Raw genomic sequence first — 57,671 nt, forward strand, 5'->3', positions numbered from 1 at the left:
ACGATCGATGTTAGAAAATGAAACATTGTCGATAGTAGGAACTAAACCTTATATAGGATACGATCGTTCGCCAGAACCAGAACTGCGTATGTTGCGACAGACTGGGAATATACTTTTCGGTATTGAGTCATTTACTCGGCAAGGCAAATCTATCGTTCTAGAAGGTCGAGTAACGACAAAACACGGTAAGATATCCACGATCCCAGGTGCCAAACTGCAGCTCCGAATTGCAGGAATGCGGTTTGAAGGTGAATGGCAAAGTCGAACTGACAGACGCCATAGCGCCGGATACTGCTCGGGATTCAGGTTTAGTGTTCCAAACGAATCGTGGCCATCCGGTAGGCATCTCATTCACATTTTCTTGGTCGACACCACCGGAACTTTCGGCGCCACCACACACAAAACCATGGCCATGTTTAGAAATTCTCTGCCATTTGCTTACTCAGGTATGAAGTACCAAGTATCTGCTGACGAACGGAATCGGGTACTGGTAGAAAAGAAGACGAATCATCTTAAGTCGTCTTGGCACAGGTTACTTGAAGATATTCAAAACGTCCGTACAGGACAACCGTTCGCCAAAGAAATTCTTGTTCGCGCAGTTACTAAAAAGTTCGTACGCAAACCAATATGGATTGTCGGCGAAAGATGGGGTGCTGCACAGGACAACGGTTCTGCGTTCTTTGACTACGCACATAAATCTGACGTAAATGCCAACGTATTCTACTTGTCGGGTGAAAAGGGAGCTCAAAGTCAACGGACGCTAAGTGGAAATAAAGTTGTTCCGACTTCTTCACTTCGGCATAAGTTTCTCATGCTGCACGCTTCTGTCATTCTTAACGCCTACGATGTAGATACGTATACGTTGCCAAAATCTTGGGACAAGATGGACTACCTGCAATATCTGCGACCTCGGACAAGAACCAAGAGGGTTTTTCTTCAGCATGGTGTAATTTACCGTGATACTGCATCCGGTCTTCATCGGTTGGTCCAGGGATACGACTATTTTGTAACTACCACCAATGACGAGACATCGTATGTTTCAAAAGAACTTTCCTATGGATCAAACCGAGCTGTACGTAGCGGACTTCCAAGGTTCTCGAAACTAACTAACAAGAAAACAGATTCTACGAGAAGGATTCTTTTTGCACCGACTTGGCGTAAATATGTCGTGACGCCTTCGTATTTAACCAACGGATCATCGGGAATAGACGAAAACTTTTATGATTCGGATTATTTTGTAAACATAAACGGGTTCCTTCAGAGTGACAAGCTTCTTCAGTTCCTTGAGCAGAACAACTGCGTAGTAGATTTCATCCCTCACCCGGAGGTAAAATCAGCTTTTGAAACTATATCATTCAATGAGCGCATAATTTTCAACAAAGAAGTCGACTATGCACAGTCCCTTCGCGCCTGTTCGATTTTTATAACTGACTATTCATCTGTACTTTTTGATGCGGCTTTCCTAAGAAAGCCTTCGATCTATTTCACTTTCGATGAAATAGAGTTTGAAAGTCTGCATTCTCGCAAAGGATACTTCGATTTTGCTCGAGATGGTTTCGGTGAGTCGGTCGATAACGTGGAAGATCTTATCGACGGCATAGAGCGAATTGCAAAATCAGATTATATTGTTCCCCAACCTTACCTAAATAGAATGAATAGTCAGTTCAATGCAATTTCTGTGGACCCAAGCGAACTTATAATCGACAAGATTATTTCCCCTGTGAAGAAAGTATATAACCATGCGAAGTAATGCAATGAAAGTAAAGGATATTGCAAAAAGTGCAATTGGCGAAGAAAAGTACCTTCGAATCCGACCTTACCTGATCTCATGCAAAAAGGTTATAGAATCTGGTAACGGATATCTTGGCACGCTTTCTAAGAATAGAAAAGTCTCCGTAAAGAGCTCCCAACAGAAAAAGACTGCCGGCATCATATGGAACCATACAGCTGGAATGATGCCAGAACAGGCTTACATTCGAAATTTTAAAATCGTTGCTTCCGCATTGGACAAGGCCGGTATTTCTTGGTGGATAATAAATGGAATTCATCGGGGCCGGCGAGTTATCGGTGTCGATGCGAATGATCGAATTGATACACTTAAGGCACTTTCCTTACTCTATTGGGATTTTGATGAGTCTACATATCTCCTGGATGTTGACCGGAGTAAATTACAAATCTCCGTTTCACGAATTGCTTCCACAACTGCACTTAAAACCTCAAGTGTACTGCGAGTCTGTTCACCAATGTCGTCTCCAGAGAACGAACAAAAATTCGGATTTGCCTATGGATGTGACATCGAATTTTGGAATTTTGAAAATCTTGTAGACAAGACCAGAATCACTGCTCCTCGCGAGAACCAGGCAGCCGCAACGATGTCTGAGGACGAGTTCTCTTTAGTGGACTTTGTTAAGGATGGGATTGAAACTAAGCGCCCTTCCGTTTTCGGCCAGAGAATGCTCGACGATGTAACTTTTCCAATAGATGTCGTGTATACGTGGGTTGATGGTGATGATCCGAGCTGGCTGGAAAAACGAGCCCGCGAACAGTCTAAAATGGACGGTGTCGAATACCACCCGGAAGCCATTCATAGCGCCAGATTTACTTCAAGGGATGAACTGAAGTATTCACTTCGCTCCTTGCAAGCTTATGCACCTTGGGTAAACCACATTTATCTAGTTACAGATGGGCAGAAGCCTGATTGGCTAGACGAAGTCGATAATCTTACTGTTGTCGATCATCGAGAGATTTTTGACAATGAAGATATCCCTTCTTTTAATAGCAATGCTATCATTTCTCGTCTTCATCACATTAAGAATTTGAGCGAACACTACATTTTTATGAATGATGATGTAATGTTTGGTCAGCAGGTTTCTCCAAGTGATTTCTTCACGCCATCAGGGATCGCTTTAGTTTCTACGTCGAACAATCGTCGTCCTTTTGGAAAGCCTTCCGTCCATGACGAGCCACATATCAACTTGACAAGAAATATTCGGAACTTGATTGATCAGGAATTTGGCATTACCGTTTCTCGTGCCATAAAACATACTCCGCATCCTCAAATCAAAAGTGTGCATTTTGAGATGGAGAAGAAGTTTTTGAAGAGTTATCGACACACTTGGTCAAGCAAGTTTAGGCATCACGAAGATATTGTTGCTGATCAGCTGCATCACTATTATGCACAAATTATCGGCAAAGCAGTTCCGGGTTCTCTGACGTACAATTATATTAATATTCTTGACAATAGATATTCGGTAACTATGCGTGAAACTTTGAAAAAACGCCATCGGCAAGCAATGTGTATAAACGATGCTCCAGTTGAAGGCGCTGAACCGATTCCCGAATCCGAAGTCTTACAGTTTCTGAACGCATATTTTCCGATCGCCTCTATTTACGAAAAGGTATCCGGTGACTTTTAAATGAATAAAATTGACAAGTGCTCGAAAAGTGTAATCTCTGGCAACTTAGGTTCAGGAGACTATGTCGAGTTGTACGTAAATGACTTTCTCATTCAAAAAATTAGACCTCAACAGGTGTCTGAAAATAATTATGTTTTTAGCATTCCACTGTATGATCAGTGGCGTTTTGCTAAAACTGAAGATAAAATTCGTCTCATTCAGAATAAAATGCCTTTGGAATTCCCGGATGGTCGTGACTTCCTGGTTCCTCAGCAGGACGGAAAAGAAGATCTGATTCTTCTTGCTGAGAGATTTGAAAAGGGACAACGCTTTGATGAGCGCGGACGGATTCGAATACTGGCAAAGGCCGAAGATGCGGATTGGCAGGAGGGCGTGCTTTCCCTTTTTGAAGACGTTGCCGAAGTTATCCGTCAACTTACGGGTTCGCAGGCCTTTTTATATAGTGGAACACTTTTAGGGTTTATTCGCGAAAAGGGGTTCATATCTTTTGATAAGGACATGGACTGTGCCTATCTGAGCGAGGCGGACTCCGCTAGGGGTGCGGCACTTGAATTTGAACTCCTTGGAGATGCCCTGATTAAAGCAGGATTCTCTGTTAATGCTAAAGCATCCTGTATCTCCGTTCGCCGCGTACCAGGTTCCATTGTCATGGTTGATATCGCACATCTATTTTTGAAATCGAATGGCGAAATCGGATTCCCTTTTGGGACTGTTGGAACCGACCCAGTTTATAGGGATTTTATCGAACCGACTCAACCGGCTAACTTTATGGGCTTTGATGTTCAGATTCCCAATCGACCCGAAAAATTGATTGCTCAGATTTACGGCTCGGATTGGGAAATACCGAATCCTAATTTTAAGTGGACTCAAGAGAGAAAACGTCGAGATGCGGAAGCGTTGTTGTCCTATACAGCGCGTTCGCGCTTGGCTGCCGATGATTTCTATTCGCATAGTTCGCGAAAGAGACCTTCTCGCTTTGCCCAAGAGATTGTTAGCCATCCACTTGCTGAAGTTGTGGACTCTGTTATTGATTTAGGTTGCGGTGATGGTTTGGATTCCATCCTGCTGCGTGAGAAATTTGAGAATGTGCTTGGACTGGACCGTAGCGCATATGCCATTCGCTGCTCTCTAGGTAATGCCGGCCGTTCCCAGCAACGTCCGGATTTCGTGCGTTCGGATATTCTAATTGCCGGGAAGCTCTCCAGAATTTCGGCTTCTTTACGGTTCGAAAATAGTGGATCAATACTGTTTTACTCGAGGTTTCTGCTGCATGCTTTAACGAATGCTGAATGCTCGCGCCTGCTTATTGAGATTTCCAATGCCGCCAATCGAGGTGATTTTATTGCATTTGAATATCGAAATGAGAAGGACCGCGAGAATAAGAAACGCTACAGCCGATCTTTTAGGAACTTTATAAATGACGAGTCATTGAAAGAGTTGTTGAATAGTAGTGGATTTAGGATTTTGTCTCATGAATCTGGTTGTGACTTCTCGAAGTACGGGAAAGAAAACCCTGATACATCTCGCGTAATTGCTGTTTTTGAAGGATAACCATGTTGAATTCGGAATAGACCAGTTGGTAACTCTGCTCCTTTGACTTTGTGTAAATTTCAGGTGTTCTCAAGCGGTGTATTTCCCGACTTTGTATTAAACTGCCGGCAGCTTTTCCGTCGAAAAGTTGCCGGCAGTCATGTCGATTTTACTGTTAGTCGTAGTTTCAGAAATCTTCGGTTGACGTGATTGTTGATAGAAGTTGAAAATTGGTAATCAGCGGAACTCGGAAAGTGAACGCTCTCAGGATAAGGAGTTTGATCACCGTGGAAGATTGGGCTTTGACTCGAAGGCTCGTCAAAGAACGAGTTCCTAACTCGCGGATCGCCCGTGACCTCGGAGGTTCGCTCTCCACCGTTGCCAAGGGCGGCAGCTTCAACCGCACCGCCCAAATATGAACGCAAACAGGAGGCAACTGCGTTCGACCTGCCAACTACGCCTAGCTGGTACGACAAGTCGGGTGCAGGGTAAGGCTTGAAGGTACTTCTGTTCCGGTGAGATGGTGTGAGATGGTACCGCCACTACGCCCTCATGGTGTGTAATCTCGCAACATCGTGGACACTGAAACTCATCACTTCGTGGACAGTGGATCTCAATACTTTGTATGTCCTGTCTCATCACTTTGTGGACACACGATCTCATGAGATCGTGCACACGAGGTCTCACCACTTCGTGGACGCATCCTGACCAAACTTTCTGGCACCGTCATGTCTATGCCCAACGTTCTCTCACCACGCGTACGCGCGACGATCATCAATTTCGACCCCACACAGCCAGATGCCCTCACCGTCAGCGAATTCTGTAAAACCCAGAAAATCTCCCGCAGCATTTTCTACCGTCTGCGTCAACGGGCATCCCGAGAATCGGCGGCAGCTGCCGAATAGGGCGAGTTGGTACGACTGTTCCGGCTACTGGGTACCGCCGCCTTTCGTCGACCCGGTACTCCGATTACGGCTTGCTGGTACTGCCGGCGGTCCGATGAACGCCACCACGGATCAGGCCAACAACTTCACACTGATTTCCGGGTTGTTCAGCAGCCGTGATTCCAAGTCCCCAAGCGTGAATATCCAATCAACCTGGCACGGTGCGTAGGCTGGGCCCCGGCGCCCGTTGCGGCAGCTCGTGGGAACATGCTTCAGGACTGCCTAAACAGGGCGCGGGAACATGTGTTTAGCAGAGGTATTTGGTAGCACCTGTGTATCGAACGGGTGTGTAATCTCGCAACATCGTGGACACTGAATCTCATGGCTTCGTGGACAACCGATCTCATGACTTTGTATGTCCTGTCTCATCACTTTGTGGACACACGATCTCATAACTTCGTGGACATGATGTCTCACCTCTTCGTGGACATTTACAACGTGACTTTCTGGCACGCTCATGTGCATGCCTAACGCACTTTCTCCACGCCTGCGCGCGATGATCATCAGCTTCGATCCGACACAGCCCGAGGCCCTGACCATCAGCGAATTCTGCAAGACCCAGAAAATCTCGCGCAGCATCTTCTACCGCATCCGCGAACGTGCCACCCAAGAATCAGCCGGCGCGCTCCACCCGCGTTCCAGAGCTCCAAGGCAACCTTCCAGACGCTATGGTCCCGCAGTGATCAACGAACTGGTCAGGATCCGTAAAGAACTCAAAAAAGACGGTTGGGGCTACGGACCGAAAACCATCCACTACGAAGCTACTATCCAGGATGATTTTCCTGGCGGACAAATCCCATCCGTAGCGACCATTGCCAGGTTGCTGGCCAGTGTCGGTCATGTTGAACGCAGCCCGCGCAAGCGCCCTAAATCCTCCTACGTCCCCTTCGTACGCTCCACCGCTATGGCCCTGTGGCAACTCGACGTATTCGAGTTCAGAACGCTCTCCGATCAGGTGGTGACCGTCTACCAGCTCATCGATGATGCGACGCGATTCGATGTGGGTTCCAGCGCGTACGCACGGCACGAGAACAGCGGGGACGCGCAACAGGTGCTCACCCACGCCATCAATGAATACGGCCCTCCCAAGGAAGTCCTCAGCGATAATTCCAAGGCGTTCAACCAGCTTCGCGGTGGAACCATCGGCATCGTGGAAGCCTATCTAGCTTCTCAAGGAAGCATGCCGATCACAGGACTACCGGGCAGGCCGACGACTCAGGGCAAGAATGAACGCTCGCACCAGACCCTTCAACGGTTCCTCAAAGCCAACAAACCCCAAAATCTTGCTGACGTGCAGAGGCTGCTCCGTCGTTACCGTGAGCATTACAACCAGCGCCGCCCACATCAGTCCTTGAATCAGGCAACTCCGCAGAAGGCTTGGGAGCTGCTGGAGCACACACCGGCCACCGAGCCGATACCGATGGTGGTGCTGGAAGCCAAGGCGGCTGAGTACCTGATGAAGCGCCGCGTCGGCAGCTCGGCGGTGAATCGCGCTGACCTTGTCGTTTCGTAAACCGGGGACATCTTGGACAAGCTCACGGAGCAGCCCGAGCCTGCCATGGATCGGGAAAGCCATCAGTTACTAGTTCGGGTCAATAGAGACAACTGCCAAGCGTATTATCGGGGCAAGCAGATCTCACTGCCTCAGACCTATGCCGACCGACAGTTCCTGAGAACCATCACCGCCAACGAATTCATCTTGTCGGACCCCGATACCGCTGAAATCGTGTTGAGCTTCCCGTTGCCCCTGGTGGCATTGCGTGTTCATCAGCGGTTTGTGGCCTCGTACTCGATCAGAGGAATTCACCTGGCGCACCCAACCAAGCAGTGGAGCCGGAAGGCCGCCGAATACCAGGCCCAGTACGAAGCGCGGGAAGAAGACATGCCAGAGGTCTTTGATTACCGGTAGTCAGCCGTTGCCGGCGGCTCCCGAATGGGCACCGCCGGTAGCTGTGTACAAAGTCATGAGATCGGTTGTCCACGAAGCCATGAGATTCAGTGTCCACGATGTTGCGAGATTACACATCCGATACGCGCACAGGTGCTACCAAATACCTCTGCTGAACAACATGCGGTGATCGACCACTACGGCTGGGTTCCCTTGACGAGACGACTGTGATGTCGTCACCCACACGAATCGGGTTCAATGAGGATTCAAAAAGGCAGTATAGAAATTCCATGTCTTGTGTAGTGCAGCAGTCACCCGAGCGGCGTTCCACAGGCCGCGCGCATTCGTCGCTTACCTGCTGTCGCAAGAGGCGCAGGGCGTCTATGACTTACTTACAGTTCCATGAGCGCGGAATAGCGGTACCATCTCGCCGGAACAGAAGTACCTTCAAGCCCTATTCGGCAGCAGCACTGCACCCAAAGTCCAGAGCCCCCAAATCACCAGCGAGAAAATACGGGCCAGCAGTCATCAACGAGCTCGTGAAAATCCGCCAGCAACTCAAGAAAGACGGCTGGGACTACGGACCGAAAACCATCCACTACGAAGCAACGATCAACCATCAGGAATTCCCTGGAGGAACGGTGCCTTCCGTCGCGACGATCGCCCCGGCTCCTGGCCGGGGACGGGCACGTTGATCGGAACCCCAGAAAACGGCCCAAGTCCTCCTACGTTCCATTCGCCAGATTAACCGTAATGGCTCTGTGGCAATTGGATGCTTTCGAGTATCGAACCAACAAGAACCAACTCCTCACCATCTACCAACTCATCGACGACGCCAGCCGCTACGACGTCGGATCCTCTGCTTTTCAACGCCACGAGAACAGCCAAGACGCGTACACCGTCCTCGCCGAAGCCATCAAAGCCTACGGCGCACCTCAGGAAGTACTCAGCGATAACTCCAAAGCGTTCAACCAGCTGCGCAGCGGCGTCATAGGTTCCGTTGAGATATTCCTTGCTTCGAAAGGCACCATGCCGATTACCGGGCTCCCAGACCGGCCCACCACGCAGGGAAAGAACGAACGTTCGCACCAGACACTGCAACGCTTCTTGGAAGCAAACAAGCCGCAGGATCTGGCCGTAGCGCGAAAGCTGATCCAACGATACCGGGAGCACTACAACCAGCGTCGCCCGCACCAGTCATTGAACCAAGCGACACCGCAAGCGGCGTGGGACTTGCTTGAGCATACCCCGGCGGTTGAGCCATTGCCGCTGGCGGTGTTGGAAGCGAAAGCAGCGGAGTATTTAAGCAAACGGCGTCTAGCCCAGAACGTGTCGCTGGTCAGGGACGTGGTGGTTTCCAAGCACGGCGAGATCATGCAAAGCACTCATGATGTTTCTGATGTGGTTCCTGGTTTAGCTGCGAATCAGATGGCGGTTGAGGTGACCAGAGAAAACAGGAAAGCCTACTTCCAAGGTTTTCATATTTCCTTGCCGACCACATTTGCGGGACGGCAGTTCGTCAGGACGATTACCGAGGATGAATTCTTGCTTTCTGATCCCGTGAACGGTGACGTCGTGTTGTCGTTTCCTTTGCCGATGGTGGCGTTGAAACTCAGCGGGAAGCTCGTGTCTTCGTACTCAATCAAGGGGATACAGGTTTCGTTGGCTACACGGCAATGGGAGAAGAAAGCGGAGCAATACCGGGCAGCGATTCAAGCGAATGAAGAGCTGATGCCAGAGGTCTTCGAACACTAACGAGCGTCTTTGGCGCAACTACCAACAGCTGAGAGCCTGCTGCTGGTAGTTGTGTACAAAGTCGTGAGATCCACTGTCCACGAAGTAGTGAGATTCAGTGTCTACGAAGTGACGAGATTTCACACCATGTTCGCGGAACAGCGGTACCCAGTTGCAAGAACAGGAGTACCTTCAAGCGCTATTCTGCACTGAAAGACGAGCAGGTCACCACTGTGGTGATGGAAGCGACCAGCGACTACTGGAAGCCCTTCTACTACCTGATGGAGGGCCAACTGCCGGTGATGCTAGTCAATGCGAAGCAAGCCAGGAACATCCCGGGACGGAAATCCGACGTGAACGATGCGACCTGGTTGGCCCAGCTGGCCGCACACAATCTGCTGCATGGTTCGTTCATCCCGCCCGAACCGATCAGGCAGTTGCGGGACCTGACCCGCACCCGTTCCTCGTTGGTGCATGACCGCACCAAGGTTTACCAGCGGATGGAAAAGTTCCTCGAATCCTCCGGGATCAAGATTTCCGCGGTAGTTTCCACCTTGACCGGTGTATCGGCCCGACACATGCTCGACGCCCTGGTTGGCGGGGAACGCGACCCCCACGTGCTCGCCGGCATGGCTCAGGGCCGGCTGCGCCAGAAAATCCCGGATCTCATCGATGCGTTGGAAGGACGTTTCACTCAGCATCACGAATTCATGATGCGTTTGTTCCTGAAACAGGCCGATGGCTTGGAAGAAATGATCAGCGAACTTGATACGCAGATCGTGGAAGCAATCACCCCTTTTCGGGAAGAGGCTTTGGCGATTTCGACGATCCCGGGGCTTTCGAACACGTCCTCTGAGGTGGTCATTGCCGAGATCGGAGTGGACATGAGCATGTTTCCCGATGCGGCGCATCTTGCCTCCTGGGCGGGGGTCTGCCCGGGGCAGAACGAATCGGCCGGACGCAGCAAGTCTGCGCACACCCGGGGCGGGGATTCCTATTTGAAGGCCGCGCTGGGCACCGCGGCCTTGAGCGCGACCCGACAGAAGAACACGTTCTTGGCCGCACGGTTTCGACGACTCTATCCGCGCCGTGGCGGCAGCCGGGCGCTGGTGGCTATCGAGCACACGATCCTCACGGCGATCTGGCACATGCTGGCCTACGGTGAGGTATTCAAGGAGCTGGGACCTGATTACTACCAGCAACGCAACCAGGGTAAGGCGAAGATCCGCGCGGTGAAGGAGCTGGAGCGTTCGGGCTTCATCATCCATTTGGAAGTAGCTGGCGCGTAGACGTCGCCAAGAGTTATATCGGCGGGTCCGCCAGCGATGCTGGAAGCAGTGCTGGCGTGCTTGCTAGCGCCTGCACTTCGTGGTCGGGTTTATGGGCTGGCTTCAGTATTCACGTACTAGCAGAAGCATCGAATGCGGCGGAGCCTGCGGAACGCCATTCGGGTGACAACTGCACTACACAATACATGGAATGTCTATACTTCTTTGTTGAGCCCCCATCGAACCTGATTCGCGTGGGTGACGACATCGCAGTCGTTTCTCCAAGGGAGCCTGGCCGTAATGGTCGAACACCGCATGTTCCCGCGCACTGTTGAGTCAGTTCCGAAGCGTGTTCTCACGAGCTGCCGCAACGAGGGCCCGGGTCCTCGCCTACGCGCCGCAGCAGGTTGATTGAATCTTCACGCTTGGGGTCTTGGAAACACGGCTGCTGAACAACCCGAAAGCAGTGTGAAGTTCTTGGTCTGATCCGTGATGACATTCATCGGACCGCCTGCAGTACCAGCAAGCCGAAATCGGAGTACTAGGTTGAGGAAAGTCGACCGTACCCAGTAGCCGGAACAGCCGTACCAACTTGTCTATTCGGCACCCTGCCAGGCGATTGCAGGAATTGGGCTTTGACGTTGAGTTGACTCCATGAGAGGCTGCCAGACTCGCATTATTCGTATTGGCATTGAAGAGCCCGCAAGTATTATGAGCTGAAGCCAATCTGAATTTTTGAATAATGATACTTCTCCAGTTTGCCATCGGTGATCGAGGCAATTAGGGGGGTGAAGTCATTTGAAACTTTGACGAATACTTGTTTCGGATCGTAATCCCACCAATGAGATTCCAGCAGTGCATTTATAGTATCTTCATCGAATCGGTACTTAACGATTTTCGCGGGATTTCCACCAACGATTGCGTAGGGTGGGACGTCCTTGGTCACAGTTGAGTTGGCTGCAAGTACTGCGCCAGTTCCGATCGTGACCTTAGGAGAGATTGTAACGTTGGAACCAATCCAGACGTCATGTCCAATTGTAGGATAGTCCATTGTTGCCGCAGCGTAACTACGAGCATGTTGATGGAGTGAATCTGTGAAGTATTCCTTGAACAGATTATTGTTGCGACGAAACATCATGGCAGAGGAAGTCAATGTGTCCAGAGGGTGACTTGAATCAATGAATCTTAAGCCATTCGAAATTGAGCAGTATCGCCCAACTTTCAAGCCTTCAGGTAATGACGAGTAGCTATAGGTGAAGGCACCTACGGACGCAAAGCCTGAGCCTTTATACCCCCCAATCATTGGCTTGTAGGGGCCACCAAATAGCCCGACGTTTTGTTCGATAGTGACCGGAACGCGAATTCCAATGTCGGTGTCATTTTTTAGCCATCCATAGGCCCCGTTAGCCGGTGCAGGGCTATTGTACTTGAGTAGTATAGTGTTGTCGAATAACTGTTGCATGAACTTTTGGGTTACGGTAAATCGCTGCACGTACATATCCTAACGGCGTAAGTCTCCGATACTGTACTCGCTCGTCAAGCGAGCACAACTACCTTCAACTAGCTAGCCGGCATTGGGCAGGAAAAGATGTACTGCCGAGCTTCACGCGACTCAGGGCTCCGCGAGGCCTAGTTTTCATTGAAAATTTTAATGCTGTTACCTTGGATAGGCAGATACCTGAGATCCGGTGGGATGGTGAATAATTCAATGATTTGTACAGGTAATATCCAACCAATAATTGGAAATAAGCTGGCCGTCGAACTTCGGGGCCAACCAGAGTCTGACTGGATTGGAAATCGTTCTTTTTGATAGTTGGAATGAACGTCCAATTGAGGTGAGATGGTCTCAAATTTCGGCATTATGAAATAATGTGACGAATACTGGCAGTATCTGATCTTTCACTGTGGAGATACTTCCATAGTGTGGTGAATTATCACGAGCCTGCGGTTGCAGGATCGCCTGTCGCGTCATGTCAATACCTCCGGGAATCTTGATACGTTGCCTCAGATGAAAACCTTCGCGGAATAACTGGTTCATTGGACTGCCTTTCTCGCCTGCCGGGCCTAGGACCCGGACTTCGCAACGGATAACTTCTCGAGGCTTCCGGTCAGCTCCAGGATCTGCTGGGACAGGGCCATCACCCGGATCTTCTTGAAAGCTGCGTTCATCCGGGTCACCGGCATCTTCCGCACCGCTGGATGCACTATCGCGCCCTGTTGCGGTGTGGGTGGCCGGTCATGGACCTTGGACAGATTCGCCTCGTGACGAGCCTTGGAAACCAGCTTCTGCTGCGGCAGAAGATCGTTTGTGAAGATCCGATCCAGCTCCGAAATCCGGTTGAGCAGCTCCAGCTCCTCCGTGCTGTCATACCGCTGATAGCAGACGCGCTCGCGGACCCGTGACCAGTTCTTCTGCTCCACGTGAGCGCCATCATTCTTGTTCCCTGCCCGGGAGCGGGTGAACGTGATCTGTTGTTCTTGGCAGAAGCGCAGCAGTTCCTGGTTGATGAACTCGCTGCCGTTATCCGAGTCAATGCCGATGACCGGGAAGGGGAAGACTTTCATGACATGCTTCAACGCGGCGAACACGTGCTTCTGGGCTTTGTTGAGCGCCGAGCGGTTCACCGTCCACCCGGTGCTGATATCGGTGACGGTCAGGGTGAAACAGAACTTGCCACGGCTGCTACCGCCTTCGTGGCTGACCAGATCGATCTCCACGAACCCGGGGACGGCGTCATCCCATTAAGTCCAGGTGCGCACCGGGATCTGGGACTTGAGCAAGGAGCCCGGCTTGGAATATGAACGGCCCCGAAGAACCATCTTCCTCCGTTCATTCGCCAGCCTGCGGTCGGTGGTCCAGGCTCTCATCCTCAGCAGCAGGACGGCTTGCTCGTCGCTGAGGTCCAAAGCTTTCTCGGTACGTAGCTTGGGCACGAGGTAGGGCATGGAGGCCACCAGGAGTTTGGACGCTAGGCCGCGCAGCACGGCGCAGCACAGGATCAACGCTGGCTGCAGATCGGCAGGGTCGGTCGGTTTCCGGCCAGCCTGCACGATGCGGGGCTTGGGCAGTTGGAGCGCTTGTCGCAGGGCGGCGCGGGCGTAGTCGCGGTGCCAGCCGGTCAGCGCGGTCAGCTCGTCCAGGATCTGCGATTTTCCGGACTTGTCCGCGCGCTGGTAGCGGTGGGCGAGTCGTGTGGTGACTTCTTTGCGTGCGCTCATTGGCAGTCCCATGGTGCTGAGCAGATACCCGTATAGCTCGAGGAACAAGAGCTGCTGTGCCGGAGGTTTTCTTGTGATGCAACGTAGTATCCGTGCCGGAGGTTTTTTATGAGTCAACGCGGATCGTTTACTGTTTCTGTTTTTACCGTACGATCGGACTATGCCAAGCCAAACAGCAATATTTATCGATGCCGGATTTCTGCTTTCTCTAGGTGGCCATCGAACAGCGGGAACTACCTTGCGGTCCGCTTTCACCACACACTATGAGTCGCTTGTGCGGGGGATAGTTCAAACTGTTACGAAGAATACTGGTCTAGGCAATTTGCGAGTTTACTGGTATGACGCTTCGAAGGACGGGTTGTTTACTGAACAGCACAAGCGAATTGGGCTAATTTCCGGGGTTAAAGTTCGGTTGGGGCGTATTTCATACAACGGCGAACAGAAAGGCGTTGATCTGAGACTGGCCTTGGATCTCGTCGGCGTCGCACGAACTCGTGCTGCTTCTATTGCTTATCTCGTGTCCGGAGATGATGATCTGGCGGAGGCTGTTGAAGAAGCCCAGGACCTTGGGATGAAAGTAGTGCTCCTCGGTGTCAACAAACCGGAAAGTAGATTGGGAGTGGCTTCAGTAGCTGAGCATCTCGCACTTACCGCTGATGCGATAGAGACGATCCCAGACCAACTTTTAGATTCATCATTTACCCGAGTCATCGAGTGGGACCAGGCCCATTCAGAAAAATCAGCGTTAATTGCTAAGGCAGCTCACAGCCCAGTTCACGGTAACTCTGAGGCTGGACCTTCGATACCCACACCGGCCGTTATGGCACAAAAAGCTATTCAGCAGAATTCGGCAGAACCTATGACACGTGTAGAAATTGTTTATTCCAGTGGTACTGGCAGCCAAGGCTACCAAGGAAACGCGGCCTACGAGCAAAATGAGCTTGCTACGGCCGAGGAAATTGGTGGCAAGGTAGCAGAATCGTGGCTGGCAGTAACTACTCAGGCAGAAGTTCTCGAACTTCTAGCTGACAAACCTCAACTTCCGTTGGAAATTGACCGGACTTTATTGAAAGACTGTGCTCAGGTTCTGGGGGAGTGGACAACAGACCAGCAGAAGATTCGGCGAATACTCCGTAGTGCGTTTTGGGAGTACCTTGATCGACTCATGTGACGATTGTCGAGCTTTGCATAGTCAACTTTCCCGGCGGGACTAAGGTAAATTTAGATCGTGACTTCTCAGCAGAAACCCTTTTACGCTACAACTGCAATCTCTTACCCGAACGGCACTCCACACATCGGTCATGCCTACGAAGTAGTGGCAACCGATACCTTGGCACGCTTCAAGCGTTTGGATGGCTTCGATGTTTTCTTCATGACTGGCACTGATGAACATGGCCAGAAGATGATGCAGACTGCGGAAAAGGAAGGGATCACCCCTGCCCAGCTTGCGCAGCGAAATTCCGATGCCTTCCAGGCGATGAACGATGAGCTTGGAACTAGCTATGACCGTTTTATCCGCACCTCTGACGCTGACCATCATGCAGCTGCACAGGAGCTGTGGCGCCGTATGGAAGCGAACGGCGACATCTATCTGGATAAGTATGCCGGCTGGTACTCGGTGCGGGACGAGGCGTTCTACACCGAAGAGCAGACGGACGTGCGAGACGACGGAATTCGCTACGCTACGGAAACCGACACTGAAGTTACCTGGACTGAGGAGGAATCGTATTTCTTCAGACTTTCCAAGTACCAGGACAAGCTCTTGGCCCACTACGAGGAGAATCCTGACTTTGGTGCACCACGATCTCGGTTCAATGAAGTTGTTCGTTTTGTTGAAGGCGGCTTGACCGATTTATCAATTTCGCGCACCACTTTCGACTGGGGAATCCCGGTGCCGGGCAACGACAAGCACGTTATGTACGTGTGGGTGGATGCCTTGACGAACTACTTGACCGGTGTTGGCTTCCCGGATGTCGAGTCGGCCTCCTTCCAGAAGTACTGGCCAGCGGACGTTCACGTGATCGGCAAGGACATCTCGCGATTCCACGCCATTTACTGGCCGGCGTTCCTGATGTCCGCGAAGCTGCCGGTTCCCAAGCGCGTCATGATCCACGGCTTTCTGCATAACAACGGTGTCAAGATGTCCAAGTCGTTGGGCAACACCGTTTCTCCTGAGGATTTTGTTACCCGATATGGCCTAGATCAGGTTCGGTACTTCTTCTTGCGTGAAGTACCATTTGGCGCCGATGGAAACTACAACCACGAAACCATCGTGGCTCGCATCAATGGTGACTTGGCGAACAACTTCGGTAATCTTGCCCAGCGTTCGCTGTCGATGGTAGCCAAGAACTGCGGGGGATTGGTGCCAACTCCCGGGGAGCTTCAGGCTGCTGACGCCGAGATTCTTGAGGCCGCCGCGAAGCTGTTGGAAATCAACCGGGAGGCCTACGACCGCCAGGAATTCAGTCGAGCTCTTGAGGCCGTCTGGCATGTTCTGGGAGATACCAACGCGTACTTCGCGGAGCAGGAACCTTGGAAGCTCAAGAAGACTGATCCAGCACGCATGGAGACCGTACTCTACGTGACAATCGAGATTGTCCGCCAAGTCGCTATCCTGCTCCAGCCGGTGCTTCCCCAAGCCATGACCTCCCTGCTCAATGTGCTCGCGGTGGGCGAAGGGTCAGCCCGCAATTTCGAGAACTACGGAACTTCATTGGTTCCCGGAACCGAACTACCGGCCCCGGCCCCGGTGTTCCCTCGCTATGAGGAAGAGAAGTAAGCTTCGTTCATCGTGCTAAAACGGCTGCGACACTATTCCTATCAATCGTTTAGAATAGTGCCGCAGTCGCTTTTGACTTGTTTCCGATTTAAGGGCTGGCCACCCCGGTTTGGTAAGCAATGACCACAGCCTGGACTCGATCCCGTGCGCCAAGTTTTGCCAAGATATGGCCCACATGCGTCTTAACGGTAGCCTCCGACAGGAAAAGCCTTTCGGCAATTTCAGGATTGGATTGTCCCTCTGCGATGAGTCCGAAGACTTCACGTTCGCGTGGGGTGAGCGACTCCACCGCTGATATTAGGGAGTTATCAGCCTGCGCCACAGACCGTTTCAAGATGGGTGCCATATGGTTCAGCAAACGCCGTGTCGTTGAGGGCGCGATGACTGCGTCTCCGCGGTTGACCGTACGCACCGATTCGAGCAGCTCTTCTGGAGGGGCATCTTTCAGGAGGAAGCCGCTGGCGCCGGCTTGGATGGCACTCAGCGCATACTCGTCCATGTCGAACGTCGTTAAGACGATTACCTTGGGTCCGTCCGCAGCTTTCTTCGCCGGATCCAGTAGGCGCTCGGTGGTCTGTATCCCATCCATTTCCGGCATCCGCACGTCCATCAAGATGACATCCGCTTGCTGCAACGAAGGTGTTGCGAGTGCTTCACGTCCGTTTCCTGCTTCGGCGATGACTTCCATATCCGGCTGGGAATTGATCAACATTCGGAATCCGCTGCGTACCAGCAACTGATCATCAACAAGCGCTACCTTGATTGTGCTGCCTGACGTCATCGAGTGTTAGTCCTCCGAGTATGGAATGAATACAGAAACTATGAATCCTCCACCGGTTCGCGGAGAGGCCTTGCAGGTTCCATCGTATAGTGCAACGCGCTCGCGCATACCTTGCAAACCGTAGCCTTGCCCCTCGAAAGTCAAGGAACCGGCACCACGACCGTTGTCTTCAATAACGAGTTCCAATCCCCGAGACGTCCAATCCAGTTGTACCGAGGCGGCCGTGTTCGGCCCTGCATGCTTAACTACGTTGGTGAGGGCCTCTTGCACGCTTCGATAGGCGGTTAGTTCCGCGCCAGCTGGCAGTTCTTTTCGCGGAGAGCCAACGTAACTGAATTGAACTTTAAGCCCGGCAGTTTCAGCGTTCTGGATAAGATCCGGAATATTAGCCAAGGCCGGCAACGGGCGGTTCTCAACCTCTTCATCCTTGCGCAAGACACCCAGCAGGCGGCGCATTTCACGGAGCGACGCACGACCAGTATCGGAGACGGTTTTCAGGGTGGTGATCGCTATTTCCGGATCGTTGACGGCGGCATAGCGGGCGCCGTCCGCCTGCGTGATAATTACGGATAAGGAATGCGCGACGATGTCATGCATTTCACGTGCAATGTGGTTTCGCTCATCAGCGGCAGCCAGGTCGCGTTCGATGATTCGCTCTTTTTCAAGTCGATCCGCGTGGTCCTGCAATGCTTTCATGGTCAGCCGCCGGTTGCGGGCCAGGTCGCCGAAGGTCCAAGACACGGTGACCACGAGCGCCAGGCCAACGAACGAGATCATTGTGTCGAAACTGATGAACGTGAATCCACCCGTGGGCGAGCTACCGCTGTTGAACATGCTCACGGTCGCAAGTAATGCTCCCAGCAGTCCGAACCCCAAAGTGGTAAATGATTGCCAGCGCTTTCCATAGACAGCCATCGTGTAGACCATGATTGGAACCGACAGCTGGGACGGCAGCACCAATCCGCCGAAGGCCAACTGAAGCAGATGTCCGAACGTTATAATCAGCGTCGCGAGCCATGGTTTGGCGCGGCGTATCATGAGGGGCGCAGTTTGCATCAAGGAGATGGCTACGAGCGAAAGAGTCATGAGCAGGGAACTGCTGAAGCCGATGGTCGCCGTCAGCAAAAGGCATAGCAGCGTGAAAGCCAATCCCGTTGCAAAATCGACTTTGCCGGAATTTTCGCGAATCCACCGATCAATACGGCGGTGCGGGTTTGAAAAGATCAACTACGCCTCTGAAGTTCGAGAAAAGTGCCGAATGCACGCGACCTCTAGCTGAGCGAAATAGCGTACATCATCCTATTTTAGTGCTCTGTTCATGGGGGAACCTCATCCTGGAGTTTGAGGTTTTACAGTTGAGATTTCACAGTTTCTCATAATTTGAGACGAGCTCTCATATGTTGGACTCCGTTCGGTAGGCTTGGCTCCATGGGAAAAGTTTTTGAAATTGCAGTCATTCCTGGGGATGGCATTGGGCCAGAAGTCGTCGCAGAGGCCGTCAAGGTCTTGAACTTCGTCACCAACGGCGGCGAGTACGAGGTCAATTTGACCAACTACAGGCTGGGTGCCGAGCATTGGCTCGAAACCGGTGAAACCCTGCCCGAGGAGACACTGGAGAATCTCAAGAAGCACGACGCCATCTTGTTCGGCGCGGTGGGTGCCGCTCCTGGCGATACTCGTATTCCTTCCGGGCTCATTGAGCGTGAAATGCTGCTGAAGCTGCGCTTTTCGCTGGATCACTACGTGAACTTGCGTCCGTCGAGGCTTTACCCTGGCATTGAAAGCCCTCTGGCCAACCCGGGAAACATCGATTTCATAGTGGTGCGCGAAGGTACCGAAGGTCCGTATGTGGGCAACGGCGGGTCTGTCCGTACGGGCACTCCGCACGAGATTGCCACTGAAGTATCCGTGAATACCGCGTTTGGCGTTGAGCGTGTCGTTAGAGATGCGTTTGCGCGAGCTTCGCGCCGGAAGCGCAAGCACGTGACCTTGGTTCATAAGCACAATGTGTTGGTTCACGCTGGTCACCTGTGGCGCCGGACCGTCGAAGCTGTGGCGAAGGAGTTCCCTGAGGTAACGCACGATTACCTCCACGTGGATGCCGCGACCATCTTCCTGACCACCGACCCCGCCCGCTTCGACGTCATCGTCACGGACAACCTTTTTGGCGACATTTTGACAGACCAAGCAGGCGCCATCACCGGTGGCATCGGCTTGTCGGCCAGTGGCAACATCAATATGTCCCGAACCTACCCGTCGATGTTCGAGCCGGTGCATGGCTCCGCCCCAGACATTGCCGGCCAGCAAAAGGCCGACCCGACCGCGGCGATTCTGTCCGTTGCCTTGATGCTTGATCATTTGGGGCTGTCTGAGGAATCGAAGGCTGTCGAGCAGGCAGTTGAAAAAGAGATCACTTCACGTCAGGAATTGACCGATCGCCGCACCACCAGCGAAATTGGCGATGCAATTGTAGCCCTGCTGGCATAAGCTAAAAGGGAAGTTCCCGGTACGGATGTATCCGGTAGCTAATCCACAAACGGGTGTTCCGCAACTTTGTGGGACACCCGTTGCTCGTACATAAATTAGGAAGTCCAAGGTTAGATGGAATTCACCGAAAATCTCTCAACGAACCGCAAAAGCGCCGAGGACCGCGCCAAGGTTCTTGCCGACCCGGGCTTCGGGGACTTCTTCACCGACCACACCGCGGTCATTGACTGGTCGGCCAACGGTGAAGGCTATGGCGGTACCTGGCATGACGCTCGCATCGAACCGTACGGCCCCATCGCGATGGATCCTGCGGCCTCCGTGCTTCACTACGGCCAGGAAATTTTTGAAGGCCTGAAGGCCTACCGTCATGAAGACGGATCAGTTTGGACGTTCCGTCCCCATGCAAACGCTGCGCGACTGAATAAGTCGGCGGCACGTCTCGCTCTGCCGCAGCTTGACGAAGACGTATTTGTCGAGTCGCTGCGAAAGCTCGTGGCATCCGACATCGACTGGGTTCCAACAGGTGATGGCGAGGCGCTCTACCTTCGTCCGTTCATGATTGCCACCGAGGCATTCCTGGGCGTTCGCGCAGCACGCGAAGTTTCCTACCGGGTCATCGCATCGCCGGCAGGCAACTACTTCGGTGGAGAACTGAAGCCCGTCGCCATCTGGGTGTCCCAAAACTATGCGCGCGCAGGCAGAGGCGGAACCGGTTCCGCCAAGTGCGGTGGAAACTACGCTGCATCACTCGTCGCCCAGCTTGAAGCTGAAGACAATGGCTGCAAGCAGGTTCTGTTCCTTGACCCGTTCAATGACAATGCGGTAGAAGAACTTGGCGGAATGAACGTGTTTTTCGTTACCAAGGACAACAAGCTGGTCACCCCTGCACTGACCGGAACCATCCTTGAAGGCGTTACCCGCTCGTCCGTAATCCAGCTTGCCAAGGACCGGGGAATGGAAGTCGAGGAACGCCGAATCACTCTTGATGAATGGCGTGAAGGCGTTGCCAGCGGCGAGATCACCGAGGTCTTCGCCTGCGGTACCGCTGCTGTGATCACCCCGATCGGTGTTCTGAAGAACGGCAACGAGCTGATCGGTGACGAAGACGCTAAGGCTGGCGAAGTCACCATGTCGATCCGCGAAGAACTGCTTGGCATCCAGCGTGGAACGGTTGAAGACCGGCATGGATGGCTGGAGCGTTTGGTCTAATAGCGGAAGATAAACGTAGAATTGGCTGTGCAATGTTTATTGCACAGCTAATTCGTTTTAAGTGAGGACTTCGGCATGCACGTTTTGGTTACCGGTGGAGCTGGATATATTGGGTCGCATACCGTCCTTCTGCTTTTGCAGGAAGGATACCGCGTTTCCATTATCGACAACTTCAGCAATTCATCACCGGAGTCGATTCGTCGAGTTACGAAGTTAGCAGGGCGGGCACCAGAGCTTCACAACATTGATTTGCTTGATGCTTCTGCAGTGGACTCCATTTTCGAAGCCCTGCGGCCAGACGCCGTGATCCATTTTGCTGGGTTGAAGGCCGTAGGGGAGTCTGTATCCCAGCCCCTTCGCTACTACCGGAACAACGTCACTGGCACTCTAAATCTCTTGGATGCCATGGAATCTGTTGCATGCAGGACACTCGTTTTCAGCTCATCTGCAACTGTCTATGGCGAGTCGACGGCATTGCCGCTAGTTGAGTCAACGCCTCGTAGCGCTACTAATCCGTACGGCCGCACGAAGCTCCACATCGAAGAAATGCTCGAGGAATTGGCGACCTCGGACCCACGTTGGTCCATCGCAAATTTACGGTATTTCAATCCTGTGGGCGCGCACGAATCCGGAGAGATCGGCGAAGATCCACAGGGCATCCCCAATAATCTCATGCCATTCGTAGCTCAGGTTGCCGTAGGAGTTCGTGAAAAGGTCAACGTCTTCGGCGGCGATTATCCCACTGCTGATGGGACCGGCGTCCGGGACTACATCCACGTATTGGATCTGGCGGCAGGACACCTTTCGGCCCTGAACTTCCTGCAGCAGTCCAAGGGTGCGCATGTCTGGAACTTGGGTACGGGAGCCGGTTCGAGCGTGCTGGAAGTCATCGAAGCGTTCGCACGAATTTCGAAGCGGCCGGTGCCCTACGAGATCGTGGAACGCCGCGCTGGTGATGTCGCGGAAAATTACGCTGATGCGGAGAAAGCCCGTCTTGATCTGGGGTGGAAGGCCGAGCGTGGGCTGGAACAGATGGTGGGTGACATGTGGCGTTGGCAAAGCAACAATCCCACAGGATTCCCGGACCTAGAGTTCCGCGAAATGACCGAAGAAGAACTGAACGCATTCATCAACGGAAAGTAAGCTGTCGCTGTGTGCAGGACAGGGGCAGAGCAAGTTAGGGTTTAGAAATGCGCATTGCTCGATTTGTAGTTGATGGCGACCCACTTTACGGTGTCGTCGACGGAGAAAATATTCATGCACTTGCGGGGGATCCGTTCTTCCAGGGCATCAAGACCACGGGTGCTATGCACCAGCTGGACGACGTTCGGTTGGTAGCGCCAATCATTCCGCGATCCAAAGTCGTCGGATTCGGTCGCACCTACAGCGAACACGCCAAGGAACTCGGCAACGAGGTGCCTCCAGAACCACTGATGTTCCTGAAGCCGAATACCTCAGTCGTTGGACACGGAGAGCCGGTCACCCTTCCTGCATTTTCGCAGGAGGTTTCCTTCGAAGGCGAACTTGCGGTCGTCATCGGCCGTATCTGCAAGGATGTGCCAGCAGAAAAGGCCAGCGACGTCATCTTCGGATACACGATCGCCAACGACCTCACTGCCAGAGATGCCCAGCGGACCGACCCGCAGTGGGCCCGGGCCAAGGGATTCGACGGCTCTTGCCCGCTCGGCCCATGGATCGAAACCGAACTGGAAGACCCGGACGACGTAGCGATCACCACGCGCCTGAATGGCGAGGTCCGTCAGGACGGTTCCACGCGGGACATGATTTGGCCCGTTTCCGAACTTGTTGCACGGGCTTCTGAAGCCTTCACCCTGCTTCCCGGCGATGTCATCATGACAGGTACCCCTGCCGGCGTCGGACTAGTCAACGCCGGCGACATCGTTGAGATCGAACTTGAGGGACTCGGAACACTGAGGTCGGTTTTCCGTCGATAACGTGTTTTGAGTAAATGTGGTTTTTCAATGGAACTGGAAAAGCCACCATCTCGCCATCATCATTTTGGTGGTACCGCACTGGCTCTCGGTCACGAATGTGACCGGGAGCCTTCGTGCATCGAATTCGGCAAGCTGGCCCGAAGGTTTAGAATGGAACCATCATGACTGATCTTTCGCTGATTCCACCCGTGACCGAAGATACTCCCGTTCGCGTCCGTTTCTGCCCATCGCCTACCGGCACTCCACACGTAGGCATGATTCGTACGGCCCTGTTCAACTGGGCCTACGCCCGCCACACCGGCGGCAAGATGATTTTCCGTATTGAGGATACCGACGCGAAGCGCGATTCCGAGGAAAGCTTCAACCAGGTTCTGGACGCACTGAACTGGCTGGGTATCGATTGGGATGAAGGCGTCAACGTGGGCGGTCCGCATGAGCCGTACCGCCAGTCGCAGCGCGGCGACATCTACCAGGATGTCATTGCCAAGCTTCGCGAGGCCGGCCACCTCTACGAGTCCTACTCGACGCCGGAAGAAGTCGAAGCTCGTCACAAGGCCGCCGGCCGCGACCCAAAGCTGGGTTACGACAACTTCGACCGTGAACTGACTGCAGAGCAGATCGCTGTGTTCAAGGCCGAAGGCCGCGAACCGGTACTTCGCGTGCGCATGCCGGACGAGGATGTTACCTTCACCGACCTGGTCCGCGGCGAGATCACTTTCAAGCAGGGGAGCGTGCCTGACTACGTAGTGGTCCGCGCGAACGGCCAGCCACTGTATACGCTGGTTAATCCGGTGGATGACGCGCTGATGGGAGTGACTCACGTGCTGCGCGGCGAGGACCTGCTGTCCTCCACTCCGCGTCAGGTTGTCCTCTACGCGCTGCTGCATGATGTAGGCGTTGCCAAGTACATGCCGCGATTCGGGCACCTGCCGTACGTGATGGGCCAGGGCAACAAGAAGCTTTCCAAGCGTGATCCTGAATCGAGCCTGTTCCTTCACCGCGAGAATGGCTTCATTCCCGAGGGCTTGCTGAACTACCTGGCGCTGCTTGGTTGGTCGTTGAGCGCGGATCAGGACATTTTCAGCAGTGAAGAACTGGTCAAGGCATTTGACGTGACCGACGTGCTGTCGAATCCTGCACGTTTCGACGTGAAGAAGGCCGAAGCAATTAACGGAACCCACGTTCGCATGCTGGAACCAGAGGACTTCCGCAATCGCTTGGTTCCCTACCTCCAGGCTGCTGGCCTTGTAGGTGAAGAGCTGACCGCCCGTGAAAACGAGATCCTCGACAAGGCCGCGCCTCTGGTACAGGAGCGCATTACTCTTCTGGGCGAAGCGGCAGACATGCTCGAATTCCTCTTCAAGAATGATGACGAAATTGTCGTTGAGGAAAAGGCGCTCAAGGGTATGCCGGCCAACCTGGATGACGTTGTCAGTGCCTCGATTGAAGCTTTGGAAGGCGTGACGAACTGGAACGCGGAAGAGATCCAGAATGCACTGCGGACCAAGCTGGTTGATGAGATGGAGCTGAAGCCACGCCAGGCATTCGGTCCTGCGCGAGTTGCCGTTTCCGGCAAGCGCGTCTCGCCACCATTGTTCGAATCCATGGAGATCCTCGGCCGGCAGTCGAGCTTGAACCGTATGCGTACCTTCGGCGCCTCGCGGTAACAGGAAACGCTAATTTCGTGAACGAAGTACCTAACGCCTTGGATGGATCTGCCAACAGATCCATCCAGGGCGTACTTTTTGACATTGATGACACTCTGGTAGACCTTCGAGCAGCCGCTATTGAAGCTTTCCTGGAGCTTACAACCGAAGAGCTCAGACACGTAGATGCTTCGGAAGCAAGCGTCGTTGCCGCAGCTTTTGCCGATGACAGGGCCGGAGCCTACGAACGCTACATGGCAGGTGAACTGACTTTCCTAGAGCAAAGGGAGATTCGCTTGCGATTCTCCCTGGGGCTCGTGAATGCCGAAGCGCCGGCAGGGGAGCTATACCAAGCGTGGGCCGAGACCTATGAGAAGACGGTGCGTAGCTATTGGCGCCCGTTTGAAGACGTCGTGCCCCACTTGGATCAGCTCCGAGCCATGGGCATTCCCTTCGGTGCCGTTAGCAACAACCTTGAGTCATACCAGCGGGCCAAGTTGGAAATTGCCGGTCTTGAAGGATTCGCTGTGGTTGTTGGATCCGATACGGCCGGCGCGCCGAAACCAGCGCCTGCACCGTTTCTCGCGGGCTGCCAGCAGCTTGGTATCCATCCGCGGCAGACGCTTTACGTGGGGGACAACCCGGTCAATGACTACGAGGGAGCCCGCAATGCGGGACTCCCAGCAGTACTGCTGGACCGCGAGGCTCTTCATGAGGAATTCCTCGGATTTCGAATCCGTCATCTCGGGGGCTTGGCGGAGTTAATCGGTGCAGGCTTCGACAGTTTTGTCACCGAATCCTAGGGGAATCGTCGATTTGTATTGATCCCGGAACGTCGGTATAGTTATATCTCGTGCTGAAGCGATCAGTCAGAATTGATTTATCAATTCAGTCTGAAAGCCCAAGTCACAATGGGATATGGTGTAATTGGCAACACAACGGTTTCTGGTTCCGTCATTCTAGGTTCGAGTCCTGGTATCCCAGCGCTTCATCAAAAATCATTTGATGAGCTAAGGAGAAATTCTTGGCATACGGCCCCATCGTATAGCGGCCTAGTACTCCGCCCTCTCACGGCGGCAACACGGGTTCGAATCCCGTTGGGGTCACCAAGCTTCTTCTCAGGTCTCCCGCAAGGGAATATACGGCCCCATCGTATAGCGGCCTAGTACTCCGCCCTCTCACGGCGGCAACACGGGTTCGAATCCCGTTGGGGTCACCACGCAAGCCACAGGTAAATCTGTGGCTTGTTGTATATCCACCCAAATCTGCCCGATGTGTTTCAAATAACGTCCTTTCATAGGGCAAGATAGTCACATGGAGGCAAATTCGGAATCCCGCTCGGCGGGCGGCGCAGCTACCCCGGAGGGTTCAGGTTATGCGCTGTCCACCGTCAAACAGCTGGCATCGTTGAGCTCCGCACTAGACGGACTCACCTTTCTACTTTCCGCATCCAATCCGACGCTGCCCAGCGAAATACTCAGAGCCAAGACGATACGCCAGATCGCCGACTATCTGGTGCCTCGGCTGGAAAACCTCCACGCACCACTGCTCATTGTCGTGGGCGGTTCCACCGGTGCCGGGAAATCCACTCTGGTGAATTCACTGCTTGGCGAGACCATCAGCGCGTCCGGCGCCGTCCGCCCGACAACCCGCGTTCCGGTGCTCGCGTACAACCCGTCCGAAGCGTCGTGGTTTGAAGATCGACGAATCCTCCCCGCGCTGAGAAGGCTGTCGTATTCCGGGAATCAATCGGATGACGCCAACGCAAAAGCGCAGGCAGTGCAACTCGCTCCACACGCGAAAGTGCCCTCCGGGATTGCCATTATTGACGCACCGGACATCGATTCCATTTCGGACGAAAATCGTGCCCTGGCCGCGCAGCTTTTGAATGCAGCGGACCTTTGGATATTCGTCACGACTGCCAACCGGTATGCGGATGCGTTGCCTTGGGACCTGCTCACGGAAGCGGGGGCCCGGAACATCACTGTCAGCATCGTGCTCAATCGTGTGCCCGCGGGTGCGCAAACCGAAATTCTTCCTGATTTAGAACGACTGCTCAGAGATAGGGGACTGGGATCTTCGGCCGTTCACGTGATTCAAGAAATGAAGCTTGACCAGCAAAAATTATTGCCCCAAGCGCTGAAGCAACCAATTTCGAACTGGCTTGACTCGCTGGCCGGAGATGCCCAGGAACGCAAACGCATCGCCTTACAAACCCTTGACGGTGCACTTAGGCGGTCCGTTGCGGACGTGAACGAGCTCTACGCGGAACTCAAGGACCAGGAAGCGCAACTGCAGGAACTGCTCCTCGGCGTAGACCAGCGTTTCGACCAAGCCATGGACGTGGTGAAATCGGCGCTGAAGGATGGAACCCTGCTCCGCGGAGAGATCTTGGCTAGATGGCAGGATTTCGTCGGTGCAGGAGAACTGGTGCGTGGAATTGAAGGAAGCGTAGGCCGCATCCGCGACCGTATTGGTTCATTTTTCTCCGGGCGACCGCCGGCAAGCAACAGGGTTGAACAGGCGATTGAAACGGGCCTGCACGCAATATTCGTCGCAGAAATTACCGAGGCCGCCGACAACCTCGACCGGGTCTGGCGTACCACCCCCATTGGGCAGGAACTCAGCCGCGCACTGCCCACCCCCAGACTGCCCGCGGATCTCAGCGAGTTGGCAAGCCGCAGCGTGCGCGAATGGCAGAATGACATTCTCACCATGATTCGTGAAGAGGGCGCGGGGAAGCGAAAGACTGCCCGCATGGCGGCATTCGGAGTGAATGGCATTGCAGTCATCCTCATGGTTGTCGTTTTCGCATCGACGGCGGGGCTAACCGGACTGGAGCTCGGTATCGCCGGGGGATCTGCTGTAGTCGGCCAAAAACTGCTGGAAGCCATTTTTGGTGAGGACGCTGTGCGGCGGATGGCGGCAAGGGCCAGCGGCATGCTCGAAGAACGCGCACGCGAGTTGATCAATGCCAACGCAGACGTTTACCGAAACGTCATCAGGTCCTGCCAGCAACCCGAAGAATTGGAAGGCCTGGCTGAGTTTATTCACGCCCAGGGCCAGAAAGGCCACCACGTATGAGCGAGCGCAAGGTACTCAGGGCTCAAGCCAGTCTGTCGGGTCAGATCGATTCGATTTCCGAGGCGATGAAGCTTGGAGAATCGTACCTCGACCCGCAAACTGTTGATTTCGCAGCACTGGTTATCTCGCGCGCCGAAGCCCGTCGCCAACTGTCCTCCGACCATGTGGTCATCGGGCTCTTCGGAGCTACGGGTTCCGGCAAATCAAGTCTCTTCAACGAATTGGCGGGAGCACAGCTCGCCCGGACCGGAGTCATTCGTCCGACTACAACGAAAACCATCGCGGCGATCTGGAACCCGGAAGGTTCCGGAGAACTGCTTGATTGGCTGGAAGTTGATGATCGGCACGTCGTCGACTCGATGTTCGGAGCCACCACAGCGCCGCGCGGAACGACCCCGAGCGGAGGCCTGATCCTCCTGGATCTTCCGGACATGGACTCAACGGCACTGGAGCACCATGAAATTGTGGAAAGACTGTCCGGGCAGGTGGACGTCATGGTGTGGGTGCTGGATCCGCAGAAGTACGCTGATGCCTCCATCCATCAAGGCTATCTTGATGGTTTGGGATCCCATGAGGGGAACTTGCTGGTGGTACTGAACCAGATAGACCTCATCGCGGCATCCGATCGAGCGGCAATCCAGAAATCCTTGACGGGACTTCTTGCCCAGGACGGATTCCGGGGACTGGAAATCCTTCCGGCTTCATCGCGAACCGGCGAAGGCATCGATGCATTAAGAACGCGGATCGCCAAACTCGCGGAAAACAAGGCCCTGTCGATTCGACGGCTCAAGGCCGATGTCGATCAGGTCATACATCGACTCGTTGCCGAACTCGGCGTGGAACAGGTCAACCTGCCTGGGAAGCTCGACCAAGCCGAGCTGGAACAGGGAATCGCCGCAGCCCACGGGGTGGACCTGATCGCGGACGCGGCCGAGCGCTCCTACCTGCTTCGCGCTTCCTCGCACACCGGCTGGCCATTGACGAGCTGGGTGATCCGCTTCAAAAACGACCCATTGCAGAGGATGAACCTCGGGCGAAACCACGAGCATCCGGAACTGGCCCTGACCTCGCGGCCCCCGCTGTCCGTGGCGCAATCTGCCACTATCAAGCAGTCGGTCAACACCTACCTGTCCAAGGCTACGGACGGGATGCCGGTGGGTTGGTCGGAAGAGCTCAGGGCAAGTACCACGGATCACCTTGACGAGTTGGACCAGGATATTGACGTGGCCATAGCCACCACAGACCTAGCGATTGATAAGAAATCCTGGTGGTGGCCGTTGACGAAGGTCATGCAATGGGCGTCGATTGTTGTTGCCTTGGGCGGCGTCCTGTGGCTCGGTGCCCTCGCCGTGGCGGGGTATCTTCAGTTCGCTGTTCCGGAGCCTCCGATGGTCGAAGGTTTTCCCATTCCCACCCTGATGCTCCTGGTCGGGTTACTGCTCGGTATTGTCCTCGGCATCGCCGGTTCATTTGTCAATCGAATGGTCGCTAAGATGAAGAGAAAGCATGTTCACCGGAACCTTGAGCGCTCCGTTGCGGGCGTTGTCCGCCAGCACATCGTGGATCCTGTCGCTGCACACCTGGACCAGTTCAACAGCTATGCGGATCTCATCAACCAGGCCGCGAAGAAAGCCGATTAATACTCAGTGACGAATCACCAAGCTAGCAAGCTCCCGACCGTCGGCGACCTAGGGGAGCAGGGAATCCTTGACGCCATGCTGCCTCTCCTGGACTCCAAACAGGCACCCCTGGGCCCAGGCGACGACGCCGGAGCCCTAGCCGTTTCCGGTTCGGAAGTTGTGGTGTCCGTCGACACTCTTGTCGAGAATCAGGACTTCCGGTTGTACTGGGACAGCGGTTTCGAACACAAGGCCTTCGACATCGGGTGGAAGTCGATCGCCCAGAATGTTTCAGACATCAATGCCATGGGAGGCGTCCCGACAGGCGCCGTCATCTCCCTGTCCCTGCCTGAAAGCACCAGCATTGAATGGGTCAAGGAATTCTCCAGGGGCATCTCCGCTGCAGTTCAAGGGCTCGGTGCGGGCCGTCTCGCGGTGATTGGCGGAGATCTGGGCAAGGCTGCCGAAATATCAGTGACTACTACCGTCATCGGAGAGTGCGAGCACGGCAAGGTGCTCAGGAGCGGCGCCACACCGGGGGACCGCATAGCCATCGCGGGACGTCTGGGATCGGCCGGCGCTGGACTGGCGGTACTCGATGGCAGCACGCAATGGCAGACGTGGAACCGTTCGGTCCGCAGGATCGTGGATTCCCAGTGCAAACCAACCCCGCCGTTGGAATCGGGTCCCCGGGCGGCCGAAGCCGGCGCGAGCGCCATGATGGACATCTCCGATGGACTGATCCGGGATGCTTCGCGTCTGGCCAAGGCCAGCGGCGTCAACCTTAACCTGAACGTCGACTCGCTGAAGCACTTCGCTGCTCGCTTGGAGCCTGCGGCAGTGCTGTTGGGTGCGGATCCGATGCTGTGGGTCCTTGAAGGCGGAGAAGACTTCGGACTGCTCGCGGTGTTCCCGAAAGGTGCCTCGATTCCTGAAGAATTCACCGTCATCGGCGACGTCAGTGCGCAGACCGGCCGCCGTACCCTGGTGAAAATCGATGGGCAGATCGTCAACGGAGCCCGCGGATTCGACCATTTTTCCGAGGCCATGAAGCGCTGAATCGAGACCAGCTCTCGGTTCAGGGGCGTTCAGCCTGAACCCGGAGCAATTCAGACAGCTCGTTCGCTGCGGCAACTACGGCTTCATGGTAGATCTTTCCCGGCTGGCGGGTCAGACGTTCAATAGGACCGGACATCGACAACGCGGCAATGACACGACCGGACTGGCCCCGGATTGGCGCTGATACCGAAGCAACCCCGGGTTCGCGTTCGCCCAGCGATTGCGCCCACCCGCGCCGACGCACGCCGGCAAGAATTGTTGGCGTGAACCGTGCATGATGCAGGCCATCGATCATTCGCTCATTGTCCTCCCAGGCCAAAAGCACCTGCGCAGCGGATCCAGCTTTCATGGAGAGCTGGGTGCCCACGGGGATGGTATCCCGCAGACCCACCGGGCGTTCCGCACTGGCGATGCAAACACGGAAGTCTCCCTGCTTGCGGAAGACCTGCGTGCTCTCACCGGTTTGGTCCCGGAGCTTGAGGAGGATCGGTCCAGCGGCGCTGACCAAGCGGTCTTCACCGGCGGCGCTGGCAAGTTCAACCAAGCGGCTACCCAGTTCGAAACGCCCGTGCAGGTCCCTTCCGACGAGTCCATGATGGGCCAGCGACTGCGCAATTCGATGTACGGTTGGCCTGGAAATCTGGGTCAGCTCCACCAGTTGTGAGAGCGTGGTTGGGCCATTCTCCAAGGCATTGAGAATGGCGGCTGCCTTATCGAGTACGCCTACGCCGCTACCTGTTGTCATATGTCGATTCTCCCGTCTCAGCATTTGAGATTCAAGTCCGCATACTGGAAATGTCCTTCTGTGAAGTGTCAAAGTTGAGATATCAAATGAACGTAGCTTGAGGAGTGTGTCGCATGTCTGCCACGCAGTCGCCACAAACACTGGCCGAGAAGGTCTGGAACGCGCATGTTGTGCGCCGCGGAACCGGTGAAGGCGAAGCCCGCCAGCCGGATCTTATTTACATCGATCTGCACTTGCTGCACGAGGTGACCTCTCCGCAGGCATTCGAAGGACTGCGTCTGGCCGGCCGCCAGCTGCGCCGGCCCGATCAGACCATTGCCACGGAAGATCACAACACGCCCACGCTTGACATCGACAAGCCCATCGCCGACCTGACGAGCCGGACCCAGATCAACACCCTGCGGGAAAACTGCAAGGAGTTCGGCGTGCGCCTGCACTCCCTTGGCGACAAGGAACAGGGAATCGTCCACGTCGTTGGTCCGCAGCTGGGATTGACCCAGCCGGGAATGACCGTGGTCTGCGGCGACTCCCACACGTCGACCCACGGCGCGTTTGGCGCTTTGGCCTTCGGCATCGGCACCTCCGAGGTCGAGCACGTGATGGCGACCCAGTCGCTGAGCTTGAAGCCGTTCAAGACCATGGCGATCAACGTCGAGGGCACCTTGAAGCCGGGCGTCACCGCCAAGGACATTATCCTTGCGGTCATCGCCAAGATCGGCACCGGCGGCGGCCAGGGCTACGTCCTCGAATACCGCGGCTCCGCCATCCGCGCCTTGTCCATGGATGCGCGCATGACCATTTGCAACATGTCCATCGAGGCAGGCGCCCGGGCCGGCATGATCGCTCCGGACCAGACCACCTTTGACTACGTCAATGGACGTCCACACGCCCCGCAGGGCGAAGACTGGGACGCCGCCGTTGCGGAGTGGAAGCAGCTGCACTCGGATGAGGGGGCCCAGTTTGATGCAGAGGTCTTCCTGGACGCGGATGAACTGGAACCTTTCGTCACCTGGGGCACGAACCCGGGCCAGGGCGTGTCGCTCTCTGCCACGGTGCCAACTCCGGAAGACTTCGAGGACGAAAACGACCGCAAGGCCTGCGAACGCGCATTGGAGTACATGGGTCTGACCGGCGGAACTCCCATGAAGGAAATCCGTGTTGATACCGTCTTCCTGGGCTCTTGCACCAACTCCCGCATGGAGGATCTGAGGGCGGCCGCCGCGGTGATCAAGGGCAAGGAAAAGGACCCCAACGTCCGCATGATTGTTGTCCCTGGCTCGGCCCGCGTCCGCTTGGAGGCTGAAGCCGAGGGCTTGGACCAGATCTTCAAGGACTTCGGCGCCGAATGGCGTTTTGCCGGATGCTCCATGTGCCTGGGCATGAACCCCGACCAGCTCACAGAAGGCGAGCGCTGCGCCTCGACCTCGAATCGAAACTTCGAAGGACGCCAGGGCAAGGGCGGACGCACCCACCTTGTCTCCCCGCTGGTAGCCGCCGCAACGGCAATCCGCGGCACGCTGTCCTCGCCGAGCGACCTCGTCAACACTCCGGTAGCGGTCTAGGAAGGATCACCGTCATGGAAAAGATTGTTAGCCACACCGGAATCGGTGTACCACTGCGTCAGAGCAACGTCGACACTGACCAGATCATCCCTGCCGTCTATCTCAAGCGCATCACCCGCACCGGATTCGAGGATGCCTTGTTCGCCGGTTGGCGCCGTGACGAGAACTTCATCCTGAACCAGAAGCCATTCAACGAAGGCTCGGTTCTTGTGGCCGGCCCCGACTTCGGCACCGGTTCGTCTCGCGAGCACGCAGTCTGGGCGCTGAAGGACTACGGGTTCAAGGCAGTCATTTCGGCTCGTTTCGCGGATATCTTCCGCGGCAACTCCGGGAAGCAGGGGCTGGTAGCTGCCGAGGTAGCCCAGAGCGACATCGAATTGATCTGGAAGGAACTGGAGAACAACCCGGGCACCCAGGTCACGGTTGACCTGGAATCCCGCACGGTCCAGTGCGGATCGATTTCCGCGCCATTCCAGATTGACGACTACACGAGGTGGCGTTTGATGGAAGGCCTGGATGACATCGGCCTGACCCTCCAGCATGAAGAGGACATCACCGAATTCGAGGCTGCACGTCCTTCGCATAAGCCGAAGACGCTTCCAGCACGATTCGCCGACTAAACGGCAGCATCTTGGCTGCGGCATCAAGCTGATCTTGACGCTCTGCCATGGTTCCCCGGACGGCCCGTTCGCATTCAGCACAATGCATTGAACTGAATGCGAACGGGCCGTTTCTTGTTTCGATGTTCCTCCGGTGTATTCCCTGAATTCAAAGGCTGAAAGCATCCTCACAATACCCACGCCACGCGACTATCGGTCCCATTTCATGCTGACTTAGGCGGTATGCTTACTTAGTCCTGCTAGTTCACGGCCCGCAGGCTGGAGCAGGCAATAACGACTACGCGATGAGGTATTTCATACATGGGTAAGATCCTGACGATCCATGGCGGTGTGCCACTTGAAGGCACCGTACGAGTCGGCGGAGCTAAGAACCTGGTTCCCAAGGCCATGGTGGCGGCGCTGCTAGGCGATACGCCCTCGGTGCTCCGGAATGTGCCAGAGATCAAGGATGTTACCGTCGTTCGCAGCCTGCTGGAGATCCATGGGGTCAAGGTCGAGCGGGATCCGGAAACCGGCGACCTCACCATGGACCCGAGCCAGGCCAAGTCGGCCTCCAATCAGGCAATCGATGCCCACGCCGGCGATTCGCGCATCCCGATTCTTTTCTGCGGCCCGCTGATCCACTCGTTGGGTGAGGCGTTCATCCCGGACCTCGGCGGCTGCCGTATCGGCGATCGTCCCATAGATTTCCATCTCGAAGTCCTGCGTGAATTCGGCGCGGTCGTGGACAAGGCCACCGACGGGATCCGCATCTCCGCGCCGCTGGGCCTCAAGGGCGCGAAACTTCATTTGAAGTACCCTAGTGTCGGCACCACCGAGCAGGTGCTGCTCTCTGCCGTTCGCGCCAAGGGCGTCACCGAGGTCAGCAATGCCGCCATCGAGCCGGAAATCTTGGATCTGATCTCGCTGTTGCAGAAAATGGGCGCCATCATTTCTGTGCACCGAGACCGCGTGATCCGCATCCAGGGCGTCGACAAGCTCAACGGCTACGAGCACACCGCGCTGCCTGATCGCAACGAGGCAGCCTCTTGGGCTTCCGCAGCGCTGGTGACCAAGGGCGATATCTTTGTCCAGGACGCCCAACAGCGGGACCTGACCGCCTTCCTTCACGTCTACCGCCAGATCGGCGGCGAGTTCGAGGTCAAGGCCAACGGCATCCGCTTCTACCACCCCGGTGGCGACCTGAACCCGTTGATCCTCGAAACGGATGTCCACCCCGGCTTCATGACCGACTGGCAGCAGCCACTGGTGGTCGCACTGACGCAGGCCAGCGGCGTTTCGGTCATTCACGAGACCGTGTACGAAAACCGCTTCGGATTCACCGATGCACTGGTGCATATGGGCGCTACCGTCCAGGTGCACACCGACTGCCTGGGCTCCACCCCGTGCCGCTTCGGCCACCGCAATTTCAAGCACTCGGCAGTGGTGGTCGGACCTGCCAAGCTGGTTGGTGCGGAAATCGACGTCCCGGACCTGCGTGGCGGATTCTCCCACCTGATTGCGGCCTTGGCCGCCGAGGGAACCAGCAAGGTCACCGGTATTGAGCTGATCAACCGAGGCTACGAGCACTTCATGGACAAGCTCACTGCACTTGGCGCCAATGTTGAACTGAGCGAATAGAGGATACCGGTCCGTGGTTAAAATCCAGGCTCCCGGCGAAAGCCCGCGCACCAAGCGTATTTTCAATGTTCTGGGTAATATCGTCCGCCCGCTGATGAACTCCCTGATGGGCAAGACCTGGAAAGGCTTTGAAAACCTTCCACAGGGCGGATATATCCTGTGCCCGAATCATTTGACCGAGATTGACCCGCTGGTAGTCGGGCATGCCGTGTACAGCCATGGCCGCCTGCCTCGCTGGATGGCGAAGGAATCGTTATTCAAGCCGCCAGTGCTCGGATGGATCCTTCGTGAAACCGGCCAGATTCCGGTGGCGCGAAGCGCTGCCGGAGCCGGCGACTCGTTGAAGGCCTCGAAAAAGGTCCTGGACGCCGGGGGCGTCGTGGTGATCTACCCCGAAGGCACCCTGACCCGTGATCCCAATCTGTGGCCTATGGTGGGGCGAACAGGTGCCGCCCGTCTGGCCCTGCAGACCGGTGCCCCAGTTATCCCCATGGCCCACTGGGGAGACCAAGAGTTGCTGCCGCGTTACTCCAAGAAGATGTACCTGTTTCCCCGCAAGCACGTGACGGTATCGGTTGGCCAGCCGGTAGACCTCGACGATTTGCGCAACGGGCCGCGTACTCGCAAAGTCCTTGAAGAAGCTACCGAACGCATCATGGCGTCGATTACCGAGCTTCAGGCGGAAATTCGAGGCGAAACTCCGCCGGAAAAGCCGTGGGATCCCAGCGAGCATGGGCAGGCCCGGACCGGTCGCAGCTTTGAGAACCCGGACAAGTAAATACACAGACAAGTAAATACACATCAGCAACGTCGAAAGAAGAATCGTGACCAAGCCTTTACCACGCAAGATCGCCGTCATGGGCGCCGGAAGCTGGGGAACCACTTTCGCAAAGGTGATGGCAGACGCCGTGGCCGAGCAGGGCATTTCGGTTCAAATCTGGGCTCGCCGGGACGATGCTGCGCATGAGATCAACGAACGCCACACCAACTCCCGCTATCTGCGCGACACAAAGCTTCCGCAGAACATTTCCGCATCCTCCGACCGCCAGGTAGTCCTCTGCGGGGCGGACCTAGTGGTGCTGGCGATACCTTCCCAGTCGTTGCGGGCAGAACTGGACGGGTTCAAGGACCTCATCGAGCCGGACGCAGTAGTTCTGTCGCTAATGAAGGGGCTGGAACGCGGCACGGATTTACGTATGAGCCAGGTGATCGCAGAAGTCGCCGAATTGCCGGAGAACCGCATTGCGGTCTTGTCCGGTCCGAACTTGGCTATGGAGATCGCTCGCGAGCAACCCACTGCTTCCGTCGTAGCCTGCACCGACGAACAGACGGCCAATTGGATCGCCCAGCTGTGCTCGGCTCCGTACTTCCGCCCCTACACCAACGATGACGTGCTGGGTGTGGAGCTCGGAGGCATCGTGAAGAACATCATCGCGTTGGCCGTGGGCATGTGCGACGGCATGGGCATGGGGGACAACACCAAGTCCACCGTCATCACCCGCGGTCTGGCGGAAACGACTCGACTGGTCTTGGCATTGGGAGGACGTCTGGACACGCTGGCCGGCCTTTCCGGCTTGGGTGATCTGGTGGCTACATGCTCGTCCTCGCTGTCGCGCAACAATACTGCTGGACGTCTTCTGGGGCAGGGCCTCTTCCTCGACGAGGTTAATGACCGTATGTCGCAGACTGCCGAGGGCATCAAATCTGCCCGAGCAGTATTCGATCTTTCCCGAACACACGGTGTTGACATGCCTATTACCGAGGCTGTCGTCATGGTGCTTGAAGGCACGCTGAGTGTTGAAAACATGGCGGAGCGTCTGCTGGCTCGCGAATTGAAGTCTGAAGGAGAACTGCAGTAATGACTGAACGCAAACCACGGGTTCTGCTCCTGTTCGGTGGCCGCTCCTCCGAGCATTCGGTATCTTGTGTCACCGCCGCCGGCGTGATGCACGCAATCGACAGGGAACGCTTCGACGTTGTGCCGGTGGGCATCACGCGTCAGGGCGAATGGACGCTCCTGACCGAAGATCCGCAGGACTGGGCTCTCAACACCGGTTCCTTGCCGGAGATCTCTGATGTCGACAATCCGGTGCAGCTCTCAACTGACCCGAACAAGACGTCGTTGATGTCCCTGTCGAAATCGGTTGTTTCCGAGCTAGGTGAAATCGACGTCGTCTTCCCGTTGCTGCACGGCCCGTTCGGCGAAGACGGTTCGATCCAGGGCATGCTTGAAATGGCCGGAGTCTCATATGTTGGTTCCGGTATTGCCGCAAGCGCCATGGGCATGGACAAGCATTTCATGAAGGTAGTTTTCGAAAGCGCCGGATTCAAAGTCGGCCCGTACGAAGTCATTACCAACAAACAATGGCTGCGAGACAGCGACTCGGCACTCCAGCGTTGTGAGCGCCTGGAGTACCCGTTGTTCGTCAAGCCAGCCCGTGCCGGTTCGTCGGTCGGAATCACCAAGGTCGATGTCCCTTCGGAGCTGAGGGACGCCATCGAGGTTGCGCGCCGCGAAGACCCCAAGGTCATCGTGGAGCAGGGAATTATCGGCCGAGAGATCGAATGCGGCGTCCTGGAAGGCCGCGGCTCAACTCCGTCACGCGCGTCGCTGCCGGGAGAGATTTCGGTTGCCGACAACGGGCACACGTTCTACGATTTCGAGGCGAAATACGTTGACGGTGCCGCAGCGAAACTAAGCTGCCCCGCCCAACTCAGTGACGAAGCCACGATGCAGATTCGGGAACTTGCGGTCAAGGCCTTTGACGCCATTGACGCCGAAGGCCTCTCGCGAGTTGATTTCTTCTACACTCCCGAGGGCGAGTGGATTATCAATGAAATCAACACGATGCCCGGGTTCACCCCGTCCAGCATGTACCCGCAAATGTGGGCCAAAACGGGCATCGACTACCGTGAGTTGATTGACGAGCTGATTGCGCTGGCCAGCGAACGCAGGATCGGTCTGCGCTAAGCGGCCTGAGATGAAAAGCGTCTTGCTTTAACCTCTGTGAAAATGGGTTAAAGCAAGACGCTTTTTCGTGAATAATTTTCAGATTTCCGGCTCGGCGCCTCGTATGCCTACTAGAGCTGCTCGTCTTTCTGAATGCTGACGCATTGTTTCTCTGCGGGAATGCGCGAAGCCGCGTCAGACAACGTAGCCAGAACCGTGCTTGAAGGAATGACCTGGGGGTCCATAATGATCTCCGTTGCGGGAGTACGACCGTAGGTGGTCAGAGTCCAAATCCCGTCGTTGCCTTCGTGAGCGATCCAATCGACATCATTAACCGACACGCACGGATCAGTTGTCGGGCCGGGGACGTCGACACCGCACCGCAAAACCACCTGAGATGGGTCGCCCCACGCTGAGGTTGCCTGGGACGAGGTTGGGCGACGCTTGGCGTCGCCCACGACTTCTGGAAGTGCCACCATCATTTCGGCGCACAGCGGATTGGCAGCGTCGGGAGCAGCATCAACGGATGCAACAGATTCACATGCGGCCAGACCTGGGGCGACGAAAGCCAATGTGGCGATCAACGTCGCGGTTCGACCAAATTTTCGATTAAGTTTTGGTGACGGTTCCGGGTTCAGACTGATTTTGGACACGTTGTAAGCGTACCGTGCGAATCTGAAAGATAAGATGTATTGAGTTGAATCTGTGAAAGGTAGCATATGTCATTCGAAGAACAGCCAACGCGTTCGCGCACGAAGAAAAAGAAGCGAACCGGGCGAGTAGTCCTTCTGAGCATCCTGTCGTTGGTGGTCATCGCCGCACTTGTCGCTGGTGGATACGCCTGGAATCTCGGACGTACATTCGATGACAACAGCCAGAAGCTTGAAAACGCCTTCCCTGCAGAGGAAACCCGTCCGGAAGTCAAGAAGGAATCCGAGAATGCGTTGAATATCCTGCTTCTGGGCAGCGATACCCGTGCGCAACGCGACAGCGACGAGCAGGACGATGATTTTGCCACGTTGCCCAATGGTGGTCGTTCCGACACCATGATGCTTGTGCATATCCCGTCGGATCGTTCAGGTGTTTTCGTGACGTCAATTATGCGTGACACCTGGTTGGATCTTCCCGGCATCGGTGAAGCCAAGATTAACCGTGCATTTGCGAACGGTGGCGTAGCGAAGGCCGTTGAAACTCTGGAAGGCCTTTTCGGCGTTCGAATTGACCACGTAGCTTCCGTTGACTTTGAAGGATTCAAGGGACTGACCGACGCTGTTGGCGGCGTGACCATCAACAACCCGATTGCTTTCCGTCCAATTCACAATAAGAACTTCTACTTCCCGGAAGGCGTGCAGAAGCTCAACGGTGAAGAAGCCCTGGCCTTCGTACGCGAGCGCAAGGCGTTCACCGGTCCGGGCGGCAGCGACTACCGCCGTGTCAAGAACCAGCAGCTGTTCGTCAAGGCGCTGCTTGGTCAGATCTTGTCGAAGGACACTCTGACGAACCCGGTGAAGATTCAAAATGTGGTCAGCGAATTCGCACCATTCGTGGCCGTTGACGACACGCTGGATGCGGGCAAGGTTGTCGAAATCGCTTCGTCGATGATCAATATCAGCACCAGCGATATGGAATTCTTCACCCTGCCAAACAACGGTCCTGGCCGGTCGGCCGATGGACAGTCGATTGTCATCCCAGATATGGATACGATTAACAAGTTTGGAGAAGCACTCCAGAACGATACGGTTGACGAATTCGTAGCATCTACTGACCTGTCTCAGTAACCATTGAAGGAACCACTCTTTATGACCACCCAGAAACTTGATACTTCGGTTCGCGCAATTCGCCATTGGCTTGCGCGCAGTGTCAAGAGCCTGGGCAATCATTCAGATCGGCTCAATGCCATCAACGTTTTTCCAGTTGCCGACGGTGACACGGGGAGCAACCTGTATCTGACCGCACGTGCCGGTCATGATGCCGTCAGCAAATTGGAAAGCGATGACATTGGAGGATTCCTAGAAGTTGCCGCGCGCGCCGCCATGGAGTCCGCGCGCGGCAACTCGGGAACCTTGCTGGCAGTCTTCCTCAGCGGACTGAGCGAGCCGTGGCAGGGACAGGAACGGCTGACAGCACCATTGCTGGCACTGGGACTTGAACGGGCGAAGGTTCGTTCCTGGTCGGCGCTGAGCGAGCCAGTGGAAGGCACCATGCTTTCCGTGATCAATGCACTGGCCTTGGCAGCGGCATCCACGCTGATGCACCTGAAGGTCGACAAAGACAGCCGTGCCGCGTTGGACACCTTGCTGACGCAAATGACGCAAGCCGCCAGATTGGCTGTGAAGGGCACGGAAAGCACCCTGCCAAGCTTGGTCAAAGCCGGTGTTGTCGACGCAGGAGCTGTCGGCATGTTGGTTATCGTCGACGAGCTTTGCGCCGCCATCCGAAACGAACGCACGGAGTTCGACGATTACGAGGGATTCCACGGCTACAGCGTTCAAGATCCGCATGTGCATTTCGATTTCGAGGAAATCGAGGGTGTGGAAGTCATGTGCACGGTAACGCTGGATGCCTTGGGCGCGGCAACACTTCGCGGCCAACTGGATGCTTTGGGTAATTCGGTAATCATGTCCCCGGTGAACCAGCTTGAAGAAGACACCTACCGATGGCGGGTGCATGTGCACGTGGAGGATCCCGAAGCGGCCTTGGACCTCATTCGACAACAGGGCAACCCGGTAAACATCAGTGTGACCGATCTTTGTATTCATGACGGCTGAAACTACGATTCAAGATTTCGAGAACTCGCCGCTGTCCAAGATGCTCGGCGCCAAGAACGCAACTGCTTTGGAAAAAGCGTTCGGCTACGGCACGGTAGGGGAGTTTATCCGGCATTTTCCTCGGCGGTACGTCGAAGTAGGGGAACTGACACCCATCGCGGAGCTTCCCTTTGATGAACATGTCACGGTGGTGGCGCAAGTCGTCAACATCAGTCAGCGTCAAATGCACTCGCGCAAGGGATTCATCTTCGAAGTCACCGTCAGTGATGAGCTAGGCGACGCCGGCCAGCAACTGAAGATGACGTTCTTCAACGGTTATCAAGCCCGCACGGATTTGCTGGTCGGAACCATTGCCATGTTCAGCGGCAAAGTCGGTTGGTACCAGGACCACCTTCAGCTGAACCAGCCGGACTACGCAGTGCTCGATGAGGCATCCCAGGCGGATCCTCGACCCATCCCGATCTATCCGGCCTCGGCCAAAATGCCGAACAAGAAGATCCGTGACCTGATGGCACACCTCATTGAGCAGATGACGGAAGAGAATCTCCCCGAGTTTCTTCCGAAAGAGCTATTGGATGCCCACCATTACCCCCTGCGGCACCAGGCCTATGCCAACCGCCATTCTCCACGCGAGCTGAAGAACGCTTACGTTGCCCGCCAACGTTTTGCCTTCGAAGAAGCATTCCTGCTCCAGCTCTCACTTGCCGAACAAAACCGCCAGATAGGCACCCAGCACGCCATCGCAAGGCCCCGCCGCACCGGTGGGCTGGCCGACAAGTTCGATGCACAGCTGCCATTCGTCCTGACCGAGGACCAGCAGCAGGTCGGGCATGAGATCAGCCAGGACCTAGAGCTCAACCACCCGATGCACCGTTTGCTGCAAGGCGAGGTGGGCTCGGGTAAAACTGTGGTTGCGCTCCGCGCGATCCTCCAGGTCATCGACGCGGGCGGACAGGCCGCGTTGCTGGCACCCACCGAGGTCCTGGCGGCACAGCACTACGCGTCGATAACCAAGATGCTCGGCACGCTGGCCGACCCTGGGCTCTTCGGCGAAGGGGAAGGAACTGGTGTTGCGCTGCTGACAGGTTCTGCAAAAACCGCCCAGCGCCGGGAAGCACTGTTGGGGATCGCCAGCGGTGAAACCGGCCTGATTGTCGGCACCCACGCGCTGCTGGGCGAACAAGTGAGGTTCGCGGAACTCGGCCTGGTCGTTATCGACGAACAACACCGGTTCGGGGTCGAGCAGCGCGATGCCCTGCGAGCCAAGGGCAACGATTCGGTACCCCACACACTTGTCATGACGGCGACCCCAATTCCCCGTACTGTCGCCATGACGGTCTTTGGCGACTTGGACACCTCAACGATCAAGCATCTTCCCGTTGGCAGGGCGCCGATTTCCACCCACATCGTTCCGATGCAGCTCACTGGATACAGGAACCGCCTGTACACGCGTATCCGCGAAGAAGTCGCGAAGGGCCACCAGGTCTACGTTGTCTGTCCGCGCATCAGTGATTCAGCTGGCGAGCAAGGCGTCTTGTTGGCAACCTACGAGGATACCTCCGCGCAGTCGATGAGTGTCGAGAAGATGCTTGAATTGCTCGGCGGCTTGCCCGAGTTCAACTCGATCACGGTTCAGGGATTGCATTCGCAGCTGGATTCCGGGGACAAGCAGGGGATCATGGACGCGTTCGCCGCGGGCGACATCGACGTCCTCGTTTCAACGACGGTCATCGAGGTGGGCGTGGACGTGCCCAACGCGACGCTGATGGTGATCATGGACGCCGAACGTTTCGGAATTTCGCAGTTGCACCAGCTGCGTGGCCGTGTGGGCCGTGGCGGCCTGCCCGGTACGTGCCTGCTGTCAACGTGGCTGGATGCGGATCATCCGTCGGTAAATCGGCTGCGGGTCATTGAATCCACCCTCGATGGTTTCGAACTAGCCGAAGCAGACCTGGCGGAACGCAAGGAAGGAAATATCCTGGGTGTCCAGCAATCCGGAAGCCAGTCCACCCTTCGTGAACTGAGCATCATCAAGGACCGGGCCCTAATTGAAAAGGCCAGGGATGATGTGCGGATCTTAATGGGTATGCCGTCCTGGCACGAAAAGTATCCGGCGCTGCTGGCGGCGACCAAGAATTGGGTTGACGAATCCACCCGCGAATTCCTGAACAAGAACTAACTGAAAGCTACAAGAACGATGAGCCGAATCATTGCCGGGGCGGCCGGCGGCAACCCGCTGAAGTCCGTGCCCGGCGACGCTACGCGCCCGACCACCGACAGGGTGAAGGAAGCACTGTTCTCGCGGCTGGAGAGCTGGGAGATCCTGCTGGGAGCTCGTGTACTTGACCTGTTCGCCGGATCCGGCGCCTTGGGGCTGGAAGCTGCGAGCAGGGGAGCCCGGCAAGTGACTCTCGTCGAAAAAGCGCCCAAGGCCGTATCAGTGTGCCAGCAGAACACAACCTTGGTCAACAAGGCCCTGAAGAGCGAAACGGCATCAGTCCAGCGCGGATCCGTTGATTCGGTTCTCGACGGCTACTTCGACGAACAAACGAGCAAACCTAGAAAAACCTTCGACGTGGTCTTTCTGGATCCGCCCTATCCGTTGACCGAAGCTGAGCTTGAAACCACGCTGTACAAAGTCTCCCGGGTGCTTGCCGACGATGCGACAGTCATCGTTGAACGCTCCAGCCGGTCTCCTGAACCGGTTTGGCCCGAAATGGTTCAGCGGTTCGCCGACAAGAAGTACGGGGAGACGCACCTATGGTTTGCCGAACCCGTCCAGCCCGAGTAAGTGCTTGATCTCCGACGGGAAGGGCCCCGCCGCCTGGCACTGAGCGATGCGTGACTCATCCAGGCGCTGCTTGGCAGCAGTCAGTATCAAGTTCCCGGGGTACCGCCTGCTAAACATTTCAGGCGAAGAACTCACCATGACAAAAGCAAAGCTTTGTTGGGCCGCTGCTACCTGCCGATCCGTGAACGCCAGTGGCGGATCGTCGCCTATGTTGATGAACAACAGCCCCTGGTCATCAAGCGCCGCGTACAGCTCCGAGTAGTACTCGGGGACGGTTAGATGCTCCGGTGCTTCCGGACCGCTGAAAATATCGACGATTATGACATCGAATTTCTGGCCGTCGAGCTGGTTGGCCAGGACCTCGCGGGCGTCGGCGACAATTGTTTCGAGGGAACAATTTGCCGGCAACGGGAGCTGCGTCAACACGAAATCGAGAAGTTCCCGCTCGATGTCGACGGCCACATGCGTACTTGATGGAAAGACTACGCTGGCCCAGCGGGCGAGGGTAAGTGCCCCAGCGCCTAAGTGAAGCATCCGTAGCGCTTCGCTCGGCTCTCGGAGTACCCTGAGGTGATTGGCGATTCTGGCTAGATATTCATAGAAAACTTCTTCCGGGTGGGCGAGGTTCACATGGGATTGTTCCGCTCCGCCAATCGCCAGGATCTTTGCTCCGGGTACGAGGTCGTCGTCGTAGATTGTTGCGTGCTCTTGGACGAATCCGAGCCAACGCTTCTGAATCGCACCAGTCATCGGGCCAGCTCCGGCAAGCTGCGCAGACGCTGGGCCGCTTCAATGATCACGCTTTCCTTCTTACAGAATGCGAACCGCAGCAAAGACGAGTAAGCCTGTCGATTTTCCGGATGTACAAAAACAGACATTGGTATTGCTGCTACTCCTAGTCGCCCTGGGAGCAGCCGAGCTAGGTCGGTTGCGTCTTGATAACCCAGCTGACTTACATCGGCCACAAGAAAATACGTTCCTCTGGGGCGGAAAACGGGGATTCCCGACTCTTCCAAGCTGTTGGCCAGAAGCCCGCAAGTGTGACTCAGCGAAGCGGCAAACTGCTGGAAGAAGTCGTCTGGAAGCGACAACGCTTGTGCCACGGCTGGTTGAAATGCCGGACCCGACGAATAGGTGAGAAATTGCTTAACGGTTCTGACGGCGGTGATCAACTTTTCAGGCCCGGCAGCCCACCCCACTTTCCATCCGGTAAACGAGAATGACTTGCCCGCTGAAGAGATCGTGATCGTCCGTTCGAATCCACCGGGCAAGGTGGCGACCGGAACATGGCTTAGCCCGAAGGTCAGGTGCTCGTAGACTTCATCGGAAAGGATGATGCAGTCATGCTGATGAGCCAGCGCAATGATCTCATTCAATACGTCGTCGCCAAACACCGAACCGGTTGGGTTGTGCGGATTGTTTAGGATAATCATCCGCGTATTGTCGGTTACCGTGGCGCGGAGCTTGGCCAGATCTGGTTGAAAGTTTGGCAATTCCAGCTGGACCACATTGTGTTTGGCGTTCGCTAGCCCAATCATGGCCGCATACGAGTCATAGTAGGGCTCGAACGTGACAACTTCGTCCCCGGGGCCGACGAAGGCGAGAATCGCGGCAGCAATCGCCTCCGTTGCTCCAGTGGTGACGACCACCTGGGTTTCCGGATCCAGACCGAGACCATAAAACCGTCTTTGATGGTCGGCAATGGCGTGGCACAGGGCTGGTATTCCAGAACCAGGAGCGTATTGGTTTGCGCCTTCAGCGATCGAATCGATCGCGATTTGGCGAATGGCTTCCGGCCCTTCAGTATCAGGAAATCCTTGGCCCAGATTCAGTGCATTGTGCTCGTTCGCAAGTCCGGTGATTTCTTCAAAGATCGTCACCCGCGGCGCGCCTGTAGAATCCAAGAGGTTCGCGCCGTGTGCTGTTCGCTGCCAAGGGGTGAAATCATTGCTCATAAACATATTATGGATCGGGGACAGAAGCTGTCGGGTATTCGAAACGTCACTTCGTTACTCGGGTTTATCGGCAATTCACGTTTTGGCCGGTACTTCTTGATACATTCAACATATGCGTAGAGCCGTTTGCCCAGGATCCTTTGACCCGATTCACAATGGTCATGTCGAAATCATCGCTCGAGCCGCCAGCCTTTTTGATGAAGTGATCGTTGCGGTGTCGACGAACTACTCAAAAAATTACCGATTCAGCGAAGAAGAACGAGTTGCCATCGTCGAGGAGACGGTCGGCGGTCTTCGCGGCGTCTCCGCTCTTCCTATGGGCCAGGGACTGCTTGCCGACTTCTGTAAGGAACAGGGAGCCGAAGCCATCGTCAAGGGCCTTCGAAGTACGGTTGACTATGCATATGAAATTCCCATGGCAACGATGAACCGTCACCTGACGGGGGTCGAAACCGTGTTCCTACAGGCCGATACTCGATTCACACATCTTTCGTCGTCGCTTCTCAAGGAAGTGCAGACGTTGGGCGGCGATGTTGCAGAATACTTCCCGCGAGCCGTGATGAAACGGCTCCAAAAGAAATGACGTTACGTCCAGCAGGGCCTGAATTAGCCATACCAGCCCGTAAGAAGTAAGCGAGACAGGTAAAAGTTTAAATGAAATCCCCGTCACCAATCACCAAAGCAGTTATACCCGCAGCAGGGCTAGGCACCCGCTTTTTGCCTGCGACAAAAGCGATGCCAAAGGAGATGCTGCCTGTCGTTGACAAGCCTGCTATCCAGTACGTTGTTGCCGAAGCCGTAAAAGCAGGATTCACGGACCTCCTCATGATTACGGGTCGCAACAAGAGGGCACTCGAAGACCACTTTGATCGCGTTCCTTCACTCGAGTATTCCTTGGAAGCAAAAGGCGACAAGAGCAAGCTGGACGCAATCCGTGAAGCGACCAGCCTAGGGGACATACACTACGTCCGCCAAGGCGATCCTCAGGGCCTGGGCCACGCTGTTCTGTGCGCAAAACAGCATGTTGGTCAAGAACCATTCGCCGTACTTCTTGGCGATGACCTCATCGATGAGCGTGACGAGCTGCTTTCTGTCATGGCTGAAGTGCAGCAAAAAGTTGGGGGCTCTGTGATTGCGCTTATGGAAGTCGCTCCAGAGCAGATCAGCGCCTACGGTTGCGCTGATGTCTCCGAAATCCCAGACGAGGATTTTGTTAAGGTCAATGGCCTTGTCGAGAAACCAGCCGCAGAGGACGCGCCCAGCAATCTTGCGGTCATTGGCCGCTACCTCCTGCATCCACGTGTATTTGAGATTTTGGAACATACAGCACCTGGGCGTGGCAACGAGATTCAATTGACGGACGCGCTGCAGGTGCTCGCAACGGCTGAAGGCGAAGGTGCTGGCGTCCATGCTGTCGTGTTCCGTGGGCGGCGATATGATACCGGTGACAAGCTGAGCTATCTGCAGGCAAACATTACACTCGCGGTAGATCACGAAGACTTGGGCAAGGGTTTGAAAACCTGGCTGAAGGAATTTGTCGCAGAGATGGATGACTAGAACTGACGAGAGACTACTCAGGATAATCACATTTATCTTGGGTAGTCTTTTTGATTGCACGAAGTCACCTGGAAGGTCCGTTGGCTTCTACGGATGTTTCTCGGTGGGGTAGAAATGAACTCAAACGATGCAAATCAGGACAGCCCAATCTCGCGCAGTGCGCAATTCGGCGCTGCGAGACGTAAGAAGAAGCGCGTACGAACCATAGTTCTGTCGACGCTGTCCGTCCTTCTAGTCGCTGCTATGGGCGCAGGATACTATCTCTTCAACCTGCAACATGCTTTCAACTCGAAAACCAATACCGTCGCACTGAACTTCACTCAGGAGCAGGAGGACGCACGGCCGGTCAAAGACCCCGACGACGGATCAATGAACATCCTATTGGTCGGAGTAGACCATGCAGACGATGACTCCGACCAATCAGCTGCCCTGGACGGGGCGGTTAGCCAGCGCAGCGATTCTATGATGCTCGTGCATATTCCGGAGGACCGGTCCCAGATATACATCATGTCCGCGGTTCGCGATATGTACGTGGACATTCCGGGCTATGGGAAGAACAAACTCAACGCCGCCGTTTCGCTCGGCGGTATTCCACTCCTGGTGCAGACCATGGAAGGCCTTTTCGACACCAAAGTTGATCATGTAGCCATGATCGACTTTGACGGATTCAAAGAATTGTCCACTGCCCTTGGTGGTGTGACGGTCCAGAACGACATCCCTTTCACCGCGCACGATACCGATTACTTCTACCCGAAAGGGGAGATTAATCTGGAAGGGGATCGGGCCTTACGGTTCGTTCGAGAACGCAAGTCATTCACCAACGGCGATTACCAGCGTGTCGCCAACCAGCGGAAATTCATAGCTGCTGCTGCAAACCAAATGTTGTCTGCCGACACACTTGCCAATCCCGTCAAGCTTTACGACATTGTTGACAAAGTTTCGCCCTATTTGACCTTCGACAGCAGCTTCGATGCTGCGACGCTGGTCGGTTTGGGCATGCAGCTCAAGAACGTCGATACGGACAATCTTGCAATGTTCACGATGCCAACTGCTGGCAGCTCCACCAGCGCGGATGGTCAATCCATTGAGCTCGCAAGCGAGCAGGCTATCCAACAAATCCGGCAAGCACTGGAGACCGACACAATGGACGAGTACCTCAAGGAAAATCCGCCCCAGGAATAGATAGAACGAGTGATGGGCGCTACAGTTGCCTGCTCTTAGCTGGGGAAATCGTCGAAAACCTGACCCGATCTACTAGACTTTGAACATCTGTGCTTGTAAAGCATGAAGAAGTTGGTCGAAGACAATGAGGACAATTCACACATGACAGTGGCAGAGGAAGCCGACAAGTTTGGCTTGCACCGTGTGGGTGCCCGCCCAACGTTGGCCAGCTACCTGAAGCAGACCTGGGAACGGCGTGAGTTCATCTATGAGCTAGCCAAGGCTCGTGTTCAGAAGCAAAACCAGCAGAATCGTCTGGGCATGATCTGGGTTGTACTCAAGCCGACGATGAACGCGATCATGTATGGCGTTATTTTCGGTGTCCTGCAGGGAGATAGCAAAGGACCTGACTTCCCGGTTTTCGTCGTCATCGGAGTCTTCCTTTTCGAGTTCTTCACGAGTTCAATGAACGGAGGCGCGAAGTCGATCACCGGTAACCAAGCCCTGGTCCAATCATTGTCCTTCCCCCGACTGACATTGCCAGTCGCCCAGGTCACGCAGAATCTCTTGACCTTGATGCCCATGGTCGTGGTCATGTTCATCTACGCGATGATCCTCGGCACAACACCCAAGTGGACGTGGCTTGTCATTATTCCGTTGCTTATGATCTTCAGTGTGTTCAACATGGGCATTGCGCTGATCTGTGCTCGAATCACCGTGCACATTCGAGATTTCACCCAGATCCTGCCACTGATTACCCGCATGCTCTTCTACACCTCGGGCGTACTCTTCAGCGTCGACCGTATCTTGAACCACTGGCCTTGGCTCGTGAAGATCTTCGACTTCCACCCGTTGTACCAGACGCTGCAAATCGCCAGGGCAATGATCATGAACGATGCCACCTACGATCCGTTTGCCTGGATCGTGGTTTCCGTCTGGGCGCTGCTGGCGCTTGGCTTCGGACTCATTTACTTCTGGAAGGCTGAGGAGCTTTACGGCCGTGCCAATTAGTTTTGACGATCTAATAAATCCCGGGCTTCATCCGGAGTACGAACCTGCTCCGATTTTCTCCGATGACACGTCATTCATTGATGTAGTCAAGCCCGAAGATATCAAGTCCTCCACACTCACCATCGATGAGACGCGTCAGCCTGTGGTCATGGTGGACAACCTCCACGTGAAGTACCAGGTATTCTCCAGCGGCAAGGCCGTGGGCACTGCAGGGGCGCGGCGATTGCTGCAGCCAAAGATGCGTGGAGTTCGGACCGTCCATGCACTCAAGGGTGTCTCCTTCGTCGCGTACGAGAACGAATCGATCGGCATCATCGGTTCCAACGGATCCGGCAAGTCGACCTTGTTGCGAGCCATCACTGGGCTTACGCCGCCTGCCTCAGGGGCCGTTTACGCCCGCTCGAGGCCGAGCTTGCTGGGAGTCGGCGCGGCGCTGATTCCCGATCTTTCGGGCGACAAGAACATTACCCTTGGCGGCTTGGCTCTCGGCTACAACCGTCAAGAGGTCGAAACCATGCGTGAGGAAATCACAAAATTCGCCGAGCTCGAAGAGTTCATTGATCTGCCCATGCGCACCTACTCGTCAGGTATGGCCGCTCGTTTGAAGTTCGCAATTGCGGCATCCAAGCAGCATGACATTCTCATTGTCGATGAGGCATTGGCAGTCGGTGATGCCAAATTCCGCAAGCGCAGCGAAGCCAAGATTCGTGAGATCCGCGAAAACGCCGGAACAGTATTCCTGGTATCGCACTCCATGAATTCCATCAAAGAAACTTGCAACCGATGCATCTGGATTGAGAAGGGTGTCCAGAAGATGGACGGCGACCCGGACACGGTCATCAAGGCGTATCAACAGCACAAAAAGTAAGTGACAGATGACTGACTTTCCTGGCGTTTCATACGTCATGCCGGTACTGAACGAAGCCGATTATCTGCGTGAGGCTGTTCAATCGATCCTCTCGCAAGAATACGAGGGCGACAAAGAACTAGTTCTTGCATTGGGGCCAAGCAGCGATACAACCAACGCGGTTGCGGAACAGCTGGCGTCCGAAGACTCCCGTATTATTCTCGTCGATAATCCCAAAGGCCGGACTCCCAACGCGCTGAATCTTGCCATCGGCAAGTCAACCCACCCAATCATCATGAGGGTTGATGCGCATAGCGAGCTTCCGCCCGAGTACACCCGTCGAGGAGTCGAGACCCTGTTCCGCGTCGGCGCTCACGATGTCGGTGGACTCATGGATGCCAAGGGCAAAACGCCAATACAACGGGCGATTGCTGCCGCTTATCATTCGAAATTCGGATTCGGGGGCCCTGCGTACCACTCAGGCGCACCCGAGGGCGAAGCTGAATCCGCTTACCTCGGGATCTTCCGCCGTGAAGTTTTCGACAAGGTCGGTCTGTACAACGAAGACATGTGGCGAGCCCAGGACTGGGAACTGTGCATGCGGATCCGCCAGGCAGGCTACAAGGTCTGGTTCGATCCAGAGCTCAAGGTCGGCTACTACCCACGCGATAATTTCAAAGCGCTGATTCGCCAGTCATATGCTTCGGGCACATGGCGTGGCGAAATTGCCAGGCGCTACCCTGAAGGCAAGTCACTGCGTCACGATTTGCCGCCACTACTGCTCCTTGGCGTCACCGCAGGTCTTGCAGCGACGCTCGCTGCCCCGTTCGTCAAGGGAAAGCTGCCCAAAACTGCCCGAGCAGGATTGAATCTGCTCCAGGCCGCACCGGTGGTTTACGCAGGCGCCACCGTTGCTGCTGGCATTGCGTCCAATGCTGAGAACCTCGGCGAAAAGCTTCTTGCTTCCGTCGCCTTCAAAAGCATCCATTTGCCCTGGGCAGCAGGCTATGTGAAGGGTCGCGTTTTTGGAGCGGCCGGCACCTTGGACCGAGGACGAGTTAAATGATGGTTGAACGTCCAAAAAATCCAACCTTGGATCAACTGCGTGCAGTGTGCCAGCCCCCTGAAGTTCGGGCTCGAAAGAACGCTGAGCACTGGACAGCGGAACTGTACCTTCGCCATATCTCGATCTATCTGACGGCAGTATTGGTCCGAACGCGAATCACCGCCAACGGAGTCACCGGACTGATGATCCTTGCTGGATGGTGCATGTCGCTGGCATTGCTGATTCCAGGGATCTGGGGCCCTTTGCTGGCCGTCGTGCTCTCGCAAGTTCAGCTATACTTCGACTGCTCGGACGGCGAGGTTGCCCGCTGGCGGGCGTCGCAATCGCCGCGCGGAATCTTTATCGACATGGTCGGGCACCACACGACCGAAGCGCTGATTCCCATTGCGCTTGGCTTCCGTGTATTCAATGAACTTTCTGGCGATCCTGCAAGCGCTGGCCAAGCCTGGCCAACCCTCTTTATGGCCGCGTGCCTGTCGGTTCTCTTGGTGCTCAACCGATCCCAGTCATTAATGGTCCATGCTGCGCGCGGCATGGCAGGTCTGGGCAAGCTTCCGGATACCGCTGCTGCCCGTGCCGTACCGACTACCACGGTGATCGGCCGACTGCGTTCCCTGGCGCGCTTCCTGCCATTCCACAAACTCCTGCATGCAGTTGAGCTCAGCCTGATTATTCTCCTGTGCTCCGTCATTTCCGCTGTGCTGGGTTCACCTGGCAGCGCTGAAAAGTGGATGATCTGGATCCTGTTGCCGGCTTGCATACTCGTGAATGTCGGTCATTTTCTTTCCAACATGGTCTCGTCTAGGCTCAAAGCCTAAACGGTCCATTTTCAACACAGTTCGTTAAGCAGAGGGACATGTCACAACGGAATATACCGGCGGTCGGTGTCGTAGTACTGACGATGGGGAATCGACCGATTGAGCTCCGACGCGCGCTAGAGTCCCTGCTAGCACAGACATCTGTCGAAATTGACGCTGTCGTCGTGGGAAACGGCTGGGATCCGGTCGGCATCCCAGAGCAGCTCGGTACGTTATTCCTTCCAGAGAATCTGGGAATTCCTGCAGGGCGCAACGCAGGCGTTTCGAAGGTAAGCGGTGAGTACCTCTGTTTTCTTGATGATGATTCCTGGTTCCTCGACGATGATTTTCTGATTACCGCAGTTCGGCGATTCGAACAGTACCCACAGATGGGGCTGTTGCAGCCTCGAATCACAGATCCAGACCATGAAGACCAGAACCCAAGACGCTGGATCCCCCGGCTCAAGAAGCGAACGGCCGTTGAACCCAGCAAGGTTTTTCACGTTGGCGAGACATGCTTAGTTGCCCCACGGGAAATATTCGACCAGACCGGTGGCTGGGCTGGTGGTTTTTGGTATGCCCATGAAGGTATTGAGCTTGCCTGGCGAATCTGGGATACTGGCCGTTATGTCTGGTATGCGGGGGACATGCGAATCGGACATCCAGTTGTTGATCCGAGGCGGCACGACGAATTCTACAGATTGAATGCGAGAAATCGCGTTTGGTTGGCGCGCAGAAACCTGCCAGCGCCGTTCATGTGGATCTATCCGACCGCTTGGATGCTGCTTGAATGCCTGAGGCTCAGAAAAAGCCCGGGTGCTGTCCGGCAGTATGTTGATGGATGGCGTGCGGGATGGAAAGGAAGCCCTTGGTACAGGGAACCACGTGCGAAGTTGAAGTGGCGCACTCTGCTACGTATGACTCTTGCCGGTCGCCCACCCGTGCTCTAGCCAGATTTAGGTATTGGTGTTCAAAGTTTTCCGATGGCCCCAGCTGGAAAATCCGGCAGTATCAGTGCGCCTAAGTGGCGGAATACGGTATCTTCAAGTGAGCTTAACTGGCATTTTTATACAATAAGTGAACTGAATGTAAAATAGTCAAGTACAACGCATGTCTAGTGCGTACTTCTCGAGTGCCCAGCGCGGGTGGATGGTGTGTTTATTTTGGGAATTCGTGGATGGAAAGGTCAGCTGGCTCGCACGATGCCTAGCTCCTTCTGGCAGCGGATCCTTGATTGGCGTACGAAAACCACGGCATGCAGTTCTCTGAATATTCGGCAGATCCATACTGAAAATACCGTTTCGACACGGCATCTTGCTGAATTCTTGGGCTTGGCCTACGCAGATGATGCCGTACGTCAGGCGACTACGGTCGATGGCAGCTCCTGGGCAATTTTGTCGGATGCATTCGAAAAACACGGATTTAGTCTTTTCAAAGTAAAGCATGACGCAGTGGGCTATGGAGCGATCGAGGCTTGGAGCGTGATCGCCCCGAAGGAATTCGGCGGCACCCTGCGCGATGACCGACACGCTGGGCTAGGCGCAATTTGGGTTGTCTATTCCGATGGCAAACCGCAAGTTCCGGATGTTCAAGATTTTACGGAACCCATCGATGTAGTCTACACATGGGTAGACGCTGCAGACGCCGATTGGCAAACCTCCTACCGCCGTTACAAGGAACTGGTTCCCGCAAACGGGGCCCACGAGAGTAGCCGCGATCTCGCGAGATACACGTCCCGAGACGAGCTCAAGTACTCCCTTCGATCGCTGGAAATGAACCTGCCGTGGGTTCGGAACATCTTTCTGGTCACCGCTGGCCAAGTTCCAGAATGGCTGCGCCAAGATAATAGCAAGATCAAATTGGTTGATCATCGGGATATCTTCGACAATAGCGAAGACTGCTTGCCGACCTTTAACTCCCATGCAATCGAGACCCAGATCTCCAAGATTGAGGGCCTCTCCGAGCATTTCCTCTACGTAAATGACGATATTTTCTTCGGCCGTCCGCTGTCGCAAAATACCTTTTTCACTGCTAGCGGTGATGTGAAATACGCCTTGGCCAACAAACACTATTCCGAAGCATCGAATCCCCGATTGGCAGTCAACCAAGCGGCTCAACGGAACGCAGATCTTATTTTTGACAAGTATGGCCGCACGACTGCGTTGAAATTCCGGCACGTCGCGCATCCGCAACGTTTGCTGATCCATGACAAGATCCGAGAGTACTTCCCGAACGCGGTCAATGCCACTGCCAGGCATAAGTTCCGTCACGTAGAGGACATCTCTGTTCCGTCATCTCTAGCGCACTACATCGCGGCCGCCGAAGGACTTGGCGTGCCCGCCGAAATTGACTATGCATATGTTGATCTCGGTGGCGACCATTTGGCATTGAACCTCTACAGGCTGCTGGTAGGTTCAGGCAAGCAGATGTTCTGCCTGAACGAAGTAGCAACGGTTTCCGAAAAGGAATTGCGGGGCAGGATGGCCAAACGCGTTCTCAATTCGTTGTTCCCGTACAAGTCGTCATTCGAAAACTGACAGCTGATGAAGCACGTTGGGCTTGGCCATGCGTAATTGAACCTCGAATCCGTCACTTCGGAGGGAATCGCGGCGTGTGGGCGCCGGCACGAGAATGTAACTTGTAAAATTGAGCCAGCCATCGAGTGAAGATTGGGCTGTAATACGTAGGAGGACCTTATGCCGAAAACTGTATTGACCTATGGCACGTTCGACTTGTTCCACATCGGACACCTGAATATCCTCAAGCGTCTGAAGGAAAAGGGCGACCGATTGATCGTCGGCGTTTCGACCGATGAGTTCAACGCCATCAAGGGTAAAAAGCCTGTTGTGCCGTTCGAGCAGCGTCGGGAGATCGTAGAATCCATCAAGTACGTTGACTTGGCCATCCCGGAAGAAAATTGGGAACAGAAGCGTCTGGATATCGCGAAGTACGATGTCAAGGTCTTCGGCATCGGCGAAGACTGGAAAGGTAAGTTCGATGACCTGGGCGATGAGGTCGAAGTCGTCTACCTGCCGCGAACTGCTGGAATTTCCACAACTGAAATGAAACGGGTGCTCAGTGAGTTTGATGAACGGCACGTCGAGTCGTTGAAAAACACCTTGGATACGCTAAGTCAGATCGTGAAAGAACTGAGCTAACGATTAGTATGAGAAAGATCCGGAAATAAGTATGTCCCATAGTCCTGACATTACAATCGTGCTCGCTCACTTCAATGACGGCGAGCATGTAATTGACGCTGTACGTTCAGTGTACGGTCAGACACACAAGAACATCGAGCTCCTACTTGTCGATGATTGCTCTACAGATGGAAGCGCAGAGACTGCTAGGTCAATCGTCGAACAAGACCCCCGTGGCCGGTTCTTATCGCTCGACGTCAATTCAGGTGGTGTAGGTGGCCCCCGAAGCAGGGGTCTTGAGGAAGCACGAGGAGATTATGTACTCTTCTTAGACAGCGACGATACTTTAGACCGTCATGCGTGCAAGAATCTTCTTCATGAGGCCGAAACCAGCGATGCGGACATCGTGATGGCTCGAACGCGGAGATTCGAAATCGAAGCGCAACGCTGGAAAGGATGGCACGACAAACTCTACGTTTCCCGTGAATACTATGAGTCTATCGAAGATAATCCTGAGCTAAGCATCGATACCATCGTAGTCGCAAAGCTCTATAAAGTAGAATTCCTTAGAAAAAATTCGATCCAATTCCCTACGGATATTCATTATGAAGATCTAGTATTTTCCGCCAAGGCATTCATGAACGCCTCTGGTATTTCCGTAATCCCGCAGTCGGCTTATGTTTGGAATATATACCCGAATGAAGTCCGTAAATCTATAACAAATCAAAGAGACTCAATAAAGAATCTTATTTACAGGCTTGAAGCGTTGACGCGCGTTGAAAAGGCTGTGGATTGTTCGAAAAACCCGGGTTTATTTAGTAGGCTTCAATTAAAAATTCTTCGCCATGATGCTCGATTGTATTTGAACGATATCGTGTCCCACGACGATGAGCTGGCCTTGGAGATTCTTAAAGTCCTAAAGCCCTTCCTTTTGAAGGTCAGCCCAGAGGCGTACGCGCAATTGGACGTCCCAGAGCGTTTCCTGTATGGCGCTGCACTAATGCTTCGTCCGGATATAGTTCGCGATGCTTTCACGATGATTAATAAAAGAGCTACTTGGATCCCACCCCTTGAGCCAGATGGTGAGTCGTCGACTTACAGGTGGCATTCTGAATCCACTAATAAGCTGTCAACTGAACCACTCTGTGGTGCGTTGCTTTCAGTAGACAAGAGCGATGTTGAAAGCACTCCGTGGTTCCAAGTTGAGTGGTATCACGAAGTTCGTGAAATTCAAGTGAACAGCGGAATACTATCCGTCAGAGGGCGAACTTTTGATCCAGGTGCAAAGCTTTCAGCCCTAAGTAGCCCTAATCTCTCTTTGCGGATATTTTCTCGCGGGAAGAATAAATTTTCAAAAATTCTCAAATGCGAAAATGTCGTCTATGACGGCCAATGGGTACTTTGGGACGCATTAATCACGGTCCCCACCAATTGGCCGGCGGGAGATGTTGATAAAATTGGAATACGTCCAAGAATTTCGAATCAGTTAACTTCGCGAGAAGGTCATCTGGTTATACCTACTTCAATAAAAATACCTAAAAAAAGGTTATTTAATCGAGGTTTGATCAATAGGGTCGAAGCATATCGCTATAGAGTTTACCGTACTGTCGATGGAACAATGGGAGTGAGGCGATTAAAATCTGGAACGAAGCGGATTTTGGTTCGCCGAATTATTTCCCCAGTTTCGAAATATCGTGTTATCAAAGACTCCGTTTTTGATCGGCCGGTTAAAACTAACTCCTTAAGATGGAAAACAATTTATTCGCTCCTGAGGATGCTGCCTCTTGACTCGGATTCAACTCTGTTCGAATCCCATATGGGTACTTCGACCTCGGATAGTCCTGGGGTAATTTCCTCTACACTCGCGAGCCATTACCCGAACCACAAGCAAAATTGGTCAATTGCGCAAAGCAAAATCATTGACGGTGATTACAATTCAGTCACTCGTCATTCTGCGAAATACTTATATGCGTTAGCCCGCTCCCGATACTTAGTTGATAATCAGTCTTTACCCTCGTATTTCGTAAAACGGAAGTCGCAGATATACCTTCAACTTTGGCACGGCATTCCGCTGAAGCGCATGGGTTTGGACGAGCCTGATTTTGCTGATGCGTCAATGGCTAAAAAGCGAGAGCTCGTTAAAAAGGCGAGCTATTGGGACTACCTGACAGTACCGAATCCATACTTTGAAACCACCTTCGTTCCTGCATTCGGATACAAGAATGAATTGTTGAAGTATGGGTCGCCCCGAAACGATATCCTAGCTAAATTGGACAATTCAATGGCCGACAACTTTCGCATCATGCTGGGGTTACCGCGTGATAGAAAAATAGTTCTTTATGCTCCAACATTTAGGGCAAATAGCCGGAATTCTAAGCGCGCGATAAAGCTTGAGTTGGACCTGGAAGGCTGGATAGATGATTTGGGTGACGATTGCATTCTTTTAATTAGGGCGCACTATCTGAA

General features: G+C 54.7%; 46 protein-coding genes, 3 tRNA genes and 3 pseudogenes (2 of these 52 running past the window's edge). 42 read left to right on the forward strand and 10 right to left on the reverse strand.

Features of this window, described 5'->3' with window-relative positions; all coding sequences use genetic code 11:
• From DFO58_RS10015 to DFO58_RS10045, 7 genes and pseudogenes are all read left to right on the forward strand, one after another.
• A protein-coding gene (locus DFO58_RS10015) for a glycosyltransferase (RefSeq protein ID WP_120990505.1) crosses the window boundary here: on the forward strand, nt 1-1,750 show its 3' portion. Its footprint begins 1,016 nt before the window's first position; only the last 1,750 of its 2,766 coding nucleotides appear in the window; its start codon lies off the left edge, out of view; the stop codon is at nt 1,748-1,750.
• Nucleotides 1,740-3,416 (forward strand): Stealth CR1 domain-containing protein, encoded by a 1,677-nt coding sequence (locus DFO58_RS10020; protein WP_286163550.1) that lies wholly within the window; start codon nt 1,740-1,742, stop codon nt 3,414-3,416. The genes DFO58_RS10015 and DFO58_RS10020 overlap by 11 nt, the downstream gene beginning before the upstream one ends.
• Nucleotides 3,417-3,530: 114 nt before the next feature.
• A complete protein-coding gene (locus DFO58_RS18220; RefSeq protein WP_147407246.1) occupies nt 3,531-4,967 on the forward strand; it encodes a class I SAM-dependent methyltransferase in 1,437 nt (478 codons plus the stop codon).
• Nucleotides 4,968-5,680: 713 nt separating this feature from the next.
• Nucleotides 5,681-5,836 (forward strand): annotated as a pseudogene (locus DFO58_RS10030) (IS481 family transposase); the annotation flags it as partial.
• A 517-nt stretch (nt 5,837-6,353) separates the two neighbouring features.
• A pseudogene (locus tag DFO58_RS10035) lies at nt 6,354-7,799 on the forward strand (IS481 family transposase).
• A 437-nt stretch (nt 7,800-8,236) separates the two neighbouring features.
• Nucleotides 8,237-9,533: pseudogene (locus tag DFO58_RS10040) on the forward strand (integrase core domain-containing protein); the annotation flags it as partial.
• Nucleotides 9,534-9,721: 188 nt separating this feature from the next.
• Nucleotides 9,722-10,801: an IS110 family transposase gene (locus tag DFO58_RS10045; protein WP_286163568.1), complete on the forward strand. Its 1,080-nt coding sequence runs from the start codon at nt 9,722-9,724 to the stop codon at nt 10,799-10,801.
• Between the two features lie 688 nt (nt 10,802-11,489).
• Here DFO58_RS10045 and DFO58_RS10050 read toward each other — a convergent pair.
• The 4 genes from DFO58_RS10050 to DFO58_RS18785 all read right to left on the reverse strand — a co-directional run bounded on the left by DFO58_RS10050 (nt 11,490) and on the right by DFO58_RS18785 (nt 13,999).
• On the reverse strand, nt 11,490-12,272 hold the full coding sequence (locus DFO58_RS10050; RefSeq protein WP_183043154.1) for a CatB-related O-acetyltransferase: 783 nt from the start codon (nt 12,270-12,272) through the stop codon (nt 11,490-11,492).
• A gap of 354 nt (nt 12,273-12,626) precedes the next feature.
• Nucleotides 12,627-12,818, reverse strand: a complete 192-nt coding sequence (locus DFO58_RS18225) for a hypothetical protein (RefSeq protein ID WP_147407247.1) — start codon at nt 12,816-12,818, stop codon at nt 12,627-12,629.
• Nucleotides 12,819-12,844: 26 nt separating this feature from the next.
• Nucleotides 12,845-13,498 carry a transposase family protein gene (locus tag DFO58_RS18780; RefSeq protein WP_286163551.1) on the reverse strand — a complete coding sequence of 218 codons (654 nt, stop codon included), beginning with the start codon at nt 13,496-13,498 and terminating at the stop codon, nt 12,845-12,847.
• Nucleotides 13,499-13,522: 24 nt separating this feature from the next.
• Entirely contained in the window at nt 13,523-13,999 is a 477-nt protein-coding gene (locus DFO58_RS18785) for a hypothetical protein (RefSeq protein WP_286163552.1), read from the reverse strand.
• A 160-nt stretch (nt 14,000-14,159) separates the two neighbouring features.
• On the opposite strand from DFO58_RS18785, the gene DFO58_RS10060 reads away from it, so the two are divergent.
• Nucleotides 14,160-15,170, forward strand: coding sequence for an NYN domain-containing protein (locus DFO58_RS10060; protein ID WP_120990515.1), 1,011 nt, complete (start codon nt 14,160-14,162; stop codon nt 15,168-15,170).
• A 57-nt stretch (nt 15,171-15,227) separates the two neighbouring features.
• The gene (metG, locus tag DFO58_RS10065) at nt 15,228-16,778 is read left to right on the forward strand and encodes a methionine--tRNA ligase (RefSeq protein WP_183043155.1); all 1,551 of its coding nucleotides are present in this window, start codon (nt 15,228-15,230) and stop codon (nt 16,776-16,778) included.
• Between the two features lie 88 nt (nt 16,779-16,866).
• Here the strand turns inward: metG and DFO58_RS10070 are convergent, their stop codons facing one another.
• Together DFO58_RS10070 and DFO58_RS10075 are read right to left on the reverse strand one after the other, a co-directional pair.
• Nucleotides 16,867-17,559, reverse strand: a complete 693-nt coding sequence (locus DFO58_RS10070; RefSeq protein WP_120990519.1) for a response regulator transcription factor — start codon at nt 17,557-17,559, stop codon at nt 16,867-16,869.
• Between the two features lie 6 nt (nt 17,560-17,565).
• Nucleotides 17,566-18,786 carry a histidine kinase gene (locus tag DFO58_RS10075; protein WP_120990521.1) on the reverse strand — a complete coding sequence of 407 codons (1,221 nt, stop codon included), beginning with the start codon at nt 18,784-18,786 and terminating at the stop codon, nt 17,566-17,568.
• Nucleotides 18,787-18,987: 201 nt separating this feature from the next.
• On the opposite strand from DFO58_RS10075, the gene DFO58_RS10080 reads away from it, so the two are divergent.
• The 12 genes from DFO58_RS10080 to thiL all read left to right on the forward strand — a co-directional run bounded on the left by DFO58_RS10080 (nt 18,988) and on the right by thiL (nt 30,618).
• Nucleotides 18,988-20,046 (forward strand): 3-isopropylmalate dehydrogenase, encoded by a 1,059-nt coding sequence (locus tag DFO58_RS10080; protein ID WP_120990523.1) that lies wholly within the window; start codon nt 18,988-18,990, stop codon nt 20,044-20,046.
• A gap of 114 nt (nt 20,047-20,160) precedes the next feature.
• Nucleotides 20,161-21,255, forward strand: coding sequence for a branched-chain amino acid aminotransferase (locus DFO58_RS10085; protein WP_120990525.1), 1,095 nt, complete (start codon nt 20,161-20,163; stop codon nt 21,253-21,255).
• A gap of 75 nt (nt 21,256-21,330) precedes the next feature.
• The gene (gene galE, locus DFO58_RS10090; protein ID WP_120990527.1) at nt 21,331-22,398 is read left to right on the forward strand and encodes a UDP-glucose 4-epimerase GalE; all 1,068 of its coding nucleotides are present in this window, start codon (nt 21,331-21,333) and stop codon (nt 22,396-22,398) included.
• A gap of 47 nt (nt 22,399-22,445) precedes the next feature.
• Nucleotides 22,446-23,210, forward strand: coding sequence for a fumarylacetoacetate hydrolase family protein (locus DFO58_RS10095; RefSeq protein ID WP_120990529.1), 765 nt, complete (start codon nt 22,446-22,448; stop codon nt 23,208-23,210).
• 161 nt (nt 23,211-23,371) lie between these two features.
• Nucleotides 23,372-24,877 carry a glutamate--tRNA ligase gene (gltX, locus tag DFO58_RS10100; protein ID WP_120990531.1) on the forward strand — a complete coding sequence of 502 codons (1,506 nt, stop codon included), beginning with the start codon at nt 23,372-23,374 and terminating at the stop codon, nt 24,875-24,877.
• A gap of 17 nt (nt 24,878-24,894) precedes the next feature.
• Nucleotides 24,895-25,659: an HAD family hydrolase gene (locus DFO58_RS10105; RefSeq protein WP_183043156.1), complete on the forward strand. Its 765-nt coding sequence runs from the start codon at nt 24,895-24,897 to the stop codon at nt 25,657-25,659.
• 109 nt (nt 25,660-25,768) lie between these two features.
• Nucleotides 25,769-25,840: transfer RNA gene (locus tag DFO58_RS10110), tRNA-Gln, on the forward strand.
• 49 nt (nt 25,841-25,889) lie between these two features.
• A tRNA-Glu gene (locus tag DFO58_RS10115) sits at nt 25,890-25,965 on the forward strand.
• 34 nt (nt 25,966-25,999) lie between these two features.
• Nucleotides 26,000-26,075: transfer RNA gene (locus DFO58_RS10120), tRNA-Glu, on the forward strand.
• 95 nt (nt 26,076-26,170) lie between these two features.
• Complete coding sequence (locus DFO58_RS10125) at nt 26,171-27,940, forward strand: dynamin family protein (RefSeq protein WP_120990535.1); 1,770 nt, start codon at nt 26,171-26,173, stop codon at nt 27,938-27,940.
• The gene (locus tag DFO58_RS10130) at nt 27,937-29,580 is read left to right on the forward strand and encodes a GTPase (RefSeq protein WP_120990537.1); all 1,644 of its coding nucleotides are present in this window, start codon (nt 27,937-27,939) and stop codon (nt 29,578-29,580) included. The genes DFO58_RS10125 and DFO58_RS10130 overlap by 4 nt, the downstream gene beginning before the upstream one ends.
• Nucleotides 29,581-29,586: 6 nt before the next feature.
• Nucleotides 29,587-30,618: a thiamine-phosphate kinase gene (gene thiL, locus DFO58_RS10135; RefSeq protein ID WP_147407248.1), complete on the forward strand. Its 1,032-nt coding sequence runs from the start codon at nt 29,587-29,589 to the stop codon at nt 30,616-30,618.
• A 19-nt stretch (nt 30,619-30,637) separates the two neighbouring features.
• Here thiL and DFO58_RS10140 read toward each other — a convergent pair whose 3' ends face one another.
• Nucleotides 30,638-31,363 carry an IclR family transcriptional regulator gene (locus DFO58_RS10140; protein ID WP_082124047.1) on the reverse strand — a complete coding sequence of 242 codons (726 nt, stop codon included), beginning with the start codon at nt 31,361-31,363 and terminating at the stop codon, nt 30,638-30,640.
• Between the two features lie 113 nt (nt 31,364-31,476).
• On the opposite strand from DFO58_RS10140, the gene leuC reads away from it, so the two are divergent.
• The 6 genes from leuC (at nt 31,477) to DFO58_RS10170 (ending at nt 38,136) form a co-directional block, all read left to right on the forward strand.
• Nucleotides 31,477-32,925: a 3-isopropylmalate dehydratase large subunit gene (leuC, locus tag DFO58_RS10145; RefSeq protein ID WP_120990538.1), complete on the forward strand. Its 1,449-nt coding sequence runs from the start codon at nt 31,477-31,479 to the stop codon at nt 32,923-32,925.
• Between the two features lie 14 nt (nt 32,926-32,939).
• A complete protein-coding gene (gene leuD, locus DFO58_RS10150) occupies nt 32,940-33,545 on the forward strand; it encodes a 3-isopropylmalate dehydratase small subunit (RefSeq protein WP_120990540.1) in 606 nt (201 codons plus the stop codon).
• Between the two features lie 300 nt (nt 33,546-33,845).
• Nucleotides 33,846-35,165, forward strand: coding sequence for a UDP-N-acetylglucosamine 1-carboxyvinyltransferase (murA, locus tag DFO58_RS10155; RefSeq protein WP_120990542.1), 1,320 nt, complete (start codon nt 33,846-33,848; stop codon nt 35,163-35,165).
• Between the two features lie 13 nt (nt 35,166-35,178).
• Complete coding sequence (locus DFO58_RS10160; protein ID WP_231735962.1) at nt 35,179-35,943, forward strand: lysophospholipid acyltransferase family protein; 765 nt, start codon at nt 35,179-35,181, stop codon at nt 35,941-35,943.
• Nucleotides 35,944-35,989: 46 nt separating this feature from the next.
• On the forward strand, nt 35,990-37,024 hold the full coding sequence (locus tag DFO58_RS10165) for an NAD(P)H-dependent glycerol-3-phosphate dehydrogenase (RefSeq protein ID WP_286163554.1): 1,035 nt from the start codon (nt 35,990-35,992) through the stop codon (nt 37,022-37,024).
• Nucleotides 37,024-38,136 carry a D-alanine--D-alanine ligase family protein gene (locus DFO58_RS10170; protein ID WP_047118922.1) on the forward strand — a complete coding sequence of 371 codons (1,113 nt, stop codon included), beginning with the start codon at nt 37,024-37,026 and terminating at the stop codon, nt 38,134-38,136. Before DFO58_RS10165 ends, DFO58_RS10170 begins: the two co-directional genes overlap by 1 nt.
• 110 nt (nt 38,137-38,246) lie before the next feature.
• On the opposite strand, the gene DFO58_RS10175 is transcribed toward DFO58_RS10170, so the two are convergent.
• Nucleotides 38,247-38,699, reverse strand: a complete 453-nt coding sequence (locus tag DFO58_RS10175; protein WP_047118923.1) for a DUF3515 domain-containing protein — start codon at nt 38,697-38,699, stop codon at nt 38,247-38,249.
• A 135-nt stretch (nt 38,700-38,834) separates the two neighbouring features.
• Between DFO58_RS10175 and DFO58_RS10180 the strand changes: the two genes are divergently transcribed.
• The 4 genes from DFO58_RS10180 to rsmD are packed head-to-tail and all read left to right on the forward strand — an operon-like array spanning nt 38,835 to nt 43,674.
• Nucleotides 38,835-39,893, forward strand: coding sequence for an LCP family protein (locus tag DFO58_RS10180; protein ID WP_113607768.1), 1,059 nt, complete (start codon nt 38,835-38,837; stop codon nt 39,891-39,893).
• A gap of 21 nt (nt 39,894-39,914) precedes the next feature.
• The gene (locus DFO58_RS10185) at nt 39,915-40,883 is read left to right on the forward strand and encodes a DAK2 domain-containing protein (protein WP_052772339.1); all 969 of its coding nucleotides are present in this window, start codon (nt 39,915-39,917) and stop codon (nt 40,881-40,883) included.
• Entirely contained in the window at nt 40,873-43,062 is a 2,190-nt protein-coding gene (recG, locus tag DFO58_RS10190; protein WP_120990544.1) for an ATP-dependent DNA helicase RecG, read from the forward strand. Before DFO58_RS10185 ends, recG begins: the two co-directional genes overlap by 11 nt.
• Nucleotides 43,063-43,080: 18 nt before the next feature.
• On the forward strand, nt 43,081-43,674 hold the full coding sequence (gene rsmD, locus DFO58_RS10195; protein WP_120990547.1) for a 16S rRNA (guanine(966)-N(2))-methyltransferase RsmD: 594 nt from the start codon (nt 43,081-43,083) through the stop codon (nt 43,672-43,674).
• On the opposite strand, the gene DFO58_RS10200 is transcribed toward rsmD, so the two are convergent.
• Together DFO58_RS10200 and DFO58_RS10205 are read right to left on the reverse strand one after the other, a co-directional pair.
• Nucleotides 43,642-44,424, reverse strand: coding sequence for a fused MFS/spermidine synthase (locus tag DFO58_RS10200; protein ID WP_120990549.1), 783 nt, complete (start codon nt 44,422-44,424; stop codon nt 43,642-43,644). The two genes, rsmD and DFO58_RS10200, sit on opposite strands and share 33 nt — an antisense overlap.
• Entirely contained in the window at nt 44,421-45,629 is a 1,209-nt protein-coding gene (locus tag DFO58_RS10205; protein ID WP_120990854.1) for an aminotransferase class I/II-fold pyridoxal phosphate-dependent enzyme, read from the reverse strand. Before DFO58_RS10205 ends, DFO58_RS10200 begins: the two co-directional genes overlap by 4 nt.
• 112 nt (nt 45,630-45,741) lie before the next feature.
• On the opposite strand from DFO58_RS10205, the gene coaD reads away from it, so the two are divergent.
• The 11 genes from coaD to DFO58_RS10260 all read left to right on the forward strand — a co-directional run.
• Nucleotides 45,742-46,212: a pantetheine-phosphate adenylyltransferase gene (gene coaD, locus DFO58_RS10210; protein ID WP_120990551.1), complete on the forward strand. Its 471-nt coding sequence runs from the start codon at nt 45,742-45,744 to the stop codon at nt 46,210-46,212.
• A gap of 71 nt (nt 46,213-46,283) precedes the next feature.
• On the forward strand, nt 46,284-47,186 hold the full coding sequence (gene galU / locus DFO58_RS10215) for a UTP--glucose-1-phosphate uridylyltransferase GalU (protein ID WP_120990553.1): 903 nt from the start codon (nt 46,284-46,286) through the stop codon (nt 47,184-47,186).
• A 114-nt stretch (nt 47,187-47,300) separates the two neighbouring features.
• Nucleotides 47,301-48,368, forward strand: coding sequence for an LCP family protein (locus tag DFO58_RS10220; RefSeq protein WP_120990856.1), 1,068 nt, complete (start codon nt 47,301-47,303; stop codon nt 48,366-48,368).
• Nucleotides 48,369-48,509: 141 nt separating this feature from the next.
• Entirely contained in the window at nt 48,510-49,358 is an 849-nt protein-coding gene (locus DFO58_RS10225; protein WP_120990858.1) for an ABC transporter permease, read from the forward strand.
• A gap of 148 nt (nt 49,359-49,506) precedes the next feature.
• Nucleotides 49,507-50,226 carry an ABC transporter ATP-binding protein gene (locus tag DFO58_RS10230; protein WP_120990860.1) on the forward strand — a complete coding sequence of 240 codons (720 nt, stop codon included), beginning with the start codon at nt 49,507-49,509 and terminating at the stop codon, nt 50,224-50,226.
• A gap of 7 nt (nt 50,227-50,233) precedes the next feature.
• The gene (locus DFO58_RS10235; protein WP_120990555.1) at nt 50,234-51,271 is read left to right on the forward strand and encodes a glycosyltransferase family 2 protein; all 1,038 of its coding nucleotides are present in this window, start codon (nt 50,234-50,236) and stop codon (nt 51,269-51,271) included.
• Nucleotides 51,271-52,089 carry a CDP-alcohol phosphatidyltransferase family protein gene (locus DFO58_RS10240; protein WP_120990862.1) on the forward strand — a complete coding sequence of 273 codons (819 nt, stop codon included), beginning with the start codon at nt 51,271-51,273 and terminating at the stop codon, nt 52,087-52,089. The genes DFO58_RS10235 and DFO58_RS10240 overlap by 1 nt, the downstream gene beginning before the upstream one ends.
• Nucleotides 52,090-52,127: 38 nt before the next feature.
• Complete coding sequence (locus tag DFO58_RS10245) at nt 52,128-53,018, forward strand: glycosyltransferase (protein ID WP_120990557.1); 891 nt, start codon at nt 52,128-52,130, stop codon at nt 53,016-53,018.
• 252 nt (nt 53,019-53,270) lie between these two features.
• Complete coding sequence (locus DFO58_RS10250) at nt 53,271-54,605, forward strand: stealth conserved region 3 domain-containing protein (RefSeq protein WP_120990559.1); 1,335 nt, start codon at nt 53,271-53,273, stop codon at nt 54,603-54,605.
• A 159-nt stretch (nt 54,606-54,764) separates the two neighbouring features.
• The gene (locus tag DFO58_RS10255; protein ID WP_047118933.1) at nt 54,765-55,226 is read left to right on the forward strand and encodes an adenylyltransferase/cytidyltransferase family protein; all 462 of its coding nucleotides are present in this window, start codon (nt 54,765-54,767) and stop codon (nt 55,224-55,226) included.
• A 58-nt stretch (nt 55,227-55,284) separates the two neighbouring features.
• A protein-coding gene (locus tag DFO58_RS10260; RefSeq protein WP_183043157.1) for a CDP-glycerol glycerophosphotransferase family protein crosses the window boundary here: on the forward strand, nt 55,285-57,671 show its 5' portion. Its footprint extends 385 nt past the window's final position; only the first 2,387 of its 2,772 coding nucleotides appear in the window; the start codon lies at nt 55,285-55,287; its stop codon lies beyond the right edge, outside the window.

It is taken from the genome of Arthrobacter sp. AG1021 (assembly GCF_003633665.1).
In the GTDB taxonomy this organism is placed as follows: Bacteria; Actinomycetota; Actinomycetes; order Actinomycetales; family Micrococcaceae; genus Glutamicibacter; species Glutamicibacter soli.

What these genes read in the sequence shown, in the direction of transcription:
- DFO58_RS10130 (WP_120990537.1), top strand. Translation starts at nt 27,937, where the DNA reads ATGAGCGAGCGCAAGGTACTCAGGGCTCAAGCCAGTCTGTCGGGTCAG.
- DFO58_RS10020 (WP_286163550.1), top strand. Translation starts at nt 1,740, where the DNA reads ATGCGAAGTAATGCAATGAAAGTAAAGGATATTGCAAAAAGTGCAATT.
- DFO58_RS10070 (WP_120990519.1), bottom strand. Translation starts at nt 17,559, where the DNA reads ATGACGTCAGGCAGCACAATCAAGGTAGCGCTTGTTGATGATCAGTTG.
- DFO58_RS10125 (WP_120990535.1), top strand. Translation starts at nt 26,171, where the DNA reads ATGGAGGCAAATTCGGAATCCCGCTCGGCGGGCGGCGCAGCTACCCCG.
- DFO58_RS10200 (WP_120990549.1), bottom strand. Translation starts at nt 44,424, where the DNA reads ATGACTGGTGCGATTCAGAAGCGTTGGCTCGGATTCGTCCAAGAGCAC.
- DFO58_RS10180 (WP_113607768.1), top strand. Translation starts at nt 38,835, where the DNA reads ATGTCATTCGAAGAACAGCCAACGCGTTCGCGCACGAAGAAAAAGAAG.
- DFO58_RS10245 (WP_120990557.1), top strand. Translation starts at nt 52,128, where the DNA reads ATGTCACAACGGAATATACCGGCGGTCGGTGTCGTAGTACTGACGATG.
- galU (WP_120990553.1), top strand. Translation starts at nt 46,284, where the DNA reads ATGAAATCCCCGTCACCAATCACCAAAGCAGTTATACCCGCAGCAGGG.
- coaD (WP_120990551.1), top strand. Translation starts at nt 45,742, where the DNA reads ATGCGTAGAGCCGTTTGCCCAGGATCCTTTGACCCGATTCACAATGGT.
- rsmD (WP_120990547.1), top strand. Translation starts at nt 43,081, where the DNA reads ATGAGCCGAATCATTGCCGGGGCGGCCGGCGGCAACCCGCTGAAGTCC.
- recG (WP_120990544.1), top strand. Translation starts at nt 40,873, where the DNA reads ATGACGGCTGAAACTACGATTCAAGATTTCGAGAACTCGCCGCTGTCC.
- DFO58_RS10185 (WP_052772339.1), top strand. Translation starts at nt 39,915, where the DNA reads ATGACCACCCAGAAACTTGATACTTCGGTTCGCGCAATTCGCCATTGG.
- DFO58_RS10140 (WP_082124047.1), bottom strand. Translation starts at nt 31,363, where the DNA reads ATGACAACAGGTAGCGGCGTAGGCGTACTCGATAAGGCAGCCGCCATT.
- DFO58_RS10095 (WP_120990529.1), top strand. Translation starts at nt 22,446, where the DNA reads ATGCGCATTGCTCGATTTGTAGTTGATGGCGACCCACTTTACGGTGTC.
- leuD (WP_120990540.1), top strand. Translation starts at nt 32,940, where the DNA reads ATGGAAAAGATTGTTAGCCACACCGGAATCGGTGTACCACTGCGTCAG.
- DFO58_RS10240 (WP_120990862.1), top strand. Translation starts at nt 51,271, where the DNA reads ATGGTTGAACGTCCAAAAAATCCAACCTTGGATCAACTGCGTGCAGTG.
- DFO58_RS18225 (WP_147407247.1), bottom strand. Translation starts at nt 12,818, where the DNA reads ATGAACCAGTTATTCCGCGAAGGTTTTCATCTGAGGCAACGTATCAAG.
- DFO58_RS10080 (WP_120990523.1), top strand. Translation starts at nt 18,988, where the DNA reads ATGGGAAAAGTTTTTGAAATTGCAGTCATTCCTGGGGATGGCATTGGG.
- DFO58_RS10235 (WP_120990555.1), top strand. Translation starts at nt 50,234, where the DNA reads ATGACTGACTTTCCTGGCGTTTCATACGTCATGCCGGTACTGAACGAA.
- gltX (WP_120990531.1), top strand. Translation starts at nt 23,372, where the DNA reads ATGACTGATCTTTCGCTGATTCCACCCGTGACCGAAGATACTCCCGTT.
- DFO58_RS10060 (WP_120990515.1), top strand. Translation starts at nt 14,160, where the DNA reads ATGCCAAGCCAAACAGCAATATTTATCGATGCCGGATTTCTGCTTTCT.
- DFO58_RS10205 (WP_120990854.1), bottom strand. Translation starts at nt 45,629, where the DNA reads ATGAGCAATGATTTCACCCCTTGGCAGCGAACAGCACACGGCGCGAAC.
- DFO58_RS10250 (WP_120990559.1), top strand. Translation starts at nt 53,271, where the DNA reads ATGCCTAGCTCCTTCTGGCAGCGGATCCTTGATTGGCGTACGAAAACC.
- DFO58_RS10255 (WP_047118933.1), top strand. Translation starts at nt 54,765, where the DNA reads ATGCCGAAAACTGTATTGACCTATGGCACGTTCGACTTGTTCCACATC.
- DFO58_RS10220 (WP_120990856.1), top strand. Translation starts at nt 47,301, where the DNA reads ATGAACTCAAACGATGCAAATCAGGACAGCCCAATCTCGCGCAGTGCG.
- DFO58_RS18785 (WP_286163552.1), bottom strand. Translation starts at nt 13,999, where the DNA reads ATGAGCGCACGCAAAGAAGTCACCACACGACTCGCCCACCGCTACCAG.
- DFO58_RS10085 (WP_120990525.1), top strand. Translation starts at nt 20,161, where the DNA reads ATGGAATTCACCGAAAATCTCTCAACGAACCGCAAAAGCGCCGAGGAC.
- leuC (WP_120990538.1), top strand. Translation starts at nt 31,477, where the DNA reads ATGTCTGCCACGCAGTCGCCACAAACACTGGCCGAGAAGGTCTGGAAC.
- DFO58_RS10225 (WP_120990858.1), top strand. Translation starts at nt 48,510, where the DNA reads ATGACAGTGGCAGAGGAAGCCGACAAGTTTGGCTTGCACCGTGTGGGT.
- DFO58_RS10170 (WP_047118922.1), top strand. Translation starts at nt 37,024, where the DNA reads ATGACTGAACGCAAACCACGGGTTCTGCTCCTGTTCGGTGGCCGCTCC.
- murA (WP_120990542.1), top strand. Translation starts at nt 33,846, where the DNA reads ATGGGTAAGATCCTGACGATCCATGGCGGTGTGCCACTTGAAGGCACC.
- DFO58_RS10230 (WP_120990860.1), top strand. Translation starts at nt 49,507, where the DNA reads ATGGTGGACAACCTCCACGTGAAGTACCAGGTATTCTCCAGCGGCAAG.
- galE (WP_120990527.1), top strand. Translation starts at nt 21,331, where the DNA reads ATGCACGTTTTGGTTACCGGTGGAGCTGGATATATTGGGTCGCATACC.